This window comes from Corallincola spongiicola (assembly GCF_004284785.1).
GTDB classification, from domain to species: domain Bacteria; phylum Pseudomonadota; class Gammaproteobacteria; order Enterobacterales; family Neiellaceae; genus Corallincola; species Corallincola holothuriorum.
The window spans coordinates 1107022-1164692 of sequence record NZ_SHLY01000001.1 but is presented as its reverse complement, the minus strand read 5'-3'; the positions used below and the strand labels follow the sequence as shown (position 1 = coordinate 1164692).

At 48.5% G+C, this 57671-nt stretch carries 49 protein-coding genes and 2 tRNA genes (1 of these 51 running past the window's edge); 24 read left to right on the top strand and 27 right to left on the bottom strand.

Annotated features, from left to right (window positions below):
* Positions 1-197 carry the 3' portion of a Grx4 family monothiol glutaredoxin gene (locus tag EXY25_RS05080; RefSeq protein WP_114337884.1) on the top strand. It extends 148 nt beyond the left edge of the window, so 197 of the gene's 345 nt are visible here — the last part of the coding sequence; the start codon falls outside the window, past its left edge; its stop codon occupies positions 195-197.
* 293 nt (positions 198-490) lie between these two features.
* Here EXY25_RS05080 and EXY25_RS05075 read toward each other — a convergent pair whose 3' ends face one another.
* Both EXY25_RS05075 and EXY25_RS05070 read right to left on the bottom strand, forming a co-directional pair.
* On the bottom strand, positions 491-913 hold the full coding sequence (locus EXY25_RS05075; RefSeq protein WP_114337885.1) for a 3-phosphoshikimate 1-carboxyvinyltransferase: 423 nt from the start codon (positions 911-913) through the stop codon (positions 491-493).
* Entirely contained in the window at positions 913-2232 is a 1320-nt protein-coding gene (locus EXY25_RS05070) for a Na+/H+ antiporter family protein (RefSeq protein ID WP_130565929.1), read from the bottom strand. Before EXY25_RS05070 ends, EXY25_RS05075 begins: the two co-directional genes overlap by 1 nt.
* Positions 2233-2479: 247 nt before the next feature.
* On the opposite strand from EXY25_RS05070, the gene EXY25_RS05065 reads away from it, so the two are divergent.
* On the top strand, positions 2480-3085 hold the full coding sequence (locus EXY25_RS05065) for a peroxiredoxin (protein ID WP_114337887.1): 606 nt from the start codon (positions 2480-2482) through the stop codon (positions 3083-3085).
* A 71-nt stretch (positions 3086-3156) separates the two neighbouring features.
* Here the strand turns inward: EXY25_RS05065 and rnt are convergent, their stop codons facing one another.
* Entirely contained in the window at positions 3157-3816 is a 660-nt protein-coding gene (rnt, locus tag EXY25_RS05060; protein ID WP_114337888.1) for a ribonuclease T, read from the bottom strand.
* 152 nt (positions 3817-3968) lie between these two features.
* On the opposite strand from rnt, the gene EXY25_RS05055 reads away from it, so the two are divergent.
* Positions 3969-4835: a flagellar protein MotY gene (locus EXY25_RS05055; protein ID WP_114337889.1), complete on the top strand. Its 867-nt coding sequence runs from the start codon at positions 3969-3971 to the stop codon at positions 4833-4835.
* Positions 4836-4918: 83 nt separating this feature from the next.
* Here the strand turns inward: EXY25_RS05055 and EXY25_RS05050 are convergent, their stop codons facing one another.
* The 9 genes from EXY25_RS05050 to rsxA form a co-directional block, all read right to left on the bottom strand.
* The gene (locus tag EXY25_RS05050; RefSeq protein ID WP_114337890.1) at positions 4919-5974 is read right to left on the bottom strand and encodes a S1C family serine protease; all 1056 of its coding nucleotides are present in this window, start codon (positions 5972-5974) and stop codon (positions 4919-4921) included.
* Positions 5974-6381, bottom strand: coding sequence for a lactoylglutathione lyase (gene gloA / locus EXY25_RS05045; RefSeq protein ID WP_114337891.1), 408 nt, complete (start codon positions 6379-6381; stop codon positions 5974-5976). The genes EXY25_RS05050 and gloA overlap by 1 nt, the downstream gene beginning before the upstream one ends.
* A gap of 401 nt (positions 6382-6782) precedes the next feature.
* Entirely contained in the window at positions 6783-7418 is a 636-nt protein-coding gene (nth, locus tag EXY25_RS05040; protein WP_114337892.1) for an endonuclease III, read from the bottom strand.
* The gene (locus EXY25_RS05035) at positions 7415-8122 is read right to left on the bottom strand and encodes an electron transport complex subunit E (protein WP_130565928.1); all 708 of its coding nucleotides are present in this window, start codon (positions 8120-8122) and stop codon (positions 7415-7417) included. The genes nth and EXY25_RS05035 overlap by 4 nt, the downstream gene beginning before the upstream one ends.
* Entirely contained in the window at positions 8119-8757 is a 639-nt protein-coding gene (gene rsxG / locus EXY25_RS05030) for an electron transport complex subunit RsxG (protein WP_130565927.1), read from the bottom strand. Before rsxG ends, EXY25_RS05035 begins: the two co-directional genes overlap by 4 nt.
* A complete protein-coding gene (gene rsxD / locus EXY25_RS05025; protein WP_114337895.1) occupies positions 8754-9818 on the bottom strand; it encodes an electron transport complex subunit RsxD in 1065 nt (354 codons plus the stop codon). The genes rsxG and rsxD overlap by 4 nt, the downstream gene beginning before the upstream one ends.
* A 3-nt stretch (positions 9819-9821) precedes the next feature.
* Complete coding sequence (gene rsxC / locus EXY25_RS05020) at positions 9822-12083, bottom strand: electron transport complex subunit RsxC (protein WP_130565926.1); 2262 nt, start codon at positions 12081-12083, stop codon at positions 9822-9824.
* A gap of 2 nt (positions 12084-12085) precedes the next feature.
* Positions 12086-12643, bottom strand: a complete 558-nt coding sequence (rsxB, locus tag EXY25_RS05015) for an electron transport complex subunit RsxB (RefSeq protein ID WP_114337897.1) — start codon at positions 12641-12643, stop codon at positions 12086-12088.
* Between the two features lie 10 nt (positions 12644-12653).
* Entirely contained in the window at positions 12654-13235 is a 582-nt protein-coding gene (rsxA, locus tag EXY25_RS05010) for an electron transport complex subunit RsxA (RefSeq protein WP_114337898.1), read from the bottom strand.
* Positions 13236-13426: 191 nt separating this feature from the next.
* Here rsxA and EXY25_RS05005 point away from each other — a divergent pair, with 191 nt between their 5' ends.
* Both EXY25_RS05005 and EXY25_RS05000 read left to right on the top strand, forming a co-directional pair.
* A complete protein-coding gene (locus tag EXY25_RS05005; RefSeq protein WP_130565925.1) occupies positions 13427-14362 on the top strand; it encodes a DMT family transporter in 936 nt (311 codons plus the stop codon).
* 52 nt (positions 14363-14414) lie between these two features.
* Entirely contained in the window at positions 14415-15335 is a 921-nt protein-coding gene (locus EXY25_RS05000) for a Gfo/Idh/MocA family oxidoreductase (protein ID WP_114337900.1), read from the top strand.
* Positions 15336-15380: 45 nt separating this feature from the next.
* Here the strand turns inward: EXY25_RS05000 and EXY25_RS04995 are convergent, their stop codons facing one another.
* The 3 genes from EXY25_RS04995 to EXY25_RS04985 form a co-directional block, all read right to left on the bottom strand.
* Positions 15381-17291 carry an EAL domain-containing protein gene (locus EXY25_RS04995; protein ID WP_130565924.1) on the bottom strand — a complete coding sequence of 637 codons (1911 nt, stop codon included), beginning with the start codon at positions 17289-17291 and terminating at the stop codon, positions 15381-15383.
* A gap of 219 nt (positions 17292-17510) precedes the next feature.
* Positions 17511-17587: transfer RNA gene (locus EXY25_RS04990), tRNA-Asn, on the bottom strand.
* Positions 17588-17606: 19 nt separating this feature from the next.
* A tRNA-Asn gene (locus tag EXY25_RS04985) sits at positions 17607-17683 on the bottom strand.
* 205 nt (positions 17684-17888) lie between these two features.
* Here EXY25_RS04985 and EXY25_RS04980 point away from each other — a divergent pair.
* From EXY25_RS04980 to EXY25_RS04960, 5 genes are all read left to right on the top strand, one after another.
* Positions 17889-19565: an alanine/glycine:cation symporter family protein gene (locus EXY25_RS04980; protein WP_114337902.1), complete on the top strand. Its 1677-nt coding sequence runs from the start codon at positions 17889-17891 to the stop codon at positions 19563-19565.
* 107 nt (positions 19566-19672) lie between these two features.
* Positions 19673-19996 (top strand): hypothetical protein, encoded by a 324-nt coding sequence (locus EXY25_RS04975; protein ID WP_114337903.1) that lies wholly within the window; start codon positions 19673-19675, stop codon positions 19994-19996.
* 11 nt (positions 19997-20007) lie between these two features.
* Positions 20008-20295, top strand: coding sequence for a YeaC family protein (locus tag EXY25_RS04970; RefSeq protein ID WP_114337904.1), 288 nt, complete (start codon positions 20008-20010; stop codon positions 20293-20295).
* Complete coding sequence (locus EXY25_RS04965) at positions 20285-23068, top strand: DUF349 domain-containing protein (RefSeq protein ID WP_130565923.1); 2784 nt, start codon at positions 20285-20287, stop codon at positions 23066-23068. Before EXY25_RS04970 ends, EXY25_RS04965 begins: the two co-directional genes overlap by 11 nt.
* Positions 23069-23203: 135 nt before the next feature.
* Positions 23204-23776 carry an arylesterase gene (locus tag EXY25_RS04960; RefSeq protein WP_130565922.1) on the top strand — a complete coding sequence of 191 codons (573 nt, stop codon included), beginning with the start codon at positions 23204-23206 and terminating at the stop codon, positions 23774-23776.
* 65 nt (positions 23777-23841) lie between these two features.
* On the opposite strand, the gene ansA is transcribed toward EXY25_RS04960, so the two are convergent.
* Both ansA and sppA read right to left on the bottom strand, forming a co-directional pair.
* Positions 23842-24855, bottom strand: coding sequence for an asparaginase (gene ansA, locus EXY25_RS04955; RefSeq protein WP_130565921.1), 1014 nt, complete (start codon positions 24853-24855; stop codon positions 23842-23844).
* 87 nt (positions 24856-24942) lie between these two features.
* Positions 24943-26802: a signal peptide peptidase SppA gene (sppA, locus tag EXY25_RS04950; RefSeq protein WP_130565920.1), complete on the bottom strand. Its 1860-nt coding sequence runs from the start codon at positions 26800-26802 to the stop codon at positions 24943-24945.
* A gap of 185 nt (positions 26803-26987) precedes the next feature.
* Here sppA and EXY25_RS04945 point away from each other — a divergent pair, with 185 nt between their 5' ends.
* Both EXY25_RS04945 and EXY25_RS04940 read left to right on the top strand, forming a co-directional pair.
* Positions 26988-29042 (top strand): FAD-dependent oxidoreductase, encoded by a 2055-nt coding sequence (locus EXY25_RS04945; RefSeq protein ID WP_207232106.1) that lies wholly within the window; start codon positions 26988-26990, stop codon positions 29040-29042.
* Positions 29043-29132: 90 nt separating this feature from the next.
* Positions 29133-29534, top strand: a complete 402-nt coding sequence (locus EXY25_RS04940) for a hypothetical protein (protein WP_165419265.1) — start codon at positions 29133-29135, stop codon at positions 29532-29534.
* Between the two features lie 479 nt (positions 29535-30013).
* Here the strand turns inward: EXY25_RS04940 and EXY25_RS04935 are convergent, their stop codons facing one another.
* From EXY25_RS04935 to metA, 6 genes are all read right to left on the bottom strand, one after another.
* Complete coding sequence (locus tag EXY25_RS04935) at positions 30014-32170, bottom strand: cellulase family glycosylhydrolase (protein ID WP_246019500.1); 2157 nt, start codon at positions 32168-32170, stop codon at positions 30014-30016.
* A 69-nt stretch (positions 32171-32239) separates the two neighbouring features.
* Positions 32240-35095 carry a glycoside hydrolase family 9 protein gene (locus tag EXY25_RS04930; protein WP_130565917.1) on the bottom strand — a complete coding sequence of 952 codons (2856 nt, stop codon included), beginning with the start codon at positions 35093-35095 and terminating at the stop codon, positions 32240-32242.
* 1104 nt (positions 35096-36199) lie between these two features.
* Positions 36200-36472 (bottom strand): hypothetical protein, encoded by a 273-nt coding sequence (locus EXY25_RS04925; RefSeq protein ID WP_130565916.1) that lies wholly within the window; start codon positions 36470-36472, stop codon positions 36200-36202.
* Between the two features lie 161 nt (positions 36473-36633).
* Entirely contained in the window at positions 36634-37458 is an 825-nt protein-coding gene (locus tag EXY25_RS04920) for a choice-of-anchor A family protein (protein WP_158538004.1), read from the bottom strand.
* Between the two features lie 295 nt (positions 37459-37753).
* A complete protein-coding gene (gene metH, locus EXY25_RS04915; protein WP_207232105.1) occupies positions 37754-41434 on the bottom strand; it encodes a methionine synthase in 3681 nt (1226 codons plus the stop codon).
* Positions 41435-41445: 11 nt separating this feature from the next.
* Positions 41446-42405 (bottom strand): homoserine O-acetyltransferase MetA, encoded by a 960-nt coding sequence (gene metA, locus EXY25_RS04910; protein ID WP_114337915.1) that lies wholly within the window; start codon positions 42403-42405, stop codon positions 41446-41448.
* 203 nt (positions 42406-42608) lie between these two features.
* Between metA and EXY25_RS04905 the strand changes: the two genes are divergently transcribed.
* Both EXY25_RS04905 and EXY25_RS04900 read left to right on the top strand, forming a co-directional pair.
* A complete protein-coding gene (locus EXY25_RS04905) occupies positions 42609-43217 on the top strand; it encodes an HvfX family Cu-binding RiPP maturation protein (protein ID WP_114337916.1) in 609 nt (202 codons plus the stop codon).
* A 266-nt stretch (positions 43218-43483) separates the two neighbouring features.
* Positions 43484-44032, top strand: a complete 549-nt coding sequence (locus EXY25_RS04900) for an NAD(P)H nitroreductase (RefSeq protein ID WP_114337917.1) — start codon at positions 43484-43486, stop codon at positions 44030-44032.
* 99 nt (positions 44033-44131) lie between these two features.
* Here the strand turns inward: EXY25_RS04900 and EXY25_RS04895 are convergent, their stop codons facing one another.
* The gene (locus tag EXY25_RS04895; RefSeq protein ID WP_130565914.1) at positions 44132-44932 is read right to left on the bottom strand and encodes a hypothetical protein; all 801 of its coding nucleotides are present in this window, start codon (positions 44930-44932) and stop codon (positions 44132-44134) included.
* A 227-nt stretch (positions 44933-45159) separates the two neighbouring features.
* Here EXY25_RS04895 and EXY25_RS04890 point away from each other — a divergent pair, with 227 nt between their 5' ends.
* Genes EXY25_RS04890 through EXY25_RS04870 form a run of 5 tightly spaced genes read left to right on the top strand, consistent with a single transcriptional unit; the run spans position 45160 to position 49707 of the window.
* The gene (locus EXY25_RS04890; protein ID WP_130565913.1) at positions 45160-47196 is read left to right on the top strand and encodes a S9 family peptidase; all 2037 of its coding nucleotides are present in this window, start codon (positions 45160-45162) and stop codon (positions 47194-47196) included.
* A 5-nt stretch (positions 47197-47201) separates the two neighbouring features.
* On the top strand, positions 47202-47648 hold the full coding sequence (locus tag EXY25_RS04885; RefSeq protein WP_130565912.1) for a hypothetical protein: 447 nt from the start codon (positions 47202-47204) through the stop codon (positions 47646-47648).
* A gap of 35 nt (positions 47649-47683) precedes the next feature.
* A complete protein-coding gene (locus EXY25_RS04880; protein WP_114337921.1) occupies positions 47684-48139 on the top strand; it encodes a YaiI/YqxD family protein in 456 nt (151 codons plus the stop codon).
* 45 nt (positions 48140-48184) lie between these two features.
* The gene (locus tag EXY25_RS04875) at positions 48185-48775 is read left to right on the top strand and encodes a carboxymuconolactone decarboxylase family protein (RefSeq protein WP_114337922.1); all 591 of its coding nucleotides are present in this window, start codon (positions 48185-48187) and stop codon (positions 48773-48775) included.
* Positions 48775-49707: a MaoC/PaaZ C-terminal domain-containing protein gene (locus tag EXY25_RS04870; RefSeq protein ID WP_130565911.1), complete on the top strand. Its 933-nt coding sequence runs from the start codon at positions 48775-48777 to the stop codon at positions 49705-49707. The genes EXY25_RS04875 and EXY25_RS04870 overlap by 1 nt, the downstream gene beginning before the upstream one ends.
* A gap of 401 nt (positions 49708-50108) precedes the next feature.
* Here the strand turns inward: EXY25_RS04870 and EXY25_RS04865 are convergent, their stop codons facing one another.
* The 3 genes from EXY25_RS04865 to asnS form a co-directional block, all read right to left on the bottom strand.
* A complete protein-coding gene (locus tag EXY25_RS04865) occupies positions 50109-50981 on the bottom strand; it encodes a zinc-binding metallopeptidase (protein ID WP_130565910.1) in 873 nt (290 codons plus the stop codon).
* Between the two features lie 9 nt (positions 50982-50990).
* On the bottom strand, positions 50991-52037 hold the full coding sequence (locus tag EXY25_RS04860; protein ID WP_130565909.1) for a LysM peptidoglycan-binding domain-containing protein: 1047 nt from the start codon (positions 52035-52037) through the stop codon (positions 50991-50993).
* Between the two features lie 224 nt (positions 52038-52261).
* On the bottom strand, positions 52262-53665 hold the full coding sequence (asnS, locus tag EXY25_RS04855) for an asparagine--tRNA ligase (RefSeq protein ID WP_130565908.1): 1404 nt from the start codon (positions 53663-53665) through the stop codon (positions 52262-52264).
* Between the two features lie 220 nt (positions 53666-53885).
* On the opposite strand from asnS, the gene EXY25_RS04850 reads away from it, so the two are divergent.
* The 5 genes from EXY25_RS04850 to EXY25_RS04830 all read left to right on the top strand — a co-directional run bounded on the left by EXY25_RS04850 (position 53886) and on the right by EXY25_RS04830 (position 57467).
* The gene (locus EXY25_RS04850) at positions 53886-54665 is read left to right on the top strand and encodes a glutamine amidotransferase-related protein (RefSeq protein WP_130565907.1); all 780 of its coding nucleotides are present in this window, start codon (positions 53886-53888) and stop codon (positions 54663-54665) included.
* 136 nt (positions 54666-54801) lie between these two features.
* A complete protein-coding gene (locus tag EXY25_RS04845; RefSeq protein WP_114337927.1) occupies positions 54802-55164 on the top strand; it encodes a hypothetical protein in 363 nt (120 codons plus the stop codon).
* A 92-nt stretch (positions 55165-55256) separates the two neighbouring features.
* Positions 55257-55646 carry a DCC1-like thiol-disulfide oxidoreductase family protein gene (locus tag EXY25_RS04840; protein ID WP_130565906.1) on the top strand — a complete coding sequence of 130 codons (390 nt, stop codon included), beginning with the start codon at positions 55257-55259 and terminating at the stop codon, positions 55644-55646.
* Between the two features lie 194 nt (positions 55647-55840).
* Complete coding sequence (locus EXY25_RS04835) at positions 55841-56425, top strand: DMP19 family protein (protein ID WP_130565905.1); 585 nt, start codon at positions 55841-55843, stop codon at positions 56423-56425.
* A gap of 547 nt (positions 56426-56972) precedes the next feature.
* Positions 56973-57467: a hypothetical protein gene (locus EXY25_RS04830; protein WP_130565904.1), complete on the top strand. Its 495-nt coding sequence runs from the start codon at positions 56973-56975 to the stop codon at positions 57465-57467.
* Positions 57468-57671 lie beyond the last annotated feature (204 nt).

Here is a 57671-nt window from a genome sequence, read left to right as displayed (position 1 = left end):
ATATTCTGCAAAACCCTGAGATCCGCGCGGAACTGCCTAAGTACGCCAACTGGCCAACGTTCCCCCAGCTATGGGTTGACGGTGAGCTTATTGGTGGCTGTGATATCGTCATTGAGATGTTTCAAAAAGGTGAGTTACAGCCGCTGATTAAAGAAACCGCGGATAAGTATCGCGAAGATGCGCCAGCTGCAGAGTAAATGCGCTTTTAATTGGAAAAAAACCGGCATGTTGCCGGTTTTTTTATACGGGTCTGTTGACCTTTCGTGTATGAATTTTGTTCGAATGAAACACGTTTTGAGCAAGAAGTGAGCTAAATAGCTTAGCTATCTAAGAAAGTAGTGAATGACGCAGTTCAGAACGTGTTTCAACGAACCTCTCGGGCAGCATTTGCTGGCGACTTATTGAGGGCTACTCAACTTCACCGCCTCTGCCTCGTCTAAATTGCTGCAAAAATACACAACAAAGGTCAACAGACTTTCGTGATTATTGGTTAACTTTTAAACCAATCCCATAAGCCAAGAGAGTGATTGGGAAGCAGATCTATCCCCAGTGCGGATTTTAAAAGGTAGAGCACCATAAATCCGAGTAATAACCCCCCCATCAGCAACACGGATAGCAGTCCGGCACTGAGCAGATTGTGAATATGCTGCTGCCCCGGACTAAGCTGCCTGCGGTTACGGCCAAACAGCATGACGTAGTAATAACGATGTTTCCAGCCGCGAAATGAACCGCGGATATCAACGGTGTGTTCACCCCAGCCTCGTGAGCCGACAGCCACTTTTAAGTGGATCAACTGCTCTTCAGTAAAACTGTCTTGTACTTTCTGCGGCACTCGCTCAAAAAGTCGCTGGATCACGGGATCATTATGCAACGACCCTTGAAAAGCTTGTTTAGTCGTGCGTTGTTCGCTCATTAAAGCACCATGGCAGCTAACCAGCCGAAGCCAAGCAGTGGCAGGTTGTAGTGAATGAAAGTTGGAACGACGGTGTCCCAGATATGGTCATGTTGACCATCAACATTTAGGCCTGATGTGGGACCCAGGGTTGAGTCTGAAGCGGGAGAGCCTGCATCTCCGAGGGCGGCGGCAGTACCCACCAAAGCGATGGTTGCCGGTACTGAGAAGCCAAGCGAGATAGCTAGCGGAACATACAGTGTGGCTATGACAGGTATGGTTGAGAACGAACTGCCAATACCCATGGTGATCAATAGGCCAATCACTAACATGGTGATGGCAGCTAAGGCCTTACTTTCACCCATCCAGCCGGAGACCACGGATACTAAGCTTTCAACATCGCCAGTGCCTTTCAAGACTGCGGCGTAGCCGGCGGCGCTGATCATAATGAAGCCTATCATCCCCATCATTTTCACTCCTTGGCTGAATAGCGCTTGAGTGTCGGTGAGTCTAATGCTTCGACCAATCCAAAGAATGATTAGCCCGGTGAGAGAGCCAATGACGATGGATTCAGTTAAGAGTTGTAATACCAAAGCGCCAGCGATTGCTGCTAACGGTACCCACACCTGGCGTGGTTGCTTGTCATGCTGCTCAGGCTCTACTGCTTTTATTGCCGCTTCATCATAGTGGCGCTTTTTCCGATAACTGAACATCGCTAGGCCAAGGCCGATAAACATGCCGCAGGCTGGGAGCAACATGGCTGGCGCAACGGCAGAAGCGTCAATCGCTAGGCCGTTAGTATTAAGGTTAGTCAGTAGGATCTCGTTAAGAAAGATACCGCCAAAGCCTACCGGCAGTAGCATGTATGGGGTGGTTAGACCGAAGGTGATAACGCACGCGACTAAGCGGCGGTCGAGCTTCAATTCGCTCATCAGGTGCAACAGGGGAGGAACAAGAATAGGAATAAAGGCGATATGCACAGGAATGATGTTCTGTGATGATACGGAAACCGCGAGTAGAGCAAACAAGAGTAGGTGCTTGGCCCATAGTTTCTGTTTTTCATGCCCACCACCACCGAGCTTGTTTATCACATGGTCAGCAAGGTAATCAGTAATGCCGCTATTGGAAAGTGCCGCTGCAAATGCCCCCAGCATGGCATAACTGAGTGCAATGCTAGCGCCATTGCCTAAGCCGCCATTAAAGGCTGATAGGGTGTCAGACAATGATAAGCCGCCAATAAGTCCGCCTGCGAGGGCACTGACGATCAAGGCAATAACCACATTGACGCGAAACAGACTTAAGGTGAGGACAAGAAGCACTGACAGAACAACAGCATTCATTTTCTATTCCAGTAATTTACTTGATTGGCTATTCTCCTAAACAGCGCCATGGGATGCCAGTGGAATTTATTTTTCTTTTGGCTATGTTATGTTTCCAGCATGACCAGTTTTTAGGCAAACAGCAGTAATATCCGACTGAAATGCTTGGTTACTTTTCAGTGGAACCGTATAATCGAAAAACTGATCTGAACTGATTACAAAACCGTAGGTCGGATGACCTGACATCATATAAAAATGGAGAAGCGACATGAGTGTACTCGTAGGCCGCCCAGCCCCTGATTTTACCGCACCAGCAGTATTGGCAAATGGCGATATTGTTGACGCATTCAATTTGAAAGAGACGATTGCTGGTAAGCCAGCGGTTATTTTCTTTTATCCATTAGATTTTACCTTCGTTTGTCCTTCTGAGTTGTTGGCATTCGACCACCGTATGGCTGATTTCGAAAAGCGCGGTGTTGTAGTTATCGGTGTTTCTATCGATTCTCACTTCACTCATAACGCATGGCGTAACACACCAGTAGATCAGGGCGGTATTGGCCCGGTTAAATATCCACTGGTTGCTGATATCACTCATTCAATCTGTCAGGCATATGACGTTGAGCACCCTGAAGCAGGTGTTGCTTTCCGTGGTTCATTCCTGATCGATAAGAATGGCGATGTTCGTCATCAGGTAGTTAACGATCTGCCGTTGGGCCGTAATGTTGATGAGATGCTGCGTATGATTGATGCACTGCAGTTCCATGAAGATCACGGTGAAGTTTGCCCTGCAGGTTGGACTGAAGGTGATAAAGGCATGGATGCAAGCCCTGAAGGTGTTGCAGCGTACCTGTCTGAGAACGCAGATAAACTGTAAATCACTCCGGTGACAAAAAAGGCTGCCTTATGGCAGCCTTTTTTATTTAAGTTGTTACGCCTTAACGTCAATTACTCAGCGTCGCCCGTTTCTTCATCAACATCTACCACTGGCCACCCGCCCAGAGACTGCCAACGATTAATGATCGAGCAGAATAGTTCAGCTGTTCGTATCGTGTCATATTCGGCACTGTGTGCTTTGCTACTGTCAAAATCGATTTGCGCCGCTTTGCAGGCTTTTTGCAGCACGGTTTGACCATAAGCAATACCAGCCGCGGTTGCGGTATCAAAAGTGGCAAACGGGTGGAATGGGTTACGTTTGATATTACAACGTGCCACGGCCGCATTGAGAAAGGCGTTATCAAACGCTGCGTTGTGGGCAACCACGATTGAGCGGTGACATTCCGCCGCTTTTTGGCTTTTCCTAACTAGTTTGAAAATCTCTTTTAGCGCTTCACATTCCGCGACTGCATTGCGTTCAGGATCATTCGGATCGATGCCGGTAAAAGCTAAAGAGCTGGGATCCAGATTGGCACCAATAAATGGAGAAACATTAAAGTGGATCTTCTGGTCGGGTGTTAGAAAGCCGTCATCATCCATCTTTAGAGTGACGGCGGCTATCTCAAGCAAAGCGTCGGTTGCGGGGTTGAAGCCCCCAGTTTCGATATCGATAACGACGGGGAAGTAACCACGAAAACGTTGATGTAGCGAACGCTTAACTGTGTCTGACATACAGGCTGATAACCACTTTAGCTGAGAATGGAAAGCGCAACAGTATCGCAAACCCTGACGTTAACATCCAATCCAGATCTTGCTAAAGAAAGCGGCGTTGATGCCGATAACAGGTTAATATGGTGTTGTATACCAAGTTAATTGGGTGAGTTATGCGTTTAAACCTTAGCCTTATTGCGATAGCGCTAATAGTGAGTCAGCAGGCCAATGCTGGCGTGAGAACGTACGCCGCGGGCTTAGAAAATAGCCAATGGGCATTGGCGAGTGATTCGCGGCTTGAATGCCGTCTAGAGCACAAGGTGCCCCATTACGGTGAAGTGAGTTTTAGTAGTAAGGCGAATAAGCTCATCAATTTGAACTTCGATTTGGATATGCGCTTGCAACCGGCCAAGAAAACCCCTGTGGCTTTGCGTTCGGTACCGCCAAGTTGGAAACCTGGATTACCTACTGCGCGCATAGGCAAGACAACCCTTTATCGCCAGTTTGAAGGTCGTGTGGATCAACAAAGTGCTTGGGTTATGTTGCATGAGTTGGAGAAGGGGATGCAGCCCACGCTCTATTACAGCGATTGGAACCAACGCAACGATGAGGTTGCGGTTGGTCTCTCCGCTGTCAATTTCCGTCAGCAATACTATGACTTCCTTAGCTGTGTTGATAATTTGCTGCCATACAGCTTCGATGATATCTCCTATACGGTACTGAATTATCAGTCCAATAGTGACAAATTGAATAAAGAGTCGCAGCGTAAGCTGGAGATGATTGGTGAATACCTGAAGCTTGCACCAACGATCGAGTTAGTGCTGGTTGATGCTTACAGCGATAGTTATGGTGGACGCTGGCACAATGAGCAGCTTTCTATTAAGCGGGCGCAATCGATCAAAGACTACCTTAAAGAGCAGGGGCTTGATGATAAGCGGATCCGTACAGAAGGGCATGGTGAGAAACGTCATATTGCAACCAACGAAACAACGATTGGTAGAAATACTAACCGACGGGTTGTGATCCGTATGAGTCGTTAAGACCGTTCATTTCCGCTCTACTTCCGTAGATAAGCAAAAGCCCCGACATTTCGGGGCTTTTTCGTGTTGTATCGGGCGGGCTATTACTGCTTGGTTTCCATTAGTGTGATGACTTTGCCATCACGCAGAATAGTTAGCACTAAGGGATCTTTTTTCTCCATGGCTTGCATGGTTTCACGCACGTTAAACAGTGACTCTTCGTCACGGATCTCAATGCCATTCACAGCCAGTAATACATCGCCCCCCAGCAACAGGGTTCTGCCCATCACTTTGACTGGTAAGCGTCCTGGTCGTAGGCCGATCAGATCCGTTGGTGAGAAGGGCACGACCTGTTGCACTAACGCGCCATAGCCCTGTGGAATATTCAGTACCCGTGCCAGTTCCGGAGTTAGCGGTAACGCAGTTAAACCAGCATAGGGTAGGGTACCCTCGTCAATAATTGCCTGAACCGTTTGTGTAGCAACAGCAAAGCCTAAGCCTTCGAAGCCACCACTCTGACTCAAAATGCGGCTGACAATACCGATCACCTCACCTTGCATATTAAACATCGGGCCACCTGAGTTGCCTTTGTTTATTGCCGCGTCGGTCTGCAGGAATACCGGGGTGATATTACGAGATACCTTTTCTGGGCCTTCTCTTCTGCCGCTAACATAGCCGACAGAGAGGCTGTGACTGACACCGTAAGGGGCACCGATCACCATGATCCGCTCACCGATCCTGAGGGTTTTTGAATCGCCTATTTTTACCGGTTTAATCCCCTCTGGTACTTTGTCGAGCTTGAGCATCGCGAGATCTGCTTTGTGCTCGATCCAAAGGATTTTGGCGAAACTTATATCACCATTCGTGAAAATGACTTTCACCTCTGTGGCTGTATCGACCACGTGGGCTGCTGTCAGCACCTTGCCTGAATCGGAAATCAGCACACCTGAGCCGAGACCGTTACTACTTGTTCTGTTGCCGGTCTTTTCCGTTTGAATCGCCTTCACATGCAGTTCAACCACACTGTCGTTGACCTTGGCGAAAATATTGGCGACATCGTCTTCACCAGCATTGCTGGCACAGGCGGTAAGTAACATCACAATCGCCATGATGAGCAGAGAGGGCAGCGTGGTGTTTTTTCGTTGTAAAGCGAGTTCCATTAGTTGCCCAACCCTTTTCCGGCGAACTTCTTGTTAATCAACTCGATCTTGTAACCATCTGGATCTTCAACAAATGCAATTTCGGTTGTTCCGCCTTTTACCGGACCTGGCTCTCGGGTGATATTTCCGCCAGCGGTACGGATCTTTTCACAGGCTCCATAAATATCATCCACTTCAATGGCGATATGGCCAAATGCTGAGCCTAAGTCATATTGGTCGGTGCCCCAGTTATAAGTTAGCTCTAAGACTGCACCGCTACGTTCATCACCGTAACCAACAAAGGCGAGGGTGTATTTGTACTCTTCATTGTCAGATTGTCTAATTAGATCCATCTCCAGTACGCCAGTATAGAAATCGATAGAGCGTTGAAGATCACCGACACGAAGCATGGTATGAAGAATGCGCATCTGAAACTCCTGATATCAGCCGTTTCCAAGACAATACAGTTTGGTAATGAAAACGAATTGTTAACTTTAGGTAGCTAAGGATACTCGATATTGTGTTATCTCCCTACCTGAGTCTCGTGTTTATTTCTTGGCTTAAAGTGTGCTGGAAATGCGGGGTGATGATACGGTTCCTAATTATGTGAAGTGAGATTTATCTATACCATTCATTTGGTTGAGGGAAAGTGGTCAGCTGACGAGTGGACTGGCGCTGGGTTATCGGTAATTTCGGGCGTGTAGAGTCATGTGCGTATGAGTTTAACTATCGGGTAGGCTGTAACATTTTGGCGGTGAATTACAAAATTTTAACGACTAATCTTCTCCAGAGGCAGTTGCTAGCAGGTGATTAGCCGTTAGCTCGGCACTTAGATCTCTGTTTTCTCCTTGTATTCACAGAGGTCTTCTATGATACAGCTGCCGCAGCGTGGTTTACGGGCGATACAGGTGTAACGGCCGTGGAGGATCAGCCAATGGTGAACATCAACCTTAAACTCTTTTGGTACGACCTTCAGCAGCTTATTTTCTACTTCCACAACATTTTTACCTTTGGCAAAACCGGTGCGGTTGCTGACTCGGAAAATGTGAGTATCTACGGCAATGGTGGGCCAGCCAAATGCTGTGTTGAGGACAACGTTGGCAGTTTTTCGACCAACCCCCGGCAAGGCTTCCAGTGCATCGCGGTCTTCAGGTACCTCGCCATTATGCAGTGATAACAGCATCTGACAGGCTTTAAAGACATTTTCCGCTTTAGAATTATATAAGCCGATGGTTTTGATATACGCCTTTAGACCATCAACCCCAAGGTCGACAATGGCTTGTGGTGTGTTGGCCACGGGAAACAGCTTGTCGGTGGCTTTATTGACACTGACATCTGTGGCTTGTGCTGATAGCGTGACGGCCACCAGTAACTCAAACGGTGTGGAGAAATTTAATTCTGTTGTCGGCTCCGGGTTATCGTCGCGGAGGCGCACTAAAATTTGTTGGCGTTTATCTTTATTCATGACTGTGTTTGATTCGCTGTGACTCTGGCGCGCTCAGCTTTCATCACTGGCGTGTTCTGTTTTAGGCGTTTTTCGACATGGGCGTCGATAAGGTTCTTCAACGCGATCAATAAGCCCATACCGAGAAATGCGCCAGGTGCCAGGATCGCGAGTAGAAAATGGCTATCGACTTGGAACACTTCAATACGCAACGCATGAGCCCAACTACCGAGCAACATCTCCATGCCGTCAAATAGGGTACCTTGACCAAGGAGCTCCCTTAGACCACCGAGGACGACCAATACCAAGGTGAAACCCACTCCCATCATCAAACCATCCAGTGCTGCCATCGGTACACTGTTTTTTGAGGCGTAAGCCTCGGCTCGGCCAATGATCACGCAGTTGGTAACAATGAGTGGGATAAAGATACCAAGTGATTGGTAAAGTCCGTATGTGTAGGCATTCATTAGCAGTTGAATGCAGGTGACATAGGCGGCAATAATCATCACAAAAACTGGGATCCGTATTTCGCTCGGTACCCAGTTCCTGACGACGGCAACAGAGATATTGGAGCCAACTAACACCAGCAACGTGGCTAGACCTAAGCCCAATCCATTAGTAACAGAGGCGGTTACGGCGAGTAACGGACATAAACCAAGTAACTGCACTAAACCTGGGTTGTTCTTCCACAACCCTTGCCAGATAACCTCTTTGACTTCACTCATGATGGCTCTCCGCAGCGGGTTGCTTGGGTAAACAGGCGTTCACGATTGAGCTGATAGTAGAGCAGTGTATTTCTCACTGCTTTGACTACAGCTCTTGGCGTGATGGTAGCGCCTGTAAACTGGTCGAACTCGCCACCATCCTTCTTCACCTTCCATGCTGGATCCGTTTCATCAACCAGTCTTTGTTGGTCAAAACTCATCACCCATTTACTTTTACGTAATTCGATCTTATCGCCAAGCCCCGGTGTCTCTTTATGGCTAAGCACCCTGACGCCGGCAACTGTACCGTCACTAAGAATACCCACAATGATATCGATAGCGCCGTTGTAGCCATCTGGCGCAGTCGTTTCGATAGCAATGCCGACGGGTTCTTCATTGAAGCGGGCAATAAATGCTCGTTGTTCTGTTTTTCGGCCCAGAAATTGGTGATTAGTGACTTCGATGCACTCTTTATACAGGTCGTTATTGTAGCTGCCTGCAGGAAACAGGTGTTCCAGCGTGGTTATTAGTTGTTGTTGTTCCTGACGTTCGATTTGAGGCGCCGTAAAATGATTGGTTGCGGCGACAAGCGCAGTGGTGACCAGCGCAAACAATGCCAGGATCAGTCCGTTCTTACCGATCGGTAGGAGGTTCATTGCTTGTTCTCCATGCCGTGGCCGTATGTACGTGGCTGGGTATAGTAGTCAATCAAAGGCACGCACATATTCGCTAATAATACGGCAAACGCGAAGCCATCTGGGTAGCCACCGTGTGTTCTGATCAGATAAACCAATACGCCAATTAGGCCGCCATATATCAGTCGCCCTTTGACTGTTGTGCTGGCCGATACAGGGTCGGTTGCTATAAAGAATGCACCGAGCATGGCTGCGCCACTGAACAGATGAAAAATGGGGCTGGCAGTGGTGTCTGGGCTGAGCAGAAAGCTGATAAATGCAGCGCTAAATAGGCCAGCGAGAACGCCTACGGGAATATGCCAACGGATAACGCTTTGCTTTAGCAATAGGCACCCGCCAGCTAAGTAGGCGAGGTTAACCCATTCCCAGCCAACACCTGCAAGCATGCCTTGGGGCTGCCGAGCGAAGCTTTCGCTACTGGTAAATCCTTGTGTCAGGTCGGTTTTAAAACTGTCGAGGGGGGTTGCCGCGGTAACACCGTCGATGCCCGCTAGGATCTGAGCCAGACTATAACCTTCGCTACTGAAACCGGTAAAAATCAGCATCGCGGCATCAATGAAACCATAACCATGTTCGCCGAAACTGGTGACCGGATGCCAGGTCGTCATCTCTAATGGGAAAGAGATTAACAACATCACATAAGCGGCCATCGCCGGATTGAACAGGTTGTAGCCTAAGCCGCCATAAAGCTGCTTCACCATAATGATGGCAAAGGCCGTACCGATAACAACGATCCACCAAGGCGCCAGTGGTGGAATGCTGATCCCGATCAGCAGCCCCGTGAGCATTGCGCTGTGATCAGTCAATGCCGGTGCGGCTGGTCGATGTCTGAGCTTTAGCACCAAGTATTCACTGACTAACGCTGTGCCTATGGCCAACAGCACTTGCCAGATCACCCCGGCGCCAAAAAACCAATATTGTGCAGCTATTCCCGGGATCGTCGCCAGCATGACCCACCGCATCAATGTTGCTGTACGCATCTGTATGCGTTGATGGGGAGAGGCTGCTATTTTGAATGACATGGCTTACTTGTCTCCCGGCGAATCATCGGTTGCTCGTTCACTGCTTGCTGCTTGCTGATTTTTTTGTGCCTCTTGGCGTGCCAGCGCCTTTGCTTTTGCTTTCGCTACAGCGGCGGCAATAGCTGCTTGTTTTGAATTAGGTTCATCTTGTGTTACATCGGAGTTGCTTGGCTCATCAGCTGTGTATTGCGCCTGTTTTTTTGCTTCAGCCTTGGCTTTCGCTCTAGCCACAGCAGCAGCGACGGCGGCTTTTTTTGCTGCTTTGGCGGCGTCGCTATCTTCAATTGCTGCTGCGGTGGCCGTATTTTGTGTACTGTCGGTTTCAGCTATTTGCGCAGCATTGTTGCTTTTTTTAGCCTCCGCTTTTGCTTTCGCCCGCGCCACTGCGGCGGCTACTGCAGCTTTTTTAGCGTCCATAGCCTCGTTAGCGGGGCTAGCGTTGTCGACTACCTCACTATTGCTAGCTACTTCCTTGTTGTCTTGTACCTCTTTTCTGGCTTCAGCTTTGGCTTTTGCTCTGGCGACAGCGGCTGCAACGGTGGTTTTGTTGTTATCCGCAGAATGAGCTGCATCGGTTGTTGCGCTGCTGTCTTTCTGAGTACTCTGCGCTACCTTCTCGGCGCGACGTTGAGCCGCTTGCGCTTTTCGTTGCTCTCGGGCATCGATGGCTTGCTGATTATCAGGGACTAGATTGCCTTGTGCATCGACGCTTGCTTTTGCATCTGCTACTTCCGTTGTTTGCTTTGACTTTACTCTGGCAAGTGCCGCGGCGACGGCGTCTTGTGCACCCTGACGTCCTGCGACGGCGGCTTGTCGTTTGGCGACCGCTTCTCGGTGTTTGGCTTCCCTTGCGAGTTTTTCCTGTTCCAGTCGTTCATTTCTTGCTTCGAAACGTATTCTGGCTTTCTCTGATTTCAGCGCATCCGCGTCATGTTGCCGTAGTTCTGACTTTGCCTTGCGATAATAGTGAACTAAAGGGATCTCGGAAGGGCAAACATAAGCGCAGGCACCACACTCAATGCAGTCAAATAGCTTATATTCCCGCGCTTTCTCCAATTCATGATGACTGCTGTACCAGAACAATTGTTGCGGTAGCAATGACGCTGGACATGCATCTGCGCATTGACCGCAGCGTATACATGGCATCTCCTTGCCAGCCAAGGGCAGCTCATTTTCACTGGGTGCCAGGATGCAGTTACTGATTTTTACTAAGGGGATGTTGGCATGGGGGAGCGTAAAGCCCATCATTGGGCCGCCCATGATTATCCGTCGTCCATGCTTTGATTGGTAATTGGCTTGCTCTAACAGGTGGCGTACCGGCGTACCGAAATGTGCCCAATAATTGCCCGGTTGGCCGACCGCGTCGCCAGTCACGGTGACGACGCGCTCAAGTAGTGGTTCACCATCATAAATGGCCCGTTTGATGGCAAATGTAGTGCCAACGTTGTGCATGACTACACCCGCGTCGTAAGGCAATCCATCCGATGGTACTTCTCTACCTGTAAGCAGTTGTACTAATTGTTTCTCACCACCTGAGGGATATTTGGTGGGGATAGCTCGCACTTCTACATTTAGCGTTGATGTCGCTTCTGTGATGGCGGTAATAGCTTGCTGCTTGTCATCTTCGATACCCACTAATACCAGTTTGGGTCTGAGAATATGAACCAATAGCTCAATACCTAACGCGATTTCCCGTGCATGCTCTCTCATCAGCATGTCATCACAGCTGATGTAGGGCTCACATTCCGCGCCATTGATGATTAGAAACTCAATATCTTCGGGTGCGCCGCTTAGCTTTCTTGCGGCGGGAAAGCCCGCGCCGCCTAAGCCTGCAATACCAGCATCCGCTATATGCTGTATTAGGCGCTTAGCCGGTTGTTGTAACGGGTTGTCGATAGGTGTCTTTGTTACCCATGCCTCATTCCCGTCGGGGCGCATGACCAATGTTGGCTCTGGCAAGGCGGAAGGGTGTGCACTGGGGTAATCGGTGATCGCCTCAACTTTTCCTGAGGTGGGTGCATGGATAGGCAATGCGCCTTGCTCACCCGTGGTGAGTTGCTGACCTTTTTTAACGCTATCGCCAACCGCAACCAAGAGGCGGCCGCCACGACCGATATGCTGCTTTAACGGCAGGTAAAGGTGATCTGGTAGGGGAAAGCGCTTGATAGGATGAGCCGTCGATACCTCTTTGCGTATGGGGGGATGAATACCGCCGGGGAAGTCCCAGAGTTTGCCTTCTTTAACGAGCTCAAAGGTTGTCTCCATACTTACTCCACCACTCGTACAGGAATGGCTTTCAGATCCCATTTCCAATTAGTTGTTGTCTGTTTTATTGGTCGCATCTCAATGCAATCGACAGGGCAGGGTTCTACGCACAGATCGCAGCCTGTGCACTCATCGGCAATAATTGTGTGCATCTGTTTGGCTGCGCCGAGGATCGCGTCGACTGGACAGGCTTGAATACACTTAGTGCAGCCGATACATTCAGCTTCGCGAATGAAAGCAACTTTTTTAACCTCTTCTTCACCATGGGCAGCATCGAGGGGCTTTGCTTCCTTACCAGTCAGATCTGCCAGTTTTTGAATGGTGGCTTCACCGCCCGGTGGGCACTTATTAATATCATCACCGTTGGCGATCGCTTCAGCGTAAGGGCGGCAGCCAGGGTAACCACATTGCCCGCACTGGGTTTGTGGCAATATGGCATCAATCTGCTCGACAATAGGGTCTTGTTCAACTTTGAAGCGCACTGCAGCGAGTCCGAGCAACGCACCAAATATCAAAGCGATAATCACTAAGGCGGTCACGGCTATTAGGATCCCAGTCATCGTCAGTCTCCTAAAACTTAACTAAGCCGCTGAAGCCCATAAAGGCTAACGCCATTAATCCTGCAGTGATCATGGCGATTGAAGCGCCCCGAAATGGCAGAGGAACATCGGCTGCTGCCAATCGTTCACGCATTGCAGCGAATAACACTAGCACCAGGGAAAAGCCTAATGCCGCCCCGAAGCCGTAAACAATGGATTCAATAAAGCCATGGTTTTCATTGATATTAAGTAATGCGACACCGAGCACTGCGCAGTTAGTGGTGATTAAAGGCAAAAAGATACCTAGTAATCGATACAGTAGCGGGCTGGTTTTACGTACAACCATTTCGGTGAACTGCACGACTACAGCGATCACCAGAATAAAGCTCATGGTGCGCAGATACTCTATAGACAACGGAACCAGTAAATACTGGTTGATGAGATAGCTGCAAGTTGATGCGAGGGTCAGAACGAAAGTCGTGGCCAATGACATGCCAATAGCGGTTTCAAGCTTATTGGAAACCCCCATAAAGGGACACAAGCCAAGAAATTTGACTAGGACGAAATTGTTGACCAGTACTGTGCCGACCAATAGCAGCAGGTATTCACTCATGCAGGCGGTGTTACCTTGGCATCTTAATGATTGAAAGTGGGCGTATTATCCGCTTTTGACACGCGCTTAACAACCGCCCCATCGTGGGGTTTTATATTGCTCGTTTTTCAACCTTTGGATGCTAATTTACGCTTTGCCTAAGGTGGCTTTTACTCTAGGATCCGCCAGTCAATTAAGTTTAGGCTATTTTCATGAATCACAGATTACCCTCGTTCGCGTTGATCCTGGCGATGCTGCTTTGGGGGAGCTCGTTTATTGCGTTGAAGTATGCCATTAATGAGATGCATCCTGTATGGGTGATCTTTGGCCGAATGCTGTTAGCAACGTTCTGTTTTGCTTTGGTATTTAAAGTTGTGATGAAGTTTCGTTATCAAGCCGGTGATTGGAAACGCCTCGCCATCATGTCGCTGTGTGAACCTTGCCTCTATTTTGTACTGGAGGGAGAAGCGATGCGTCATACCTCTGCCGGGCAAGCTGGCATGATCACCGCGTTATTACCGCTATTGGTGGCAGTGATGGCTTGGTTTAGTGTCGGTGAACGGGTTAATCGAAATATGATCATCGGCTTTGCTACTGCTATTGCCGGCGTGCTCTGGTTGACTCTGGCGGGAACAGCGGATGCCCATGCGCCCAATGCATTATGGGGCAACTTTCTTGAGTTTCTGGCAATGATATGTGCTGCTATCTATAGCATTAACTTGAAGCACCTTAGCAGTCGCTATCCAGCGTTGACGTTAACGGCTTTTCAAGCCTTCTGTGGGGCGATATTTTTTGCGCCAATGCTATTTTGGGTGCCAATACCAGAGAGTGTAAGCGGTCAAGCGTTGTTGGCTATCGTATATTTAGGCGTGGTGGTGACTTTAGGTGCGTATTTGCTATACAACTACGCGATATCTAAAGTTAAAGTGACCGCCGCAGCAGGCTATGTCAACTTGATCCCCGTGTTTAGCTTGCTGTTTGCTTATTTGCTTTTAGGCGAACGTTTAAATGGCCAACAAATGGTCGCGGCAGGCGTTATTATTTTGGGTGTGGTGATCAGTCAATGGCGCATTAAGGAGAGCGCTGGTGCCGTTGGAAAAGTCATTGAAGATGAAAACAATACTGCGATTGTTGCTGTAAAAGGCTAAGCTAAATCAGAAAGATAGACTTGGTATTCCTGACTGAGCGGTAATTACAAATATGAAAGTAGGCATCATAGGTACGTCTTGGGGTCGAGTACATGTTGGCACCTTTAGAGAGGCTGGACATGAGATCGCTGCCATTATGGGCGTCAGCCCTGAAGGCACGGCACGTGTGGCCAGCGAAGAGGGGATCCCGGTTGCTGCCACTGATGTTAACCAGTTAGATCATTGTGACATTATCGTTGTTGCATCTCCTACCGCGACGCATTTGGGGTATCTCAAACACTTCTCTGACCGCCCCGTGTTGTGTGAAAAGCCGCTATCTGGTGCGCGGATTGAGCCTGGAGCGTTGGCTGGGCTAGGACGCTTTCCCACTTTTGTAAATTATCCGTTTAGTTTTCTACAGACGGCATCTGTGATCAATGAACAGCTCGCTGGTAACGGGCTTGGCCCGTTGTCTCGCGCCATATTATCGGTTGGTAGTCGCTTTCCTATGGAGAAAACCCCGGTGGGTTGGTTCCTCGATATCGTTGCTCATCCGCTCTCCTATTTGATCCATAGCCTTGGTCCATTCACGCTGCTTCACCATCATATTGGTGAGGGGATAAGCAATGTCAGCGTATTGTTGGAAAATGAAGGGTTGATGTTAGATGCCCAGCAATACCGATTGCCAGAAACTGGGATCCAGATACATCTCACTTTGGTGGGTGAGCAGAAGCGTTTAGAGTTAAGTGGTGGCTTTCGTCCGGGGGATAACTGGCGATTTAATCCGGTACTCGTCGATGGTCAAGCGGTAAATGATGGCGAATGGAATGAGAGAGATATCTGGTATAGCGCAAATTGTCGAGTGGTTGAGCAGTTTGTCGATGTGATCAGTGGTCGTTTGAAGCACGTTGACGCGTTAGCGAATGGCTTGTTTGATCTGCCGAAAGCGGCGCAATTGGAGCGTTCATTAGACGGATTACTAGCGCAAGAGTAGCTGAAACCTCGCTACTCTTGCTTTTATCATCTTGGTTGCTTTGTTCTATTCGGCGTTAGAGATGGGAACTGCGCGATGAATATATTGCCCCTGAATACCGTCTACAAACATCCCTTCAAGTACGTATTTCTGCTCTTGTGATTCAACGCCGCTTGCAATCACTTTCACACTAAGCCGATGGGCAATATCGATAATCAGGCGCAAGAAATACTGAATATTTCGATCATGTTCTATCTCGTCCATATAGCTCTTATCGATTTTTACATAATCAGGTTTCAGATCTTTAAAGAACTTAAATGAGGTCATACCTAAGCCAAATTGTTTTACTGTGACTTTGGCACCCGTGCGGTGAATGACATCGATAAAACGGCGGCTTGATTTTAGATCTCTTTGCAGGCCTTGCTCAGTCACTTCAAAGGTTAACCTTTGTGCCACCTTACCGTGTTTGCCCAACATCCTTTCAATCCAAACCAAAAACGAGGAGTCGTGAGCAGAGGTTACTGAGACATTGATACCGTAATATTCGTCACCACCACGCTTTTTGATCAACGTCAAGATGGCGGCAATAACGGCTTTATCTAGCTCAGTTGAAAGCTGTAATCGTTCAGCCATTGAGTATGCTGAGCGGTAGGGCAGTTCGTCGCCATTGGTATTGGTGAAACGCGGGGTAATCGCAGAGTATATTTTGCCTTGCTTCAACGGCTGAATAGCTTGCGAGATTAGAGTGAAATCGGTCTTCTTGGTTAGCTGCTCCAGATTCTCTCGCCAACCTTGTTCGCCTAAAACCTCAGTACCTACTAGGTCGCTTTGGAAATGCCAAGCGTTGGCTTCTTTACTTTGGGCTAGGCCGGTGGCGGTATCACAAAGTGCCAATAGGTCGCCTACTGACATACCTTGAGCAAAACCAGCCATGCCGATAAAAGCGGTGTTATCTAATTCGTATTGTCGCTGGATCTCATTTAACCGTCCCTGCAACTGTTTGCCTAACTCGTCGCACTCTTTATGGGAGAAGTGGTGAAGGACGATGGCAAAGTCAGAACTGTTGAGTCGGTAGATCTTTGAACCTCGAAAATGACTGGCAACAGATTTTACGGCGTCAACCAGAATACTGATGAACTGATCGCCCGCAGTATAGCCCTTGGCAGCGTTTATTTTTCCTAGTTCTGTTGTGCGCACTACGGCCATGACACCAAACTGTTTACCGCTTTCGTCTGCCAGCATTTCAGGGATGTCGAGCATAAATTGGCTACGATTAGGTAAGCCGGTCAGGTGATCAACATAGGCCGTTTTCCGTACCTGTGTCAGTTCCTCTTCTGTTTGATGTAGTCGTTCTACAACCCCTTTTTGAATCGCTTGTAGTCCCTCTCCGATAGATCTGAACTCGCTTGCAATGCCGGAGCCCATCTGGAAATCTTTTTCTGCATGACTGAGTTTGTCGCACAGTTTCTGTAGCTCCTTGACCGAGCTGCGCAGTGGTTTGTGCAAACTGCCTCTAAGCCAAACAATACTGACCACTAACATAATTAGCCACGCCATGGTCTCAAAAGCGATATTGCGGATAAAGCTTAGCTGCAGGTGGCTGAAATCAGGCATGATCACGACCGCGTTGCTACCTGCATTGGCTTGCATTTTCGATGCACCTAAGCCTAGTGCTGAGGCGATACTTGCTAGCGGGAACTGAAAACTGGGTTGCTTCTCATAGGATGCAATGACATTGCCATTGACGTCGATAACCGACAGCGTCAAGTAGCCAGACAGTTGGCTCAGCTGGGTATTGCGCTTTGCTTGTGTGTGTTCTTGCGATGTCTCAAGCAGTAACCTGGCGTTGGAATAGAGCTGTTCCTTCTGGAACTCAATTTGATTGATCACAGAAAGGTATTGCCCTGCCCACATCACGATGAGTAGCAGGAGCAAAATAAAGACATTAACAAAGAGCGCTTTACTTTGAATTTTCATACTGCCTCTAACTGTCTATCCCTGTTAAATCAGATATATGCAAATCTATCTTAGAAATTAACTATAGAGGAAATAGTAGTCCAACCCTAGGGCTAGTCAGTAATCTTTACAATGGGTTAAGAATATTTTTCGGGAAGGATGAACCAGCTCAACAAATAGATGCTTTATCTGCTGGCTTAAACATAAAAAAGCCCAGCATAATTGCTGGGCTCTTTTATGTGGCTCCCCTGGTCCGATTTGAACGGACGACACATGGATTAACAGTCCACCGCTCTAACCAACTGAGCTACAGGGGAATAAACTTGCTATGTAATGTGGCTCCCCTGGTCCGATTTGAACGGACGACACATGGATTAACAGTCCACCGCTCTAACCAACTGAGCTACAGGGGAGTAGATGTCCTTCTAAGAAGGAACGGCGCGCATCTTAATGTCTGGGATCTTTGCTGTCAACACCCTTTCTACGGAAGCTGAATCGGTTGCTCACTCCTTGTGCAACCTAAGCAAATTTTAGGGCTGGTAAACTGATGTCAGCTTATCTAGTATGCTTTTGATAACAAAAAATTAACTTATAACAATATTTTCCAGGGAGGCTGCCGTGCAGGGGCTAAATGATTTTCTATTGATGTTAGATGGATTCCTCGGCTCCGCCGCTTGGTTTCCATTCGTGCTACTTGGCGTGGGGCTGTTTTTCACCGTCTACTTGAAGTTTCCTCAGATCCGTTATTTTGGTCACGCGTGGAAAGTGGTTCGTGGTAAGTACGATATAAAGAGTGCGATGGGTGATACCACTCACTTTCAAGCGCTAACTACTGCGCTTTCCGGCACTGTGGGTACCGGCAATATCGGCGGTGTTGCTTTGGCGATCCATATTGGTGGTCCTGCGGCATTGTTCTGGATGTGGGCGACCGCTTTTTTCGGTATGACGACTAAGTTTGTTGAGGTGACGTTGTCACATAAATACCGGGTGAAAACCGCCGATGGCACCATGGCGGGTGGGCCTATGTATTACATGGATCGCCGGTTGAATATGAAATGGCTGGCGGTTATTTTTGCTATCGCTACCGTGATTAGCTCATTTGGTACCGGAAACCTGCCGCAAATTAACAATATTGCCAGTAGCATGGAGTCCACTTTTGGGCTTGAACCTTTGTTGACTGGTGGCGTACTGACGGTATTGCTCGCTTTGGTTATCTTGGGTGGGATCCATCGTATCGCGAAAGTGACCTCGAGAATTGTGCCTTTGATGGCGTTTATCTACGTTATCGGTGCTCTCGCAGTTATCTTTTATAACTATCAAAATATTCTTCCCTCTTTGGTTTCGGTGTTCTCTGATGCATTCTCTGGTTCCGCTGCTGCGGGTGGCTTTTTAGGGGCATCGTTTGCTTATGCATTCAATAAAGGGGTTGGGCGAGGTCTGTTTTCTAATGAAGCGGGTCAAGGCTCTGCACCAATCGCTCACGCCGCAGCTAAAGCTGATGAACCAGTATCGGAAGGGATTGTGTCTATTCTGGAACCTTTCATCGATACCATCATTGTTTGTACTCTGACTGGCTTGGTGATCTTGTCGTCCGGCGTGTGGACGGAAAAACACCAAAATAGCTTCCAAACAGCGGATATGCGCTATTTGAGTGGCCAATACACAGACACCGCGGAAGCAGATAGGGTCGCTTTATCCAGTTTCCTTATCGGTAGTAATGAGGCCAAGGTTGAGCCTTATACCGGCAGTGTTACGGTTAAGGATGGTGTTGCCATCGCCCCTGAATATACGCTGATCAATGCGCATTCGGTGGCCGAAGATGTCATCTATTTGGTTGGTGGCCATCCCTACAGTGGCGAGATGAAGATCGAGAAAGGCAAATTGGTTAACTCAGAGCTGGAAGTGACGGGGCGTTCCCTGTTGCATTCTGCGGCGTTAACGACCAAAGCGTTTACGAAAGGTTTTTTTGGAGATTATGGGAAGTACATTGTCTCTATCGGTTTGCTGCTATTTGCGTTCTCAACTGCTATCGCATGGTCATATTATGGTGATAGGGCGGTGACCTATCTGCTCGGCGTTAAGGCTGTGATGCCGTATCGGGTTTTCTATTGTGCAGGCTTCTTATGGGCCGCGGTTGCTGATACTACCGTTGTCTGGAATTTGGCTGCGGTGGCTATCGTACTGATGACGCTACCAAACCTGTTCGGCATCATGATCCTCTGCAGAGAGATGAAAACCACCGTCGCTGACTATTGGACTGATTTTTATCAGCAGCGAAGTGAGCGAAAAGATTAACTCGGATGAACTAAAAGGCCCCAAGATGGGGCCTTTTAGTTTTAATCGAACGCCAATTATTTCATAATGCCTCTCTTTCGTTTTTGGCTTAGTAAGAGGAAGGTGTGATGGCGATTGTTCCATGTCCCTGTTGTAACAAACGGATCTCAGATCGAGCAGACGTTTGTCAGCATTGCGGTTACGCATTTGGCGATATGGATGATGAGAAGCGGGCGAGTCAGCAGAGGGTTTTTGCTATTAAGCGCCAGCAGCGGATCATGACACAGCAGTTCCTGGCATTATTGCTGTTTGTTGGAGGTTTTGCCGTCACCTTTTTTGATGGTGAGTTGCAAACTGATTGGCAACGTACAGCGGGTCAAACGATGTCAGCCGCAGGCTTTATTTGGTATATCGCACTGCGTATCTGGTTGATTTTTAGTAAGAAACAATAGGTCTTTATTAAATGGATATTATCGAGCTGGTGAACAAACTCGATTTTGAAAGCTACCAGCGGCTGAAAACCGCAGTAGAACTTGGTAAGTGGCCCGATGGCAATTCGCTTTCTGATGAGCAAAAAGAGAACGCGATGCAGTTGGTGATCGCCTATCAGGCGACCAAATTAGACCAAACACAACATATGAACGTGGCTAAAGACGGATCCTTGGTACATCTATCCAAGAACGATTTAAAGCAGCAGTTCAAGGGACAGACAGTAGAGCCTATCGCAAGGTTTAGACACGATGATATTTAAAAATTTATTCCGCCCCGCCTGGCAACATAAAGACCCAGCTAAACGTCAATCCGCCATTGCTGAACTCGACAGCAGTAATCAACCCCATCGCACCATTCTCCGTGAGCTTGCGTTCAACGATGGTCACCGTCAGGTTAGACGTTTGGCGCTGGAAAAACTAAATGAATTATCACTGTGGTGGTTAGCAGCCGGTGAAGAGCGTGACGATGGTTTGAAGAAGGCAGCGTTGCAACATGTGACAGATATCATCACTGCAGCCTCTCCGCTAGATACTGCCCAAGTCTCCGCTTTTGTCAGTGATTGTAAGGATCGTAAATACCTCGAAGCTGTTTGGCGGCAACTGCCTGCCGATAGCTTGCGTCAGTCGGCTCTAGAACGTATTAACAAAGCCCGTTGCTACATTGATGCGGCAGATTCCGATCCGTCAACGGAGATTGCGCTTTGGGCTGCTGCCAAGATTGATGATGAAAAGCAGATGCGCCGCTTGGCAAAAAAGGCTGGCAACAGTGAAGTACAAGCGTTTTTTGTATCCAAACTTGAAGCGCTACAGCGCGCTAAAGAGCGTCCAGCAGAGTTAAATGAGCAAGCGCGGCTGCTGTTAGCGCAGCTGCAAGGGGTCACGGAAAAATTGACCGAGCCACAGGCGGTGGAGCAACGTTCATTAGGCGATAAAGCCAATGAGCTTGAGATCCGTTGGCAATCATTAGCCAAAGAGCTGGAGCCACTGGAACTGCTTGCGCCGTGGCAAGCCAAACATGAAGGCATTGCTAAACGCCTTTATGCCCGGTTAGAGGAGCTCATGGCAATATGGCAACAGGCGGAAGCGCAAGAAAAAGCGGCAAACGAAAAGTTAGAAAATGCCGCTATGTTGCGTGGGGGCTTCGAAGCCTTACAGGTTGATATCAAAGCGATCCATAAGTTGATCGAACAGCAGCAAGCGTTTGATATTCAGCCGCTTACCGAAGTGTTATCCGCTCTCAAACAACAGTTAGGCGCTGAAGCATTAAATGAATCAGATTGGATGGCACTATCCAAGCTTGCAGCGGACGTGACTGAACAGCTTGTCAAGCTAGAGGACTTGCCTGCCCAGCTGGCTAAGGCAGAAGCGCTAGTTGCCCCGTTGCAACATATTGATGCTGACAGCGAGACTTTCCTGACCGATCTAGCTGAGTGGCGCGGACAATGGCGAGCGGTTTCAGACTTACCTTTACCTGACGGTTTACGTGCGCAGGTCAACGAGCTGACCACGCCACTGGAAAAAGCTAAGAAAGCCCTGTTTAGGATGCGCAAAGAAGCAGAAGAAACCGTAGACAAGCTTCTGGGTAAAGCTGAGCGCCATCAACAAGCAGGGCGTTTAAAAGTGGCAGTGCGAGAGTTTCATCGTCTGGCAAAGCCTTATGCATTGCTATCTGATAAGGCTAAGCGTCGCTTTGATAAACGTTATCAGAAGTTAGCGGCGGTAGAGCAGGAGTTGTTGGAGTGGCATCAGCTAGTGGCCGCGCCGAAAGCTGACACACTTCTGGAAGAGATTAAAGCGCTCGCTGAATCACCATCGGAAGATCCAAAAATCCAAGCTGTAGCGGTAAAAGACGCTCGTCGTCGTTGGCAATTGCTGGAAGTGGATCGTAACGAAGCAAGTTGGACACCGCTTGCGGAGCAGTTTGATACGCTAAGTGAAAAAGCGTTTGAGATCTGTCGTCAATTTTATGGTGAGCAGCAGCAGGAGCGGGAGAAGCACCTGCAAGAGCGTGAAGAGGTGATCAAAGCGGTTCAGGCGTTGTATGAACAGCACAAAGAGGCTCCGCTGGCACTCAATGATCTTGAATCAAAGTATCGTCAGCTGTCCAATAAGTGGCGTCAGTGCGGCGAGATTGATTTTGCCAAGCGGAAAGCGGTGCAAAATCGGTTTGTAAAAGCGTCGCGTAAAGTTACCGATGTATTGAAGCAGCTGTATAGCGTGAATGAAGCACAGAAACAGCAGCTACTTAAACAGGCAGAAGCGCTCGATCTTTCCGATGCCACGGGTTCCTCCGAGCAGTTCGATGGCTTGATGAAAAAGTGGCGTGATGCCGGTTATGCTGGTGCGAATGAAAAGTCACTTTGGCAGCGTTTCCAGTATGTGGGGCAGCAGCTCCGCGAGCAGCGCAATGCCTCACGTACCGAGCAACGAGAGCAGTGGCAGAGTAATGCTGACGCTTATAAAGTCGTGCTTAGTGAATTTGCGGCAGCGATCGCAGCCGCTGAAGATGACGCGGCGTTACGTCAGAGTATTGCTCAGGCGCAGCAAGCTGCCGACGCTATTGGTGAGACCGCTCATCGAGACCGTCGCGAGTTGGAAGCTGAAATGGATGATCTGCGCAGACAAGCCATGGAAGCGATTGCGGCCAGACAAAAACAGCAGGAACAGCGAAACTATCAAGTATTGATTGAAGCGGTGACGGCGAATAGTGATGAACTATTGCAGTCATTGCCTGAACGTTGGCAAAAAACTGTCAAACAGTGGCAAGAGAAGGGCGCAGAAAAGCCGGCTGATGCAGAGATACGTGAACGCTTGACTATCGAAGCAGAGCTACTGGCAGGGCTCGATTCGCCCAATAATAGTGATGCGCTGCGCCAGCAACTGCGTTTGACCCTGTTACAAGCACGTATGAATGGCAGTGGTGATAGCGAGCGTTCGGTAGAGAACCTGTTTTGGCAGTGGTTAGAAGCGGGCGCTGTGACGAAAGCGGATGAAGATGCTTTGAAGCGTTTTGAGCGTGCTTTAACAGCTTAGACCCACTGATGCTTTGGTTTGCAGAAGCACCTTCGGGTGCTTCTTTTGTTTCTGGCGCTTTATCTACCGACGATAGCAAAAGAGGAGAGAGCAGTGTTCTGTCGTTGCAATTGGCTCGCAATATTATTAGTCATAATGACTATGACTTTATCCGGTTGTTCGCAGCCCAAGTTACAGCCGCTACCCTATGGTGCGCGTATTTTGGCGTTTGGTGATAGTCTGACAGCAGGCTATGGCGTTGAGCGTATTTATAGCTATCCGTCAGTATTGGCGGAGCTTAGTGGCCGTGACGTGATAAATGCCGGGGTCTCGGGAGAGCTGACTAAACAAGGTCTCAAGCGTTTACCTTTCCTTTTGGATCAGACGATGCCGGAGCTATTGCTCTTGATTGAAGGCGGGAATGATATTCTTCAGAATCGCCCAGCTAACGAGACAAAACAGAACTTGGCAAAGATGATCGAGATGGCACAGGGCAGAGGGATCCCAGTGGTATTAGTCGGCATACCGGAAAAAAGCTTGTTCTCCAGCTCTGCCGCTTTATATCGAGAATTAGCAGAAGAGTACGATCTGGTGTTTGACGGTAATTTAATGGCGGCACTTCAACGCTCACCAAGCTTGAAATCTGATTATGTGCATTTCAATCAACAAGGTTATCAGCAAATGGCTGAAGGGATTTTTGCTCTGCTAAAAGAGAATGGCGCCTTTTAATTAGTAAAGGCGCCAGGTAGCGCGTAGTTTTACGGCCAGAAAGGTGTGCTGCGTCGCTAAAGGCGTTAGTGCTTACTTAGTTCGCCTCTTAAGCTTATCTGCATTTTTTCTCTTATCTGCGCAGGGGAGAGTGCTTGATTGAGTAGGTAGTGCAGTTTCGCCAGCGTGGCTTCTGTGGTCATGTCATAGCCACTGATCACACCAACATCTCGTAATGCTTGTCCTGTGGCATAACCATCCATATTGACACTGCCTTTCAGGCACTGGGTGCAGTTCACCAAAATGATCCCTTGATCCGATGCCTGCTTGAGCAGCTCGAGCATCTGCTTATGTTGCGGCGCATTCCCTACGCCATAGCTGTGTAACAGCATGGCTTTGACCGGTTGGCGTAAGATATTGGCGATCACGTCTGCAGAGATCCCTGGATATAGGCTGACCATACCGATCGGTTGCGATGTGACGGATTGAACGCGCAGAGGCCTACCTGACGGTCGTTTCACTTCGCCACTGACTAATTGGATCTGGATCCCCGCTTCAAGTAGCGGGGGAAAGTTTGGCGAACCGAAGGCATTAAAGCCATCGGCGTGGACTTTAGTTGTGCGGTTGCCACGAAATAGCGTGTGATTAAAGCACAGAGATACCTCTGGAATTGGGTAGTTGGCTGCCAGAAAAAGGGCATCCAGCAAGTTTTCTCTGCCATCAGAGCGTAATTGAGCCAGCGGGATCTGTGAGCCCGTGACTACCACGGGTTTATCTAAGTCTTGCAACATAAATGACAACGCCGAGGCAGTATATGCCATGGTGTCTGTGCCATGCAGGACAACAAAACCATCATATTTGTCATAGTTACGCGCGATATCGTCAGCAATATTTTGCCAATCGGTCGGCGTCATGTCAGATGAGTCAATCAGCGGCTGATAGGCATGGATCTCAAAATCTGGCATCTCCTCACGGCGGAACTCAGGCATTTTCTGCAACACGTCTTGTAGGAAGCCGGGTTCCGGAATATAGCCATGGGCAGATTGGCGCATACCGATAGTGCCGCCTGTATAGGCGATATAAATTTTACGTCTTTTCATATTGCTAGCATACGTGAAAAGGTCGTATCTGCCATTGGCAAATACGACCTTTTTAACGTTTTTCAGATGAGAAAAATTGTTATGAGTTTAATAGATTTCGCAGCCCAGACAACGAGCATAGGCACCCATTGGATCATTTAGCTCATTCAGTACCGACAGGTCACTAAACATGCGCTTTAACTCGATCATGATCTGGCTCTGGGGTTGGAAACCACTGAACTCTTGACCCTGTTCGTTAGCTATGATCATGGCGCTGCCATTAAGCAGTTGATTGACTAAATGTTCTCTGAAACTCATGGGGCGCTGAACCTCATCAACATCATAAGCACTGAGACCAGCTAAATCAGCTGCTGCAGACACTGCATCTTGCAGTGTGCCCAAATTGTCTACTAAGCCGAGTTCGTATGCTTGTTTACCGCTCCAAACGCGGCCTTGAGCGATCTTGTCGACCTGCTCAGGGGTCATTTCACGTTCTTCAGCAACCAGCCCGATAAACTGGTGGTAACCGTGCTCGATGGTGCGCTGGATGATTTCGCTGACGCCTGGATCTAACGGACGGGTAATGCCTAACCCGGCAATGTCCGTTGTGCCTACGCCGTCTGTGTGCACGCCGATATGATCAAGGGCGCGATCTATCGTGGTGATCATGCCGAAGATGCCAATGGAGCCAGTGATGGTGGTCGGTGCCGCCCATATCTCATCAGCACTGACAGATATCCAGTAACCACCGGAGGCTGCATAGGTACTCATTGATGCGACCACAGGTTTACCTGCTCGCTTCAGCTCTTCAACTTCATTTCGGATCAGCTCTGAGGCGAAAGCACTACCGCCTGGGCTGTCCACGCGCAGTACAACCGCTTTAATTGCATCATCTAGCCGCGCTTGGCGAAGCAAACGCGCAGTGCTATCACCGCCAATGGTGCCCGCTGGTTGGTCACCATTTAAGATGGTGCCTTTAGCAATGACGATGCCGACGCGGTCTTTATGCTCATGGGGAGCCTGGTGTGGGCGAATAACGGCTAGATATTCTTGTAACCATACTTGGTTGAAGCTTTTGTGCTCAGGATCTTGGCCAACCACCTCAATGATCGGTTGACGCAGTTCTTCACGAGTTTTTAAGCCATCAACCAGCCCCGTGTTCAGTGCCATCTGTGCGAAGTCACCATCCACAGCTTTCAAGTTGCTTAATAGCGACTGGATGGAGAAATTCAGCTTCTCTTCGTCAAGGCCTCGTTGTGTCGCAATGTCCTGCTTGTACGCCGTCCACAGGTCATTCATCCAGGCCATGTTGGCTTCTTTTGCGGCTGGCGACATATCATCACGAATATAAGGCTCTATCGCTGATTTAAAGGTACCAACGCGGAACACATGGGGTGTTACTTTTAGTTTTTCCAACAACGATTTGAAGTAGGTGCGATAGCGCCCGAAGCCTTCCAGCATCACCATGCCTTGGGGATTGAGATAGACCTCATCCGCATGGGCGGCTAGATAATATTGATGCTGTGCGTAGTAGTCACCGATAGAAAACACTGGCTTGCCGGAAGCTTTGAACGCCTCAATGGCGGCACCGATCGCTTGCAACTTGTTGAGGCCGGTGGGCGCCATGTCACGGGTTTCGATGACTAATGCTTTGATGCGTTGGTCATGTTGAGCGTTTTCGATGGCGAAGATTATATCTTTGAGTAGCGTTTCTTTTGGCTTCTCTTTACCGCCTAATAACTGTTTAGTGAAGGCTTCTGCGGGATCAACTGATACTTTTTGCTCAACCACATTGCCTTGAATACTCAGTATTAAGGCGGCTTTTTCGGGCATGCTAGGCCCTTTGTCAGCAAATAGGGTGGTGAGGAACACCAGCAGGAAGACCACAAACAACAAGTTGGTTAATACCGAACGGGTGGTGGTCAGCGCTTTGCCAATAAAGCTGAAAAACTTCTTTAGATATTTCATCAAATCTTCTAATCCGATTAGGGCACACTGAAATGTTAAATCCTTGTGGGCAAGTAACGTAACGGAATTTGTAAATAATTGTAATTACCAGATGTAGCAAATTAGAACTATGGCACTTGCCGACAACTGGTATGACCATTAAGCTGGGTACAACAAAAACAATAAATGAAAGATGGCCCTACACCATGACAAACAAAAGCTATCCCAACTTACTGACTCCCCTCGACTTGGGTTTTACCTCTCTACGTAATCGAGTGTTGATGGGTTCAATGCACACCGGCTTGGAAGAGGAGCGGGGTGGTTTTGATAAATTGGCGGCTTTTTATGCCGCCCGTGCCAAAGGTGGGGTTGGCTTAATTGTGACGGGGGGGATCTCACCAAATTTTCGGGGCCGCCTAGCTCCCCATAGTTCACAGCTCAGCTTTGGCTTTCAGGTGGCTAAACATCGAAAGGTCACAGATGCCGTACATCAGCATGACGGCAAGATCTGCTTGCAGATCTTGCATGCGGGGCGTTATGCCTATCACCCATTTTCTGCTGCACCCAGCGCCATCAAGGCGCCAATCAACCCATTTAAGCCAAAAGCGATGACTGACGGTATGGTCAAACGCACGATCAAGCAGTTTGCTAAAACAGCGACACTGGCGCAGCAAGCGGGCTATGACGGCGTTGAGGTGATGGGATCGGAAGGTTATCTGATCAATCAGTTTGTTTGCCCGCGTACCAACAAACGTAACGACCAGTGGGGCGGTTCGCTGGAAAACCGTATGCGCTTTCCATTGGAGATCATCAAAGCGATCCGTGCTCAGGTTGGTAAAGAATTTATTATTGTATTCCGGTTGTCGATGCTGGAACTGGTCGATCAAGGGGTGAGTATGAAAGAGCTGCCTACGATGGCTAGGTGGCTGGAGCAAGTTGGCGTTACCATCATTAACACGGGGATCGGCTGGCATGAAGCACGGGTACCAACCATCGCAACCAGTGTTCCCCGCGCTGCATTTAGTTGGGTTACGGCCAAACTAAAAGATGAAGTCTCGATACCTTTAGTTACAACTAATAGAATTAATGATCCGCAAGTGGCTGAGGATATCCTCACCCGAGGCGATGCCGATATGGTGTCGATGGCGAGGCCTATGTTGGCTGATGCTGACTTTGTTAACAAGGCTGCTGCCGGCCAAGCGGAAGCGATTAATACCTGTATCGCTTGTAACCAAGCCTGTCTCGACCATGTATTTAAAGGCAAGCGTGCCAGTTGTTTAGTCAATCCTCTGGCATGTTATGAAACTGAATTAGTCATTAAACCTGCGATACAAGCCAAACGCGTCGCAGTGATCGGTGCCGGCCCTGCGGGCTTGTCGGCGGCTTGTTATGCAGCGGAGCGTGGTCATCAAGTGACGTTGTTTGACAAAGATAACGATATTGGCGGGCAGTTCAATTATGCCAAGCAGATCCCCGGCAAAGAGGAGTTTTACGAAACCCTACGTTACTTCCGTCATCGTTTGATGACCGCGGGGGTTGAGCAATGCTTAGGGGAAGCGCAAACCTGTGAGTCACTGTTATCGCAACAATTCGACGAAATTATCATCGCTACGGGGATTACGCCACGAACGCCACCGATCCCAGGTATCGATCACGATAAGGTGTTGGGTTATCTCGATGTATTGCGAGAGCATCAACCAGTAGGGGAAAAGGTCGCGATTATTGGTGCTGGTGGCATTGGCTTTGATGTAGCGGAGTATCTGGTTGAAGGGCATCCATCGACGACCACCGATTTACCTCGCTGGTTAGATACCTGGGGTATCGATCCGGCATTGGCTACGCCTGGTGGTTTAAAAGAAAAGCCTGATGTACAGCAGGTAAGTGAAAGTAAACAAGATAAATCGCACCGTCAGATATATCTGCTGCAACGAAAAAGCAGTAAAGTAGGCGCCGGCCTGGGCAAAACGACTGGCTGGATCCACAGGGCAGCACTGAAGCAACATGGCGTTAAGATGATGGCAGCCGTGCAATATCTGAGAATTGATGACGATGGTTTACATATTGAAGTTGAAGGTCAGCAGCAACTGCTGAATGTTGATCATGTTATTCTCTGCGCGGGACAAGAATCAAAGCGCGATCTTTATGACCAGTTGTTACAGCAAGGTGCGTCAGTGCATTTGATTGGTGGTGCGAAACTGGCGTCAGAACTTGATGCTAAACGTGCTATTCGTGACGGCGCTGAAGTCGCTGCTGCCCTTTAAATCGAAAGACGCATAATTCAATAAGCGCTTTAATGAATACTGTGCCGCGTTAACTCCGCGGCCAATAGCTATGGAATAAGAGAAACGGTAATGCGAAGACAGTTGATAATGTTTGTTATGGCAATTCTGCTGTCTGCCTGCACCACAACTCGTTATGTGGCTGTGCCCGTATCAGAACCAGACGCAGAGTTAGGTAAACGCCAAGCCTGGCTGACTGGTATTGAAAGCGGTGACACTTTGGTTTTACACACCCATGAGGGGAAAAGCTATTTCTTTACCCTCGACAAGGTCTTGCACTCAGACGACTCCGTTGGCTTTATCCCCAAAGATCGACCCTCAATGGTGGAGATCCACCAAATGGAAGGGCGAAAAAAGATGGAGCCGGTTATTTCGGCTGATGATGCAACACCCGTCGGAGAAACCGAGTTCCAACTTCCGTGGTGGTCTCCGAGCGTTATTGCTGGTGCTGCGGCATTGCTGCTGTTGTTATAGCTCCTTGCATCAAGTTTGAACTGCTCAACTCTGAATACGCTCTTTTTTGACGATATCAGCTGGTCAGATGGTATGAAAAAGGCATGGGAACGGATTTAGTTGGACGATAGATTAGGCGTATACCGTTGATCTCTCTTCTGATGAGATCTGTACACGTCAACATGACGCCAAAAAAAATCGATATGTTTCAGATCCTATTTATCTCTTTTCATTGTTGTACTCTTAGTTTGCTCTGCAAGTTGCAACCATAGCTGTATTAATTGAGCAGTATCTTACCGATCGATTTATTCAAAGAACATTTTCAAGCCGTTGAAGTTCCTCGTCAGAGCGCCCAAATGACCTATTCATTGCTCTATGTGGTGTTTTAGTCGCCTATGCGCCGAGCTCCACATATGCGGGGCTCGGCTGTTCAGTCGATCGTCATAAATGTTGCGGTATGCGCTTTTTCCTACGCACCCCACAACACTTGAACTAAGCGATTACTCCACGTGACATGTCGGTTCGCTAAAGTCGCCATTGTGGCTACCTTGCAGACCAAATGAGGTGCTTTGGCCCGGATTGATATTGCCGTTATAGGACACATTGCTTACCTTGATTGATTGCGCTTCGGCTGAGAATTCGCCGTTCCAACCATTAGCTAAGGCGACAGCGGTGGGGAATTCAAGTACCACACGCCATGCCGTCACTTTGTCACCGCTGTTGTTGCTGACCTTAATGTTGTTGAGAACGAAGCCTGAATGCCAGACATCAACCGATCCCAGCTCACAAGACACTTCACCGCTTTCAACGGCAGCCACTTCAATTATGGTACGGTCGCTGACCTGCAGTGACTGCTGTTGATCATCCAGTGCGGTGACTACCAGCTCATAGCTGCCGGCCGTCGCTGGTGCGTTGATCTGACCACGCATACCATCAAAGCGCATGGTTTCGCCGCCCAATACTGCCTCAAAACCAGCCGCATCATTTAAAGACACTTCTATGTTAATGGGTGCATTGACTTCAACTTGAGTACCATCGGTAGGGGATTTTAGGCCAATCTCAGGGTTCAAAGGTGCTTCTTGAACCGCGGTCAAAGACACGGAATCCATTTCAGATAGTTCAGTTCCAGCGTTATCGACCGCCACTAGCTTAATGGTGAAGTTACCTTCATCAGCAGGAGCTTTCACACTGACGCTGCCCGTGGCTGGGCCTGTTTTTACGAACTTACCATCGACATAAACGTTTACTTTCTCGGCTTTGGTCAAGTTGTAACCAATGTTGACGTTGGCTCCAGCCATTACCTGACTACCCGCTTGCGGCGATAAGATGGTGACCGACGTGGTTTGGTTCTGGTAATACTCATTCAGGCTAAGGCCTGTTTTACTGCTGCCCAAAGCGATCTGGTGATCTAAACCAATGAATTTACCTTGTTCATTTTTCCATAAGCTAGGCTCAAACAGGGCGTATTTTTCTTCATCCCATGTTGTCCAATCATGGTCCAACAAACCACCGGTGTCGCCAGAGTTCGGGTTGATACACCAGAAAGTATGGTGCAGGCGGTTTTCAATGATCAGGTCACGCATTGCAACCATCCATGTTTCATTGTCTCCACCATCCATGAAGCCGCCCCATTCACCAATCAATAGCGGGGCAATGTTTTCTTCATGAATGAACATCCAGTTGTCTTTCCAGACATCTTTATAGAGTGAATCTTTATTAAATCCGGCATAGAACCAAGGCTGCTTGTGAACCAATGGGCCGTAGTCATGGGGGGAATACATAAACTGACTTTGGCGGTCGCCTAAATCAACTGGGTAATCTTTCACGCCGCGCAGGTTTCCGCCCCACCAAGTGCTGTGGTAGCTATCATCGTTACGGCTAGTCCATGTTTTACCATCCACAGGGAAAGACTCAATACCCTCACACATCACCAACATGTTTGGGTTGATGTCGAGAATACGGTTTGCTGCCGTTTCGCAGGCATATTTCCAGTTATTTTCGTCGCTGGAGTTATCCCATTTGGCAAATTCGCTGTCTGCCCAAGGTTTGCCATGGGGCTCATTCTCTAGATCAAACGCAATAATGGTGTCATCATTTTTATAACGCTCAGTTACCCATTCCCATGTGGAGTAGTACACCTCTGACGTCATTTCACCCTTATACCAAAGCGGTGCAAAGTGACCCATGTTGTCGGCTTCGGCACTATGAACATCGAGTAAGATTTTTAAACCGACTTTTTTCGACGCAACGACCATGGCATCGAAAACATCCAGTGAGGTCGCATTGGCAAGATCTGGATTAGTGTGGCTATTTACTTGCGCTTTAGATGCCTGACCATTCTGCCATTCATAAAGCAACTCTGTAGAGATAGGTACTCGCAGGATGTTAATCCCACGATCGGCAATGCTTTGCAGCGTATTCTCTAGATTGACAGACCAAAGGCCGTGAAATACACGCTCAGTGGTATTGAAACCAAACCAGTTGGCACCTGTCATCCAAACTGTATTGCCGTACATGTCTTTAACTTGATTACCTTCTACGTGCAGCCAATCGTCGTTGTTTGTCGACTGTGCTGCGATAGCACCAACACTCAATGAGGTAAACAGTGCGGCCGAAGTAAGCTGAGACAATAAATTCCGTTTAAATTTCTTCATCATATTTCTTCATTTTTGTTTGATATTGGCTGCCCTTGCGAGCAGCCGTTCGGTGGACGATCTATCAAAAATTTACTTATCTAGCTGGCAATCAGGGGCAGTAAAATTACCGCCGTGCTCACCTTGCAAGCCAAAGCTGGTACTTTGTCCGGGTTGGATTTTGCTGTTGTAAGACATATGGCTAACGTGAAGCACGCGGCCATTACTTGTCATCTCCATCACACCATTCCAACCATTCACAAAGGCAACAGATTCGTTGAACAACAGTTTCACTTTCCAACCATCAATAGCTTCGTTGCCGTTATTGGTGATGCTGATGTTGTTTAAAACAAACCCGCTGTGCCACTGATCTACCGAACCAATCTGGCAGCTGATATCTCCCGGTTGTACCGGATCAATTGGATCGACAGGATCAACCGGATCTACGGGATCAGCTTCTTCAATCACGGTCAGTCTTACACTGTCTTGTGCGGCAAGTTCTTCACCTTGTTCATCAGTGCTTACCACAGTGATTTCAATTTGCGTTGCTTGATCTGGTATCTGTATTTTGATCGAACCATTACCCACACGGCTATCAATCAAAATGCCGTCTACGTAAAGGTTGGCGCCATGGGCATTCTTTAAATTAATGCGTACATCAATTGACTCACCGGCTTTCACTTCATCGCCATCCGCGGGTGATGTGATTGCTACGGCAGGGATGATTGGCGCAGCCACCTGTACTGTCACGTCAGCGGCAGAAGACACTGCGCCATCGTTATCAACCACAGTAAAGCTGAACTTATCGTCACCGAAGAAACCGTCGTCAGGCGTATATTGCGCGATATCACCGTCGATACTGACTACACCTTGCTGCGGCTGCATCGCCACTTGGTACTTAGCGATGGAACCATCACTATCGCTACCCATCAGCATGGCCTGTACCGGTGTTTCATAAGCGGTGACTAGTTGTGCCCCTTTGGCTACTGGGGCACAGTTGATACCCGTGCTGTCACCACAAGAGGCACTCGGCTCTTCACCCCAAACTAAGGTGTCACCATCGTAGAGCGCGATCTTCGGTGCGTTCTTGGTGCCTGAACCGTAGTTATCCCACGAAGGGTCATTGCTGTTATCCCAATCAGAACGATTGGTATTGGTGGGTAGAGACAAACGGAACTGCACCTCTTTTTTCGAGGCTGATTGGCCACCCGGATAAACGTCGACACCTTCTAAACTAACTTCGGCGTAGTACAGGTTGTCAGCTTTATCTCCCCAGGCGTGTAAACCGGAGATGCCCGAACCTTGAGAATATGCTGTTGATACAGATACGTCATTCGCGGTGTAGCCAGCGTCATAAACTTCGGTTAAATCAACCCAGTAACGAAACTTCAAGTTACTGGTTGTTCTTGCCGGCCAAGCAGTGTGGTTGTGCACCTTTGTACTTAGCTCGATATAACGTGGACCTTCAGAGTTAACCTTGGCTTCAACAAATAATTCGGTATCACGGACTTCCGCTACTGGGAACTGAGATGCCGGAATCGGTGTGCCACCCTCATCTAGCCACAAGCGTGCTAGCGCAGAGGTAAAGCCCGCGTTGTAATCTGTCGCTACTTCATTCTTAACATAATCACCACGATCATCGGTCCATGAATCATCCAAACCAGGACCACCCACCAGCGCACCAACCAAGAGGTGACGGTTTTCCACTGGCTGACTAGAGCTGTCATTCCACGTACCGTGGGCAGTACGATGATGTGGCTTAGTTGGATAGTAATTGCCGTAACCGATCTGGTAAGAGATATTCAGCGGGTTATCACCCAAGATGTAATCTAACTGACCCTTGGCAAAGTTATAGTAGATATCTGCTTTGTCTTTTTTCAGGTCGCGAGACTTCAAGTAATCTGAGTACACGAGTGCGGCAAAAGAAGTATTAGCGGTGTAGCGCGCTGCGCCCCAAGTATCGAGGAATGCCATACCGCCCGGTGTATAACGTACTTTGCTGCCTTTATAACCTACGGTCCAATAATCCAACCAGCGCTCAGCGTCAGCCTGATATTCAGACTCATCGGTGAGTGATGCCATCAGTACGTACGAACCGTACGCCTTATCATCCCAGGCCTGTCCCCACTTGTATGACTTAGTATTGGTTTGAGACTCTGTCCCTAGGTGCTTATATTCGTCTTTTGCTTTGACTAGAAACTCGCTATCACCGGTGGCGCGATAAAGCCAAAGTGCGCCCCATACTAATTCGTCCTGATAGCCGCTCCAGGAATTATAAAAAGCTTTAGCATCAGTGATCGAATCAGAGTATTTACCGCGATATTTATCGGCGAAACTGTAAAGTTGTTTTGCGTGGGTCAGTAACGTCGCGGCATAAGTGGGATCAGTTTGTTTAAACACGATTGAGATAGCTGCTAACGCCGCAGCGGTTTCGCCTGCCAAGTCTGAGCCGGGGTTCTGAGCATCGACCTTGTAGGAAGGGCGTTGCATACGCATCACTTCCGCAGCTCCCCACCATGAGTGGTCAACTGAGCCTTTACCTACTTGGCCGTAAAGCACGTTAGGAGCAGCATGGGCTTTCACAAAGTAGTCAGCAACAAAGCGTAAGTTGTTTTCAATATGTGTTAATTGGCCGGTTTGCTCGTAAGCATCCCGGTAATCAACGACACCCCATGCCAGCATGGTCGCTGTCGCTGCCATTGGAAAACCAAATTTAACGTGGTCTCCGGCATCATACCAACCGCCCGTTAGGTCAACATTGTTGTCTTGACCATCCTGCATTGCAGAATCACCGCGCCATTCATTTCTGTTCCACGATGGGATAGCACCTGATTGCTGTGCTTCATAGAAATAAATAGATTTTTGTAGTGCTTCACCATAATTGTGGGCAACGGCCATGGGGATCTGGCTAAATGCCAGTGTTGCGAGAAATAATTTAGATAATTTCATATCAAAATTTCTTATCCTTGAATTTAAAGTAGCGCTATAAAACTGCATCACGCATCCATTACGCAAATAGCTACAAAAGAAAACACTAATTAAATCCATTTAAAAAATTGTAACAACTGCGTAACCTTTATAATAAACATATTTAACTTAAGACATCAAAAAAGTAATTGACTCAAATGTCTATATCTATTTGTTTAGTTATTACGAATGTTTTTAATTTAGAGTGGATTACGCGCAGTTTTATTGGGGTGAGCATCTGTTTAATTAGTACTAGGTTTATTAATTTACATGCGTTTATTTAAATAAGGTTTAATTAATTGCTAATAAGCGGCGCCGGTGTAATTAAGGGTTTATATCTTGCGTTGTTATTTACATTGTTATTTACGTCGTTATCTAATTTATTATGCGCGTATTAAAATTTTATATTGAACATTTCCTTGTTCGGTATCATTAATTGGATGATTTTGTGCAATGCTCCGACAAATTCAAGAGGGAAAGACAGGTTGGCGACGATGCTACCCCCGGTATCCCAGAAAAACCTGGTTAGGTGAGACTGTCATTGCTGACACAGGGCTAGAGCTAAGGCATCAGCCGAATAAGATTTGCGAATGCGCTGATGCGGGCGGGTTTATTGGTGCTTGCAGGCTCCATTAGACGGCTGATAAAGCAATATCTAAATTATTGGTGGCGAAGTAACGGAAGGCTTTAACCATATTCCATCAACATGGCATTGTGTTGTGAATAAGTAGAACTTTGGCGGCGCTGTAGATGACTTCTAAAGCTGGGGGGTGTTGATACCTTAACTGATAGTTTGATTGTCGTCGCTTATAGAAAAATAGTCACTGTTAAAAGTCTGCTCATGTTCAACTGCATAGCAAGTGAAAATGAACCAAATTATTACTATTGCCATAGCAACAGTGAAGCTGATTATAAGGTATTTATTGCCGGTATATTTGAAGCGGATGCGGGCTTAGGCAGTGAGTTATAAGCTAACTTTGGCCAGATAATGGGTACTGATTCTAATGCCGATCTCGTATCAATGTTGATTTCTAATATTAATACTTAAATATCGTGGTGCACTAGTGACATTAGGTGAGTCGGCGCTTAGTCTTTTTTATCTGCTCTTGCTCGTTGCTCGGCCATCTCCAACCACAGTTTAATTAGCTGTGCGGCCTGTTTTGGATGATTGCGAATATACTTTCTTATCTCCCGTACCGTGTCTTGTTCACTTTGTTTTAGTACGCCTAAGCGGCGAAGTTTATTTTCCGCTTCTGTGGGCTTTTTTATTGTGTTTGCTACGGAACCTGAACCACTACGTTTTCGCACGATTTTGCCGCTGGCCGGTGCTTTTTTTGATTTCTTTAGCCAGTTAAACATCAGGCAGCAGCGCTTCTTTTTGACGAGGAGAGGTGACTTAAATTTAGTTAACTGGTTTAGGGGCGTCCAGTTATGCTGGGCATGGTATTGAAGCCACTGCAACATGCAGGATCAAAAAAGGCTCCGCGAGGAGCCTTTTACGTTTGCCTTAACCGAATCGATTATGATTGACGACGCAGTACTAGACCACCAAAGCAAGCCAAAAGCATAAATGCAAAAGTAGCTGGCGTGGGTACTTCAACCGTTGGCGGGTTGAATAGGAACTGATGAAACTCCCGTCCGCCGGTATATGATTTAGCTGCAACGCTACCGTCGAATACTGCGCCACCACTCACATCCGCACCAATAGCAAGCACTGAGCCGGACATAGCGATACTATTAAAATTGACTGAATCGGCTTCGTAGAAGTTCCAAAGGATGTTTTCTGCACCAAACTCGTAGGGGCGGAAGCCATCAACCAGGTTAACGCCTCCTTCTACTAGAATATCTGCGCCAGAAACGTTGATAATGACTGTCTCAGCTAAGCCGTAGTCTAGTGATAGGCTGGAGTTCTGGGCGAAGATATCTGCAGCGCTGACATCAAATACTGCCAGAGCGTCCGTACCATCGTATTCGAATGTTTTTGTTACGCTGTTGAAACTGGCATTTTCGCTTAATCCAGCATAGAACGAAGACTCAGAATTTAGCTCACTCACAATGCTGTCAATATTGAAGCTAGCATCATAATTAACAGTGCCACCGCCGTTCATATTGATATTGCCAACGTTCAGGTTGCCAGCATGACGCACATCGCCGCGCTCTATGGTCAGATTTGTTGCCGTGATGTCTCCAACGACAGACAGGGCATCACCATCTTCGGTAATACGTGAGCCGAAGACTGCGCCGAAACCTTCGGCATTTAGATTACCGCCGACTAGCGTACGTCCTTCAACGTCACCGCCCTCGAAGTTGTAATCCTGCTGCAAAATAAGGTTGTACGTGCTCATTGGGCTAGCGCTAGCTACACCACAAACAACAAGAGAGCTGGAAAAACAAAAAGTCTTGAAAATAGCTTTGAAAGATTGAGAATTCATGCGCAAGTCCTTAGGCACATTCGATAGACTCGTACATGTTACCAAACTGTTATTCTGTGATACATAACTTTATTTTTTATGTTGTTTACTCACTATTCGTGACGTAACACTTGTTTTGTAAAGTTATCTGACAGTTTCTGAGGCTGTATCGTGCCGAAAAAATAAAAGCCCTGTTAAATCAACAGGGCTTTCGCATTCAGTCCAAATCTTAACTAAACAGGTTGGGGGCTAACCAGCGGTCCGCAGTCTCTTTGTCCCAGCCTTTTCTCTGCATATAGTCATCCGCTTGATCTTGTTGGATCTGAGCCACAGCAAAATATTTGCTCTCAGGATGCGATATATACCAGCCTGATACGGCTGCGCCAGGCCACATGGCGAAGTTTTCTGTCAGTTTAATACCCGTGGCGTTTTCTGCGTCCAGTAGCTTCCACAGTGTCGCTTTCTCTGTGTGTTCGGGATTTGCCGGGTAACCGGGGGCAGGGCGAATACCTTGGTATTTCTCGCGGATCAAGTCGTCATTGTTAAGGACTTCATCCGGGGCGTAGCCCCAATAGACCTTGCGTACTTGCTGGTGGAGATATTCAGCAAAGGCTTCCGCCAGACGATCTGCGACGGCTTTGACCATGATCGCTTTATAGTCGTCATGCTGAGCTTCATAGAACTTGGCCAGCTCATCCTCACCGATACCAGCGGTGACTGCGAAGCCGCCGATATAGTCGGCTTTACCACTGGATTTCGGTGCTACAAAGTCAGAAACACAATAGTTGAACTGTCCTGAGCGCTTCTGTCCTTGCTGGCGCAAGTTATACAGGGTATGCACGACCTCAGTCCGTTCGTCGTTGCTGTAGACCTGAATGTCGTCACCGTCACTGTTCGCTGGGAACAGGCCCAGTACACCAGCGGCTTTAAGTGAGCCATCAGCGATCACTTGATCGATCAGCGCGTTGGCATCATCGAAGATCCGCTTGGCTTCCTGTCCCTGTTCATCTTCAGTAAAGATGCTCGGGTATTTGCCCTTCATCTGCCAGGTCATAAAGAACGGCGTCCAGTCGATATAGTCACGTAGTAGGCTGAGATCGACCTGTTCGAGAACCGTTACTCCCAATTGCTTGGGTACGGGCGGTGTGTAGTTTTCCCAGTCTGTGGTGAATTGGTTAGCACGTGCTGCCGCCAATGACACCGACTTGGTTTGACCCTGTTTGCGAGCATGTTGCAGGCGAACGGTGTCGTACTCTTCAGCCAGGCGTTGGCTAAAGGCTGGTTTATGCTCGGCACTTAATAACTGACTGGCTACACCAACGGCGCGCGATGCATTGGAGACATAGACGACAGGTTCATCGTAGTTTTGTTCTATTTTTACCGCGGTGTGAGCTTTAGAAGTTGTGGCACCACCGATCATCAGCGGTAGGTCAAAGCCCTGACGTTGCATCTCTTTTGCCATATGCACCATCTCATCGAGTGAGGGGGTGATCAGGCCGGAAAGACCAATAATATCGACGTTTTCATCTTTTGCTACTTGCAAGATTTTATCTGCAGGTACCATGACGCCAAGATCGATCACTTCGTAGTTGTTACACTGCAGTACCACGCCGACAATGTTTTTGCCGATGTCGTGAACATCGCCTTTTACGGTCGCCATTAAGATCTTGCCGTTGGTCTGGCCTTCATCTTTTTCTGCTTCGATATAGGGTTCTAGGTAGGCAACCGCACGTTTCATCACACGGGCGGATTTTACCACCTGTGGCAGGAACATCTTACCTTCACCAAACAGATCACCGACTACATTCATGCCATCCATCAATGGCCCTTCAATCACGTGCAGTGGACGTTCGGCTTGTTGGCGTGCCTCTTCTGTATCTTCTTCGATAAAGTCGGTTATACCTTTAACCAGCGCATGTTCAAGACGCTTGGCAACCTCCCAACCGCGCCACTCTGCAGCGACATCATCTTCTTTGGCGGCGCCGCTGTCGCGATACTCATCGGCGATAGCTAATAGGTTTTCAGTACCATCAGGTGTGCGGTTCAGAACCACATCTTCTACGGCATCCCTCAGCTTTGGCGGGATCTCTTCGTAGATCTCCAATTGACCCGCGTTCACGATACCCATGTCCATGCCATTTTTAATGGCGTGATACAGGAATACCGCGTGGATCGCTTCTCGTACCGGGTTGTTACCACGGAATGAGAACGAGACGTTAGATACACCACCAGAGATCATCGCATGGGGCAGGTGTTGCTTGATGTCTGCAGTGGCTTCAATAAAGTCCACGGCGTAGTTGTTATGTTCATCAATACCGGTAGCGACGGCGAAGATATTGGGATCGAAGATGATATCTTCTGGCGGGAAGCCAACTTTGTTAACCAGTACATTATAGGCGCGCTGACAGATCTCGAACTTGCGTTCGCGTGTATCCGCTTGACCCACCTCATCGAACGCCATCACGATCACTGCGGCACCATATTTGCGCAGCAATACCGCTTGTTCGATGAACTTTTCTTCACCTTCCTTCATGGAGATGGAGTTAACAACGCCTTTGCCTTGAATGCATTTCAGGCCTGCTTCCAGCACTTCCCATTTTGAAGAGTCGATCATCACAGGTACGCGGGCGATATCGGGCTCGGCAGCGATTAACTTCAGAAAGCGCTCCATACACGCTTCAGCGTCGAGCATCCCTTCATCCATATTTATATCGATGATCTGAGCGCCGTTCTCCACTTGCTGCTTGGCCACATCGAGGGCTGTTTCATATTGCTCCTCTTTGATCAGGCGTTTAAACATGGCAGAGCCGGTGACGTTGGTGCGCTCACCGACATTTACAAACAGCGTGTCTTTATCTATTACCAGCGGCTCTAGACCGGACAGCCGGCAGGCGATGTCCAGTTCGGGTAGTGGACGAGGCTCGACGCCAGCAACGGCGTCCGCCATGGCTCGGATATGTTCTGGCGTGGTACCACAGCAGCCACCGACCAGGTTAACTAAGCCAGATTCTGCCCACTCTTTGATATGTTCGGCCATCTCTGCCGGGTCAAGATCATACTCACCGAAGGCATTTGGCAAACCAGCGTTGGGATGCACAGAGACAAAGGTCTCGGAGATCTGTGACAGATCACGCACGTATTGGCGCAGCTCTTTGGGGCCCAAGGCGCAGTTCAAGCCAAATGAGATCGGCTTAGCGTGGCGCAGGGAATGATAAAAGGCTTCAGTGGTTTGGCCTGACAAAGTACGGCCAGAGGCATCGGTGATGGTGCCGGAGATCATGATCGGCAATTCGTAACCGATCTGCTCAAACACCGTTTGTACGGCAAAAATCGCGGCTTTGGCGTTTAATGTATCGAACACCGTTTCGATTAAGATCAGGTCCGAACCACCATCAATCAAAGCGTTTGTTGCTTCAATATAAGCCTCAACCAGCTCATCAAAGCTGGTATTGCGGAACCCGGGGTCATTCACATCCGGTGAGATAGACGCGGTACGGTTAGTTGGGCCTAAAACACCAGCAACATAGCGAGGAATACCTGTTTCCGCGGCGACATCGTCTGCCGCTTGGCGTGCCAAGCGGGCGCTCTCGCGATTGATCTCCACCACCAGAGATTCCATGTCGTAGTCGGCCATGGCGATACTGGTAGCATTAAAACTGTTGGTTTCGAGGATATCGGCACCGGCCTCTAGGTATTGCCGATGGATGTTGTAGATGAGCTCGGGCTGGGTCAGTACCAGCAGATCGTTATTGCCTTTGACATCCGATGGCCAGTCAGCGAAACGTGCACCACGATAGTCAGCTTCTTCCAGCTTTTGATTCTGGATCATGGTGCCCATACCGCCGTCAATAACGGCAATACGTTGCTTGAGTGTGGTTTCCAGTGCCTGAATACGTTCTATTCTGTTCAAACTTCTGCTTCCTATAACGATTCGGCGTGGGCTTGGCTTAATGCAACCAAAGACGCTTCGTTTAGATTAAACGGGGTGAGCTGATAAACATGGTAGTTGAGCCAGTTGGTAAATAGCAGATTACCATGGCTGCGCCAGCGCACCTTGTATGGCTGGTTTGGATCGTTATCAGCGTAATAATTTTCCGGGACCTGCGGGTCTATCCCGGCATCAAGATCGCGGCGGTATTCATCATCAATGGTATTGGCATCATATTCTGGATGGCCAGTAACAAAAAACTGTCGGCCATCTTTCGAACCTAGCAGGTATAAACCGGCTTTTTCGGAGTCAACCAACACCTCCAGCTCAGGATGCTCATCAATCGCTTTTACTCTGACTTCGGCGTAGCGGCTGTGGGGCGCATAGAAAAATTCATCAAAGCCACGTAACAACGGGTGGTCTTTAGCCGCTTCACGCACCTGATGTTCATAAACACCAGACAATTTCTCCTCGCGCAGATGGCGTTGTAAACCATAGAAGTGGCTTAGTGCTGCGTGGGCTGCCCAGCAGAGGAAAATGGTGCTGACAACATGGCTTTTTGACCAATCCATGATGGTTTGCATCCGTTCCCAATAATGCACCTCTTCAAACGCTATCTGACCTAACGGTGCGCCAGTAATAATAAAGCCGTCGTAGCAGTTATCTTTAATCTCTTCAAAGCTGCGGTAGAAGGCATCCAAGTGCTCTTTTGGCGTGTTCTTCGACGGGCGATCATCGATGCGCAATAGTTCGACATCTATCTGCAGCGCGCTGTTTGAAAGTAAACGTAGCAGCTGAGTTTCGGTTTCGATCTTCTTCGGCATGAGATTAAGGATCAACACACGCAGTGGACGAATGTCCTGATGCTCCGCACGAGAGGCGGGCATGATGAAAATATTCTCCTGTTTGAGAATATTGGCTGCGGGGAGCTCGTCTGGAATTCGGATCGGCATGAGCTTTAACCTGTACGTCTAGCAACTGTTCAGTGACTAAAAAGGGCGTAAACCGCCCTAAATTAGAACGAGTCTAACTGAATCAGTTTTAGACGTCTAGAAGTCTTACCATCCATGCTGCTACAAATTGTTGAAATATTATCTTGGGTTTGCCTGTCTATCCTTAGTAGATAGCAAATTCAAATAGTTGAGGAAACCGAGCCATGGGCGTCAAGCAGCTTTATACACCAGTAGATAATGTCTGGAAGGGAATTTCACAAATTGATGGCCTTGCGCCCCTGTTACTCCGTCTCTATCTCGCGCCCGTGATGATCCAAGCAGGGTGGAATAAAATACAGGGCTTTGACGGCGTTGTTGAATGGTTTGGGAACAGCGAATGGGGGTTGGGTTTGCCGTTTCCTTTATTGCTGGCCAGTCTGGCGATCGCTGCAGAGTTTATCGGTGGCATTTTGCTGATCCCCGGCATTTTGGTGCGCTGGGTGTCTATCCCTCTGATGGTGACCATGCTAGTGGCGGCGTTTAGCGTACATTGGCCTAATGGTTGGCTGGCGATCGCTGATCCCAACAGTTGGTTGGCAAGTGAACAGGTGGCGGAATCCGCGCAGAAATTGGCCATCGCGAAAGAGATTCTGCAGGAACATGGCAATTACGAGTGGTTAAGTTCGAGTGGCAGCTTTGTTGTGCTTAACAACGGTATCGAGTTTGCCATTACCTATTTTGTGATGTTGCTGTCTTTGTTCTTTACCGGCGGCGGTCGCTATACCAGTGTCGATTATTGGGTGCATCGTTCGGTGATGAAATCGCAGAACTAATGGTTCGCATAGACAGGCGACAGCGGGTTACCGTCGGGTTGCTCGCTGTTTGAATAGAGGTCTCCATTGTTAGTGATAGCTAATGTTCACCTGCTGTTTGTCATGGAAAATGCACAGACTTGTTAACATTATGTAAGTATTTGCAGCGAAGTGTGGGGTATCTCGTATTAATCAGCTCAACACATTGAAAACCCTATTGCTCTCTCTAGTCTCGTTGAAAGCGATCTGGTACCTTGACCCCCTAGTTTAATGATTGGTGAATTGCCATGGATGTAATTAATCTTCTTCTTAACCGCTGTTCTCATCCGAAACTTAAAGCACCTGCACCCACAGGGCAGACTTTAGAGAACATTTTTCAGGCGGCATTGCGCGTTCCTGATCATGGTCGCTTAAAGCCGTGGCGCTTCGTTATCGTAGAGGGTGATGGTTTAGCGCGCTTAGGCCAGTTATTTGCTGATATTGCTACTGCAGCCGGCGCGCCCGAAGACAAAATCGCACGCGCGAAACAGATGCCTCTGCGTGCGCCGATGATTATTGTCGGTATTGCGTCACCAACACCCCATGCCAATGTGCCCCGTTCAGAGCAAGTCTTGTCTGCCGGTTGTGCAATGATGGCGATGCAACAAGCGGCGTTTGCGCAAGACTTTGGCGCCATGTGGCGCTCCGGTGAACTCTCTCATCACCCTGATGTGGCAAAGGCATTTTCTTTGGGCACCGATGAAGAGATTGTTGGTTTCCTTTACCTAGGCACGGTAGCGCAAGAGGCTCCGGCTGCGCCTTTATTGCATAGCGACGATTTCTTCACCTATTACTGATAGTGTTCGCTGCTTAGCTTCTTTCGTAGCAAAGCGTGACATAAAAAAAGGCAGCCATTGGGCTGCCTTTTTTATTTTGCTTTATCTGCTGAACAGCGCTTATTGCTCCGCTTTTGCTTGCCAAGCTTGCGCTTGCTGTTCATCCCTTGGGAAGTCAAATTCGCTAATGGCCTGTGGCGGAATAGGTAGCAAGTCACCGCGGTAAACCATAGCGATAATCGCAGCTAACTCTGGTTTTAGCGTGGTCGCTACATTGGCACTTTCATAATCTGTGCTGGCCACTTTAATCAGTTGCTGTTCGGTGTGCGCTAACTGTTGCATGATAATACTGCATCCTGCTGTATCCATAATGCACAACATGGTTTGCTCGTTCAGACTGGCCAAATAGGACAGGCAAGCTGGTAGGTAATTATCAATGTCGCAGCCATTTTGAAAATCTTGCAGCGCTCTTTGCTCTTCAGGGGAGTTTAACGCCGATTTATAGGTGCTCATTAACTGTTCGCGGATCGCTGGATCCTGACTATCACCCACTTGCTCCATCATTGTTTGGAATTTGGCAAAGGCGCGCCAATGGGCCATGGTTGCCAAAAGCTGTTCCGCCTGAGGGTCGGTTTGTGCGTAGGGACGCAGTGTCGCCGTGATCAAGTTAATCCGTTGCTCGTTATGCCCCCGATCTACCAGTTCAGCGTAAGCCGCGCCATGGTCTAGATAACCGGTAAGCAGTAGCAACTCATCATCGTACTCTTTCAGATGTTGATATTTGATCTCGCCTGCAGCAGGTGAGGCGATCAGTTGCCAATTGGGCATGGGAAGTTCGACTGCATTTTCAGCCATCAAGGGTAAGGCCGTGATGAAGCCGAGTGATGCAACGACGATACGAAACTGGGTAATAAAAGACATTGAGACTCTCATCGGGAAAATCAGGTTCGCTCAGTGTACCATCGACTATCAATTGGTATAACTGTCTGATTAGTCACATGGCGGAACATTTTTTTTCCATGTTGGCTTGCTACTATTTTGCTCGAGAGCCGTTTAACGAGTGGCGTCTTGGCCAATCAGCTTTTATCTTGCAGTAATGCGCGACTAAGCGCGGAACAGTTGCTGTTAATCACTGACAGGGGAAGATAATGATTAAAATAATTGGGTTACTTCTGGTGTTTTGTTGGACTTCGCTGGCCCAGGCCGCGCCATTGACATTGGAAGACCTAAGCAAAGTTCAACGGGTGGTTGAACAGGCGGCATCACCGGCGGGGAAAGAGATCGCGTATGTGCTGCAGGTACCGCGAACCGTCTATAAAGATGATGATGGCAAACCCTATTACCACCTTTATATGACCGATGAAGCGGGCGTAAAGCGTCCCTTTATTACCGGCAAAGTGGTGGTCAAACGGCTGAAATGGTCAGCGGATGGTAAAACCCTCTATTTTCTGGCCAAACGCGGCGAGCAAAAATTTGTTTCCCTCTGGTCTATTCCTGTCGACGGTGGCGAGGCCCAGCCGCTGTATGAGCACAGCCGCAATATCAGTGAGTATGATATTTCACCTGACGGGCAGACGATCCTGTTTGTCGGGCGAGAGAAGAAACCGGGCAGTGATAAAAAGCTGAAAACCAAAGGCTTTAAGGCGCAGGTCTATGAGGAAGAACGCGAATTAGCGCGCCTGTGGAAGCTGGACCTGAACCAGGAAAAGCTCGAAGCGAGCATGATTGAGCGTCAGGACAATGTGCTGTTTGCCAAGTTCAGCCCTGACGGTAGCCGTTGGTTACTCAAAGTGTCACCCAATTCTTCGATCGACGATATCTACATGAAGAGCACCCTTAAGATCACTGATGATCAGGGCAAGCTGTTAGCGGCTATTGTGCACGAAGGCAAAATGGGTACGGCTGAGTGGTCTCCATCTGGCGAGCACCTGTTGTTTATTGGCTCTGAAAGCATTCATGATCCCGCCGATGGTCGTTTGTATCTCGCTGATGTGAAAGGCGGCAAGCCAGTAGAGTTGTTGCCTGACTATATGGGGCATGTCAAAGCAATTGGCTGGCTCACCGATAAGCAGGCGCTCTATGTTGGTCATGCAGGGGTAGAATCGACACTGGGCATGGTCAATATCGATAGCCAACGCCAAAGTACGCTTATTCCTACTGGGAAAGCGATATTCCACCGCTTTTCTGTCAATGGTGATGGCCAGATCGCGCTGATTGGTGACACACCGGTTCATCCCAATGAGCTTTACCTGAAAGCCGATGTCGCTTCTGATGTGGCACGACTGACCCAGAGCAATCCGTGGCTGGAAGAGGCGGAACTGGCCGAGCAAAAAGCCTTTACCTATAACGCCCGTGATGGTTTGCCATTGGGCGGTGTGCTGGTGTTGCCGCTGAACTATCAGGAAGGTGAACGCTACCCATTGATCATGTTTGTTCACGGTGGCCCTGAAGCACATATCTCTAATGGCTGGGTGAACCGATATTCGAATCCTGCACAGGTCGCCGCAGCCAAAGGGTATGTCAGTTTCTTCCCTAACTATCGTGGCAGCACGGGCAAAGGCGTGAAATTCTCCATGCTTGGGCAGAACGATTACGCAGGTAAAGAGTTTGATGATCTGGTTGATGCCAAGAAAGCGTTGGTTGCAGCAGGCTTAGTCGACAACGATAAAGCGGGCATTACCGGTGGCAGTTATGGCGGCTATGCCTCGGCATGGGGTGCTACTGCACAATCTGAACATTTTGCTGCCAGCGTGATGTTTGTTGGTGTGTCGGATCTTATCTCCAAGTTTGGTACCACAGATATTCCAAACGAGATGTATCTGGTACATGCCCGCAGCTGGCCGTGGGAACATTGGCAAGACATGCTGGAGCGTAGCCCGGTATATCACGCGCAAAAACACCGTACACCGCTACTTATCATGCATGGTAAAGACGACCCTCGTGTCCATCCATCGCAGTCATTAGAGCTGTATCGGTATTTGAAAACCCTCAATAAAGCGCCTGTGAGGCTTGTCTGGTATCCGGGCGAAGGCCACGGCAATCGTAAAGCGGCTGCACAGTATGATTACAGCCTGCGCTTAATGCGTTGGATGGATTTCTATCTGCAAGGCGAGGGCGACGGTAAAGCGATCCCACCCCATGAGCTGCCCCATGCTGAAAGCCTAGATCAGGAGAACAGTAAGTGAGCCTAATGGCTAGCTTAAAGGCCGCCGCGAGCCTCGTGCTCGCGGCGATGCTGACCGGTTGCTGTTTAATCTCTGCATTTCCCGGTGGAGCAGGCGCCTGTGCGCGTGATGATTGGCAAGATCTCGTGGAAGATGGTCATTATGAGGAGGCGTTTTCCCAGCTTGATAGAGGCGCTATCGCGCATACCAACCTTTACAGCAACATGTTGGCCTACGACATTTTGAACGTGGTGGTGCATCGCGATGCGGTGACACAGGATGAGCTGTTGTGCTCTCCCGTGCTAGCTAAGTATCCCAATTCGTTTTCCTGGACGATGCAGAGCTGTAAGTTACTACAGAGCTATCTGGCTAACGGCACGTTGGATCAGGAAATATTGCCAGTGTTAGAGCGTAGTTTTTCCAGAGACGATCAGTACGATTGGTGGTTGCCCGTATTAAAAAGCTTAGGGTGATGCCACTGGCATTGCTGTAAAAAAGGACAGATAAGATGCAGATCTGGGTGGATGCCGATGCGTGTCCCAAGGTGATTAAAGAGATCCTATATCGGGCGGCAGAGCGGGTAGAACTGCCGCTGATATTGGTGAGTAATCAATACCTGCCTACGCCACCGTCGCGTTTTATTCGCTCGGTACAGGTTGAAAGTGGTTTTGATGTGGCAGACAACTACATTGTTGCGCAGCTGGATGAAGGGGACTTGGTGATCACCGCTGATATCCCGCTAGCGGCCGAAGTGATTGAAGCCAAGGCTCACGCCATTAATCCCCGCGGCGAGCGCTATACCGTCAACAACATTCGTCAACGTCTGAATATGCGTGATTTCATGGATCAGATCCGTAGCAGTGGCGTACACACGGGTGGGCCACCGCCGATGAACCAGGCGGATCGACAACAGTTTGCCAACGCCTTAGACAGCCTACTGCGCCAGATCATGCCAAAGCAGTAGTGCTACTCAGTTTATCTAGTAAACAATAACAACAAGGGAATACCGATGCCGTTTGTTCAGCCTTTGGCGCAAGATGCCAATCCCGAAGTGAAAGCCCTCGCCGAGTTTTTTAATGAAACACTGGGTTTTTGTCCCAACAGCGTACTGACCATGCAGCATCGGCCTGCCATTGCCAAAGCTTTCATTCAGCTGAACATGGCGGTGATGGAAAACCAAGGCCGCGTTACCAGTGCGCTCAAACGGCTTATCGCGTATGTCTCCAGTCATGCCACGGGTTGTCGTTATTGTCAGGCGCATACTATTCGTGCCGCAGAGCGTTATGGCGCAGACGATGCGCAGTTGCAACATATTTGGGAATACCGAACTCACCCCGCATTTAACGAGGCGGAACGCGCCGCGCTGGACTTAACCATCGCGGCATCAGCGGTACCTAATGCCGTTGATGAGGCCATTCAACAGCGTATGCACGAACACTGGGACGAAGGTGAGATCGTCGAGATCATGGGCGTTATTGCGCTGTTTGGTTATCTCAATCGTTGGAATGACAGTATGGCGACTACGCTGGAAGAGGGCGCAGTCATGTCCGGTGAACAACTGCTGGCGACCGACGGTTGGAGCAAAGGGAAGCATATTTGATGGCTACACCTGCGACAGGTAGTGCGGTGACGGTTCCAGCCACCTTGCTGTTTGAACAAGGCACCATGTTATCGACCTTGGCGCGTATCGCCTTCCGTGCCATGCGCCCCGATAGCTGGCCAGCGGAAAATCCGCCGCAGTGGCCGGTCGTCGAACGTATTTTGCCGCCCCCGAGTCAGCGTCTGGTTAACCATTACTGCCGCTGGTGTGGTGCCGATCCAGCCCGCTATGCTGACGACCTGCCGCCCCATCTGTTTACCCAATTTGCGCTGCCAGTGACGGCGGAACAGCTCAAACTGAGCCGTTACCCGTTGCATAAAGTGATCAATCGCGGCTGCAGTGTAAAAGTGTTTGACCAGCTCCCCCGTAACGTCGCCATTATCGTCCGCTCCGAAGTGATAGAGGTGAACGATGATGGTCAGCGTGCCAGTTTAAGGTTTCGCTTGACCATTGGCAGTATGGAGCAGCCGAAAGCGGTGGAAGCGGAAATAGAAACGCTGTTTTTGTTAACTAAGCCCGACAAAAAGAAAAAGTCCTCTGTCACCGATAGCACGGCGGCGCCGAACTATCGCAGTGCCGGGCAGTGGCGTGCTGCCAGTAATGACGGCTGGCAATTCGGCCTGCTGACCGGTGATCTTAATCCTATCCACTGGGTAACCCCGCTGGCTGAGAAGTCGCCGTTTAAAGGCAAAGTGCTCCATGGCTTCGGCAGCTTCGTGCGCAGTTACGAACAGCTGCAAAACCATCACCAGCAAGCTATCCGTGAAATGTCGGTGCGGTTTAATCGACCGGTGCCGCTGCCGAGCGACGCGCTGACTGTTGAATATGTTGCAGAGCCAAGCGCAGCAGAGTGCCAGTTTCGGTTAATGGATAAAGAGGGAACAGCGCTGCTGAGCGGACATTATTCGTTGGGCTTGTTAGGTTCAGCTTAAGTCGTGCCGATGCGGAATAAAGGGAAGTGACTTATGTTTTATCTTTTGTTGCTTATATTGATCATTACCTATCCGTTTTATATGTATGTCCTGTTTAAAGGGGGTTGGGTCATCGCCCATGACCGAAAAGCGACTGCTCCTTGGTGGAACCCATTTAATAAGATATTTTCATTAAAAATGGAAAGTGAGGGAAGGAAATGGCAATTGAGAATAGCTGTTTTTACTCTCCTCCATTTCGCTTTGGTGATGAGTATGTTCTTAGTTCGATCTGACTGAGTAAAAACCGAATCTCTACTGACAAAAAGGGCGCCAATCGGCGCCCTTCGTTTTTATTGTTTTTTAACGCTTAGTATTCAGCGTTACGCGGTGAGCGTGGGAAGGCGATCACGCAGCATTATAGGTTATTGCTCTACTTTAGTCGGTTTAATATTGTCTACATTAATATCAAATGAGACCTCTAGTTGGTTAACTGGTTGTGCGACTGCGGTTAATCCCGTTTCTTTAAAATAGCTTTTTAGCTGAGGCTCTTCGTTAATATACACACTGATTAAGATTGCTAATTTCTGAGCAATAATGGCGTGCTCTGAGGCTAATGCCTTGAGATTGTTGGGATCGCCAAAAGCGTGTTCAGCATAAACGTTAAAGTCATTACCTACAGAGCTTTCGGCATACTTAGAAAGAAAACCTTGCTGATAGTTGACTGGTTGGGAGCTGCTCGTTGTAAGCGCTTTATAGTCAGAAGTTGCCGATGCCCAGCTCTCTGGCATCATACTATGCCAAATAATCCTGCTTTCTGGGTGTCGGGCTAACACAAAGGAGCTGAGCTCGTGGTGCACCGCGTAGCGTGCATTTTCGTGATTAGCGCCGGTGCCGTTCCACTCCGGAGTATTTGATAAAATAATCCACTTAGGACCATAAGTGCCGCCAGCTTCTGCACCTTCAATTTTTATATCACCAGCGATAAAGATTGCATCAATGTACTTGTTCACAAATTTGTCAGGATAAATACCTAACGCTTGAGACATGCCCTCGATCACCTCTGACGCTTGAGAAAGCGACGTCCGGGTCAATTCAATATCGGTTAGGAGAGCGTCTTTGGGCGAATAACCTTGTGTATAGAAGAGTGCCGGGTTACCCGCTTTTATTTCAATACTGTATTTATCCGATAGATGGGTCACTTTCTCTGAATTGGATAGTGAAGGTTGGCAGCCTTGTAATCCTGATAGGACTAAGGCGACTAATCCTATCAGTTTGAAATATTTATTAAATTCCATCTATTTCACTTAATGTGCATAGCGTAGAGTGGCGGCAGGAACGACCGAAGTTGTTAACCTTACCATGGCTGGAAGAACGACGCGTTGTGCCACCATCTGTGTTGATGACCACAGGACTGCTCCCCTAGCAGACATACCTGCTGCTAGGGCGAAACTGGCAGGATCATCAGCCACTCCAGCCCCTAATGTAAGATAATCTTCAATCACTGTGGCTACAACTACCACTGTCGCTGCAGTGAATAAGCCGATAGCAAAGATCTTATCCCACTGATTTCCGTTGACCGGTGCATGCTGAGGAGAATGCCGATTGTCAGTACCGCGGTCACTACCATCTGTGCGGGGAGTGACTTCTAATACAAAGGTCACTTTTTGTGCTAGATAATGAAATTGATTGATAGTGCCTTTTAGCTGGGGGAATGTTATTTCAAACTGCAGTTTTGGTACTGGAGAATCTGAACTCAATTCTATGCCTACTGCTGTTGTTGGTACATTTGGTGTTGTGCTTCTAGACACAAGTTTTGAGCCTAATGTTAGGGAGTTTTTTGAACTATCAAAAGCAAGTTTTGTTTCAGACATCAGTGAGCCAAAAGCGTGGTTTGCTTGCTCTGTAATTTTTGCTTCGACCTGCTTTTTGTTAACAACGTAGTTCACAGGAAATGATTCGATGCTTGATAAAGAGACTGTCCCTTTCAGTTTAGCTTCGACAATTGCATTCGGTAAAATAATAGGAGCTTGTTGAATATCATCAAGTTTGTAGCTTAACGAAATTGGCGCCTTTATTGTTGGTAATATCTCACTGAGAGGTTTGTCTGGTTGACGTCTTTGCATTCCTTTATCAATAAGGGGCTTTGGTGTTGAAGTTGATAAAGTAGGGATAAGCAGCTTTTGTCCAGGGTAAATAAGATCTGGATTTCGGATTGCTCGACCAGTCTTACTTATTACATCTCTTCGGTTGTTGTGGCGCCATAAGCGTGGCCACTCAAAAGGCGAACCGAGAAGCTTTGCTGATATATCCCAAAGTGTATCTCCGTTTTTAACAATATACTCTTGAGCCATAAATCCTCCGTGATGATTGGCTAAAATAGTCGATGAGTAGAGTTAGTAAATGACTGGAAATTTTAAGCATCATGCCACTTGACGAATTTTGCAGCAACCAGTCGAATCTAATGCAGTAAACCCTAGTGTTTGGCTGGTGAAAGAAGTTCTTTGCAAGAGTTCAAATTCTCAGCCAAAAAAAAGGGCGCCAATCGGCGCCCTTCGTTTTTATTGTTTTTTAACGCTTAGTATTCAGCGTTACGCGGTGAGCGTGGGAAGGCGATTACGTCACGAACATTACCCATGCCTGTCACGTAAGCGACCAAGCGCTCAAAGCCTAAACCGAAGCCAGCGTGAGGTACGGTGCCGTAGCGGCGTAGATCGCGATACCAGCTGTAATCGGCGGGATCTTGGTCTTCCATCTCAGCGATACGGGCGTCGAGTACGTCAAGGCGCTCTTCACGCTGTGCGCCACCGATGATCTCACCGATACCCGGTGCCAATACGTCCATCGCCGCAACGGTCTTGCCGTCGTCATTTAGGCGCATGTAGAAGGCTTTAATATCTTTCGGGTAGTTCTTAACGATCACTGGTGCATCAAAGTGTTCTTCGGCCAGATAGCGTTCGTGCTCTGATGACATATCGATACCCCAAGATACTGGGTATTCGAACTTCTTACCGCACTTCTCCAGGATCTCGATGGCGTCGGTGTAATCGATCTGTACGAAATCAGCGTCAGCCAACTTCTGTAAACGCTCAATCGTGCCTTTGCTGATGCGCTGGTCGAAGAAGGCTAAGTCGTCAGCGCGTTCAGCCAATACCGCTTTGAAGACATACTTGAGCATATCTTCTGCCAGTTTGGCGGCGTCATCTAAGTCGGCAAACGCCACTTCCGGCTCTACCATCCAGAATTCAGCTAAGTGACGGCTGGTGTTTGAGTTCTCTGCGCGGAACGTTGGGCCAAAGGTATATACCTTCGACATGGCACAGGCGTAGGTTTCTGCGTTGAGCTGACCCGATACGGTCAAAAAGGCCTCTTTGCCGAAGAAGTCTTTGTCGTAATCAACCGTGCCTTTGTCAGTGTGTGGCAGGTTTTCCATGTCCAGCGTAGATACGCGGAACATCTCACCGGCACCTTCACAGTCAGAAGCGGTGATGATTGGTGTGGCTATCCAGTTGTAACCCTGTTCATGGAAGAAGCGATGGATCGCTTGTGATAAACAGCTACGTACACGGGTGACAGCACCCATCACGTTAGTGCGCGGACGCAGATGCGCATGCTCGCGCAGGTATTCGATGGTGTGGCGTTTGGCTGCCATCGGATAGGTGTCTGGATCTTCAACCCAGCCCATCACCTCAACGGCGGTGGCATTGAGCTCAAAATCCTGCCCTTTGGCGGGTGACTCAACCACTTCCCCGGTAATGGCAACACTGCAGCCGGTAGTGAGCTTGAGCACTTCGTTCTCGTAATTGTCCAAATTATTGGGCACGACCGCCTGCAAGGTATCGAAGCATGAGCCATCATGCAGTGCGATAAATGAGATACCGGCTTTGGAGTCACGGCGGGTGCGTACCCAACCTTTAACTACGACTTCCGAGCCTACGGAAAATTTGCCTTTGAGGACTTCAACGAGTGACGCGTGCGCCATTGAACAGGTACTCCAGATTAGTCAGCTTTAGTCTGCAATTATTTGCGAACGCTCTATGTTACCCAGCCGTGATCACAACACAAGCTTAATTAGCGTTGATCTGTTGATCAGGAATGGTTTTATCTGGGTGATGTGGTGCTAAATGGCACCACGGATCGGCTTGCCCCGACGTTCTCTGCGGCGTAACTTGGCTTTATTCGAGACCAAATGAAGAACCCTTATGGCTGCGACTGTGTGTTTATCCCGCGAACTACGACTCTGTATTCTGGATGCCGATCACCTCTATCCGCAACTGCTTCCCAGCTATCACAGCTATGGTGCGATGTTTGATGGGTTACTCAGTGGCGCGGCAGCGTCACTGAAGATAGCTGCGCAGATCAGTATTTTTGATGTGCGCAGCGAACAGTTCCCCAAATCTCTGGATGACTATGATGGTTTTCTGATTACCGGTAGCAAAGCCGATGCGTTCGCTGATGATGCTTGGATAGTGCGGTTAAGGGCGTTCGCGTCGCAGTTGGTCAGTGAGAAGCGGCCAACCGTGGGGATCTGTTTTGGCCATCAACTGCTGGCCTTGGTGGTCGGTGGCCAGGTGGGGCGTGCAGACAAAGGCTGGGGAGTGGGGTTGATGACGTATCAATGCGCTGCCGCCGAGGCTTGGCCACAACCGTTACAACAAGGACTTGCCCGCTTAGCCACGCCACAATTGCAGTTGCTGGCTAGTCATCGCGATCAGGTTAAATACTTGCCTGCAGATGCGATCCCACTGGCGGGTAATGAGTTTTGTCCAATCGCCGCCTTTAGCGTGGGGGAGCACCTGTTATGCTTTCAGGGCCATCCGGAGTTCAGCGCCGACTATCTGCTGGCCTTAATGACGCTGCGCCGAGAGATGGTGGGTGAAGTCAATTTTTGTAAGGCGGTTGCCGCGCAGCATCAAGCACATCAGGGCGAGCTAGTCGGTCAATGGTTGCTGGCATTTTTGGCGGCTTCTTGGTCAAAATAGGCAGTGTTAGTGCCTTGGTTAGCAAAAAAATTTTAACTTTGCCGGATAGGTCATCGTATCTAAGGTCTAACACCATGTAAGATACCGCGATTTTAAAATTTAGGTGTTCGTAGTTTTTGTGCAGCAGAACCACAAAATGACCGAAGAAAGAAGAAAAGGCCCAGACATTTGGGCACGTATGGTGGGATGGGTGTCACTGGCCGGGTGGCTCACCTTCATTGGCGTATTGGTGTTAGTGCAATATGCCAAGCCAGAGATGAATAGCGGCCTGGTACGTTACCATCAGATCGATATACGCACTGAATGGTTGCCACGCCTCAGCGATCTGATCTTTATGCTGCTGTGGGCGTGTTGCGGGCTTAGCATTATCTCTATGCTGTTTAATAAACGGCGGATGCGCCGGAAGACCGATACCAACCTATTTAACCTTATCTTATTGGGTTTGCTCTCCATCGTTGGCGTGTTACTGATGTTTCCTGTGGTGGTTAACGGCAACTAACGGTGATCTTATCGTCGCGCAAAGCTGTTTAACGGGTGTGAACTTCATGGTCAGTTACTGATCTTATTCTGGCTCAATCAGGATTGCATGGTGTGGAAAAGTCTGCCGCAAAAGTACTGTTAATCTACGATGGTGAATGCCCCGTTTGTCGACGCTACGCGCAAGCAGTTCGCGTGTCGCAACAATTTGGCGGCCTGGAAACTCTCTCCGCCCGTGAACCCGACCCCCGTGTTGGCGAGATAATCGCGCAGGGCTATGATCTTGATGAAGGCATGGTGGTGCAGTTGGAAGGCGTTAATTACCACGGTGCCGATGCGCTTAACGTGATGGCGATGATCAGCACGCAAAAAGGCTGGTTTAACCGCTTCAACTTCTTTCTATTTAAATCCCCTAAACTCGCCAAGCTTTGCTACCCCATGATGCGCGCAGGACGCAACCTGCTGTTGCGCTTGTTAGGAGTGAAGAAGCTCGCTGATAGCTGATGCCTCTGATTTTGAACACTTTTGTGATGCCATTCGTTAAAACCTAGCGACCAGTCCGTTATGATAAAAATTGAATAATGAAAAGTGGCATGGGCGAGATCTATCTGATTTTGGGTGATAGGTAGACATGGCCCTCTTATCCAGATAGATGGTCTGTGTATACCTATCTAGCGTTATGCACTCAAAGGGTCGAGATGAGCGATAAGATTCCATGCACAGAATGCGGGGCAATGGTTTTGCCAAGTACCGCCGAGCGTACAGGCGGGCTTTGCATGCCCTGTAAAAATGGCACTCGCAAAAGTATGGATTTGGCTAAAGAGCGTGCCGCTAAAGAGAGAGAACTAGAAAAAACATGTCCATATAGGGCGCTTTGGCGAGAGCTGGTAGACAAAGTGTATAAACAGGATGGTGGCTTTAGCGCACTCTCAGATAATGAAAAGCTTTATTACTCAGTTAATGTGCTAAGTGGCGAAGTATACAACGGAGGTTTCGATCAGTATTTTAATAATACGTCTGCTGAACATTACCGCAATGCTGAACATGGTCTAGTTCAATTAGGTGCAACCAACTCAGTCAAATTATTAAGGCAAGCAAAAGAGCAATTATTTGGCTCTAACCAAGTGCCAAAAAGTCAAATTGAGCGCTGGACTCTAATTCGTAAACTCAATAGGCCTGCTGACTTAGATGCACTGGATACCGAGTTCTACAAAGATCAAGATAAACTAGATACAAAGCTAGAGGCTTTTGCATTAGAGTCAGGTTTAGTAAAAAATGCATAACAAGTGCATATTGCCGGATTTGGGTAAACTGTCACCTGTTTTGCAAAAACACGCAAAACAACCGCCATTTCACCCAAACCGCAAATGCAGGCGTTAGGTACCCATCGAATGAAGCTGGTTTCGCAAACACCAATTGAGCAACTTTGGGATAGCGTTGGTTCTATTATCTCTAGGTTGGAAAGGAGCAAATCTCTGACCAAACATGAGCTAAAGGAAATATTAAAAGCTGGTCCAATTGAACTCGTGTGTGCTGAAGTCGGTCAGCCACTGGAATGGGTTTCAGTGAATGAGTGTTTTACACGTTGGAAGCACCAATTTTGCAACCACTGTGTTGAGAACCCCGAATCGTTTTCTGTAGATTCGTATCCGGATGGGGTTGCAATGACGGCATCCCTTTGGACAGGTGATAGTGGACAGTCAGTGGTACTTTTTGAGGTGCACCATTAAGTACCTAACAAGAAAAATCATTGGGACAAGTTAAACAGCGCGGCTTTGCCGCTAACTTGCTCCCTGTTTTAAGCGTTAACTGTAGATTGAGACATCGAAAATGATCCCAAGAGCACTATTCACATTTTTGATCTTTATTTCCCCGTTGCCGGCATTCGCATGCTCCTTCGCGATAATGACGGAGGAGTTTGAAATTGTTCCTGGAGAGGGAGCGCCCCCGGCGATCCCCTATTTCGAAACTAAAGATATTGTCCGAGGCACAGATGACGGTAACTATGCATCATGTTCGGACGCGGGAATCTTGACGCTAAAGCTTCTTGATACTCAAAGCCAGCCAGTTGGCTACATGTTCAGAATCGTCCAGGGCCAGTTCGAGGACAAATTGTTTTACGAACAGCCCATACAAGCAACGGATCCGTATCGAGAAGAGAATCTGTATAAGTTTGTGTGGCTGGACGGCTCCAGCGATGTCCAGGAGCCTATTGATATTACTTTAGAGATTGTTGCTATATCTAAAACTGGCCATAAAAGTGGTCCCCAAACACTACGAATCACGCATCCTGGAGTATCTAAGCCGTGGTGGAAATTTTGGTAGGTACAGTTAACAAGAAAAGCCAGAACGCCGGCAAAAACTGCGGCTGGACTCCCTTCGCGAGCTCAGGTCGCCCCTGTTTTGGGCGTTGGTATGACTCCCACTGTCAAGTTTGACGCACTGATCCGTGCTAAAAAACTAGCCATCGTTTTCTTCTAAAAAAGAGCTGATACATCAGATGAAGCCGGTACTTTCGTCGGTTGCTAT

What these genes read in the sequence shown, in the direction of transcription:
- rsxD (WP_114337895.1), bottom strand. Translation starts at nt 9,818, where the DNA reads ATGTCATTCAAAATAGCAGCCTCTCCCCATCAACGCATACAGATGCGT.
- EXY25_RS05000 (WP_114337900.1), top strand. Translation starts at nt 14,415, where the DNA reads ATGAAAGTAGGCATCATAGGTACGTCTTGGGGTCGAGTACATGTTGGC.
- rnt (WP_114337888.1), bottom strand. Translation starts at nt 3,816, where the DNA reads ATGTCAGACACAGTTAAGCGTTCGCTACATCAACGTTTTCGTGGTTAC.
- EXY25_RS05050 (WP_114337890.1), bottom strand. Translation starts at nt 5,974, where the DNA reads ATGGAACTCGCTTTACAACGAAAAAACACCACGCTGCCCTCTCTGCTC.
- EXY25_RS04830 (WP_130565904.1), top strand. Translation starts at nt 56,973, where the DNA reads ATGATCCCAAGAGCACTATTCACATTTTTGATCTTTATTTCCCCGTTG.
- rsxB (WP_114337897.1), bottom strand. Translation starts at nt 12,643, where the DNA reads ATGACTGGGATCCTAATAGCCGTGACCGCCTTAGTGATTATCGCTTTG.
- EXY25_RS04935 (WP_246019500.1), bottom strand. Translation starts at nt 32,170, where the DNA reads ATGATGAAGAAATTTAAACGGAATTTATTGTCTCAGCTTACTTCGGCC.
- EXY25_RS04940 (WP_165419265.1), top strand. Translation starts at nt 29,133, where the DNA reads ATGCGAAGACAGTTGATAATGTTTGTTATGGCAATTCTGCTGTCTGCC.
- EXY25_RS04920 (WP_158538004.1), bottom strand. Translation starts at nt 37,458, where the DNA reads ATGAGCACGTACAACCTTATTTTGCAGCAGGATTACAACTTCGAGGGC.
- EXY25_RS04945 (WP_207232106.1), top strand. Translation starts at nt 26,988, where the DNA reads ATGACAAACAAAAGCTATCCCAACTTACTGACTCCCCTCGACTTGGGT.
- EXY25_RS04835 (WP_130565905.1), top strand. Translation starts at nt 55,841, where the DNA reads ATGAGCGATAAGATTCCATGCACAGAATGCGGGGCAATGGTTTTGCCA.
- EXY25_RS04890 (WP_130565913.1), top strand. Translation starts at nt 45,160, where the DNA reads ATGATTAAAATAATTGGGTTACTTCTGGTGTTTTGTTGGACTTCGCTG.
- EXY25_RS04925 (WP_130565916.1), bottom strand. Translation starts at nt 36,472, where the DNA reads ATGTTTAACTGGCTAAAGAAATCAAAAAAAGCACCGGCCAGCGGCAAA.
- EXY25_RS04965 (WP_130565923.1), top strand. Translation starts at nt 20,285, where the DNA reads ATGATATTTAAAAATTTATTCCGCCCCGCCTGGCAACATAAAGACCCA.
- EXY25_RS05055 (WP_114337889.1), top strand. Translation starts at nt 3,969, where the DNA reads ATGCGTTTAAACCTTAGCCTTATTGCGATAGCGCTAATAGTGAGTCAG.
- asnS (WP_130565908.1), bottom strand. Translation starts at nt 53,665, where the DNA reads ATGGCGCACGCGTCACTCGTTGAAGTCCTCAAAGGCAAATTTTCCGTA.
- EXY25_RS04880 (WP_114337921.1), top strand. Translation starts at nt 47,684, where the DNA reads ATGCAGATCTGGGTGGATGCCGATGCGTGTCCCAAGGTGATTAAAGAG.
- EXY25_RS04845 (WP_114337927.1), top strand. Translation starts at nt 54,802, where the DNA reads ATGACCGAAGAAAGAAGAAAAGGCCCAGACATTTGGGCACGTATGGTG.
- EXY25_RS04870 (WP_130565911.1), top strand. Translation starts at nt 48,775, where the DNA reads ATGGCTACACCTGCGACAGGTAGTGCGGTGACGGTTCCAGCCACCTTG.
- ansA (WP_130565921.1), bottom strand. Translation starts at nt 24,855, where the DNA reads ATGAAAAGACGTAAAATTTATATCGCCTATACAGGCGGCACTATCGGT.
- EXY25_RS04900 (WP_114337917.1), top strand. Translation starts at nt 43,484, where the DNA reads ATGGATGTAATTAATCTTCTTCTTAACCGCTGTTCTCATCCGAAACTT.
- EXY25_RS04905 (WP_114337916.1), top strand. Translation starts at nt 42,609, where the DNA reads ATGGGCGTCAAGCAGCTTTATACACCAGTAGATAATGTCTGGAAGGGA.
- rsxG (WP_130565927.1), bottom strand. Translation starts at nt 8,757, where the DNA reads ATGAACCTCCTACCGATCGGTAAGAACGGACTGATCCTGGCATTGTTT.
- EXY25_RS04960 (WP_130565922.1), top strand. Translation starts at nt 23,204, where the DNA reads ATGACTATGACTTTATCCGGTTGTTCGCAGCCCAAGTTACAGCCGCTA.
- EXY25_RS05005 (WP_130565925.1), top strand. Translation starts at nt 13,427, where the DNA reads ATGAATCACAGATTACCCTCGTTCGCGTTGATCCTGGCGATGCTGCTT.
- EXY25_RS05070 (WP_130565929.1), bottom strand. Translation starts at nt 2,232, where the DNA reads ATGAATGCTGTTGTTCTGTCAGTGCTTCTTGTCCTCACCTTAAGTCTG.
- EXY25_RS04850 (WP_130565907.1), top strand. Translation starts at nt 53,886, where the DNA reads ATGGCTGCGACTGTGTGTTTATCCCGCGAACTACGACTCTGTATTCTG.
- gloA (WP_114337891.1), bottom strand. Translation starts at nt 6,381, where the DNA reads ATGCGCATTCTTCATACCATGCTTCGTGTCGGTGATCTTCAACGCTCT.
- EXY25_RS04875 (WP_114337922.1), top strand. Translation starts at nt 48,185, where the DNA reads ATGCCGTTTGTTCAGCCTTTGGCGCAAGATGCCAATCCCGAAGTGAAA.
- EXY25_RS04975 (WP_114337903.1), top strand. Translation starts at nt 19,673, where the DNA reads ATGGCGATTGTTCCATGTCCCTGTTGTAACAAACGGATCTCAGATCGA.
- EXY25_RS05035 (WP_130565928.1), bottom strand. Translation starts at nt 8,122, where the DNA reads ATGAGTGAAGTCAAAGAGGTTATCTGGCAAGGGTTGTGGAAGAACAAC.
- EXY25_RS05075 (WP_114337885.1), bottom strand. Translation starts at nt 913, where the DNA reads ATGAGCGAACAACGCACGACTAAACAAGCTTTTCAAGGGTCGTTGCAT.
- EXY25_RS04860 (WP_130565909.1), bottom strand. Translation starts at nt 52,037, where the DNA reads ATGGCTCAAGAGTATATTGTTAAAAACGGAGATACACTTTGGGATATA.
- EXY25_RS04885 (WP_130565912.1), top strand. Translation starts at nt 47,202, where the DNA reads ATGGCTAGCTTAAAGGCCGCCGCGAGCCTCGTGCTCGCGGCGATGCTG.
- EXY25_RS04995 (WP_130565924.1), bottom strand. Translation starts at nt 17,291, where the DNA reads ATGAAAATTCAAAGTAAAGCGCTCTTTGTTAATGTCTTTATTTTGCTC.
- EXY25_RS04970 (WP_114337904.1), top strand. Translation starts at nt 20,008, where the DNA reads ATGGATATTATCGAGCTGGTGAACAAACTCGATTTTGAAAGCTACCAG.
- sppA (WP_130565920.1), bottom strand. Translation starts at nt 26,802, where the DNA reads ATGAAATATCTAAAGAAGTTTTTCAGCTTTATTGGCAAAGCGCTGACC.
- metA (WP_114337915.1), bottom strand. Translation starts at nt 42,405, where the DNA reads ATGCCGATCCGAATTCCAGACGAGCTCCCCGCAGCCAATATTCTCAAA.
- EXY25_RS05065 (WP_114337887.1), top strand. Translation starts at nt 2,480, where the DNA reads ATGAGTGTACTCGTAGGCCGCCCAGCCCCTGATTTTACCGCACCAGCA.
- nth (WP_114337892.1), bottom strand. Translation starts at nt 7,418, where the DNA reads ATGAATAAAGATAAACGCCAACAAATTTTAGTGCGCCTCCGCGACGAT.
- EXY25_RS04865 (WP_130565910.1), bottom strand. Translation starts at nt 50,981, where the DNA reads ATGGAATTTAATAAATATTTCAAACTGATAGGATTAGTCGCCTTAGTC.
- EXY25_RS04930 (WP_130565917.1), bottom strand. Translation starts at nt 35,095, where the DNA reads ATGAAATTATCTAAATTATTTCTCGCAACACTGGCATTTAGCCAGATC.
- rsxC (WP_130565926.1), bottom strand. Translation starts at nt 12,083, where the DNA reads ATGGAGACAACCTTTGAGCTCGTTAAAGAAGGCAAACTCTGGGACTTC.
- rsxA (WP_114337898.1), bottom strand. Translation starts at nt 13,235, where the DNA reads ATGAGTGAATACCTGCTGCTATTGGTCGGCACAGTACTGGTCAACAAT.
- EXY25_RS04895 (WP_130565914.1), bottom strand. Translation starts at nt 44,932, where the DNA reads ATGTCTTTTATTACCCAGTTTCGTATCGTCGTTGCATCACTCGGCTTC.